Below are 54,162 nucleotides of genomic sequence, written 5' to 3' on the forward strand. Positions count from 1 at the left end.
GGGTTCTACTACTTGAACGTCGAGTGCTACGTTCCCAGTAAGGCGTGGATGCCCGGCTCCGCCGAGCATGGACGCCCTCGATGAGGTGAGGATAAACACCCTTGGATTATCCCGTAGGCCACGCAGCCTATTCTCAGAAACGATTTCGCGGTGCATGTCATCGATGTGTCGCTATCATGCAATGCGCGCTGCGCGCGTCGCCTGCGGCTCCCGACTAAGCACCGTCCATCTTGATACATATCAATAATTCTACGCACAGAATGAAGCCGGGCACTCCTCGAATACAGCTTGACGATCTACGCTTCAGGTGACTTAACAGAAACGAGATGTTGCACATGTCCTATTTCGTCCCACAAACGTTAGAACATATTGTCGAAATGCGAGACCGTGGCGATTCTGAGAATGCCACGCTGGAATTCAAATCATCTCGTCTATTAGACCAGAAGAATGATAGGATATTTGAAGCCCTCTCAAGAGAAATCACTGCTCTAGCAAACAGTATCGGCGGCGTTCTCATCATTGGCGTCGAGGAAGATAGCGATCGGCGGATCGCGATGATTGCACCTATCGGGGATGCTAAAAAGAACGAAGCGTGGATTGAGGACGGTCTTCTCTCCCGCATCACGCCAAGCCTCAATTTCGCAATTACTAGGATCGAAGCCAGCGGCGGCCATCTCCTAGTCATCGACGTTCCGCCGTCATTGAATGCACCACATCAATCTGCAGATAAACGGTACTATGCGCGCCGGCTGTTTCGCGTCGATCCGCTACTAGCCTTCGAGATCGATGACATTCGCAGACGCGTTGCAGCCATCGCAAGCGGAGCAAGTCTTTCCGTTTTGTTTCAGGGCGGTGAAATATCATTCGTTATTTCTAACGAAGGGATTGGCGCAGTCTTCAATGTCTGGATCCAGATTGATGGCATAGAAAACAGCACCATCGCAAAAATCTGGTCACCGGGGCTAGGTCGCCCCTATACGGAGCCTTTCCGCATTGTCCATCCTGGAGAGAGACGCACCTTTCTGGGCGCTAGCTTCGATTTTTTCCAAGAAAAACTCGGCGATCGAATGCATCTAACATTGCATTATGCAGATTTTGATGAAAATGTACATCGAAAATACTATACATATTATTTAAAAGATTTTGACAGCACGATCACTTTAAGATCTACAACGGAGAAATTGCTCGATTCTGGCGTAAAAAATATCGAAAAATTGGAGCGCAGGATTTCTGAATTGGCTCGTGATATTCATGAGATTCGGGAAAGAGCGTTTCATCCTTCGGGTTTAAACCTATCTAAGACTACACTCTCCGTCCTCGCTGGCAAAAAAGATATTAAATGGCCCGGCGAAAGCCTATCCTTTCAAGCTCTCGCCGAAGTCCTTGATGTGGATTCAGAGACGGCCATCAAGATTCAAGAGAAATTATTCGGAGCCCACCACTATGTTGGCGGAAGGAACGTATCTCTGAATGAGATCGACTTAGCGGATGAGGTGAAAAACAAGATCCGTCAGCTTCTGAAATTTCCGCCCGAAGAACAGGAGACTCAGAGGTAATCGCACCACCGCGAAGGCCTCTGCCTAGGTTCCTTTTGCAGAACGCAAGGCCGCTCAACGACCGTCGCAACCGTGAGTTTCCGGCATCGGTTCTCCATCATAGACGCCATCGCTGCCCCTGCAACAGGGCGCAAAACCGTCGCCCTGCAAGGGAAGGAATGACAGATGGAAATGGGTCGGCTGCAGAGTGGTGGCTATCGGTACAATGGTAATTGAATTGGCCAGTCTGCTGCCGGCCCGATACGGGGACGTTTAGGTACGCACATGGCAAGGTCTGCCCCTAGCGCACATTAGAAGCGCCTCCGGCTCGACGTCATACCGCGACATAGGATTTTTTTCTTTACACGAGCCTAAAATCCCTGCATGATCGCAGGACCTTCTCCCATCAGGAGGCGTGGCCGGAACCGGTCGTCCGCGTGGGGGATAGGGCGGCGCCTGCGCCGTGGGCCTTTCCGGCGGCCCGCGTCCCGGGACGTCGGTCGCAGCGCAGGTTTGCGGACGCTTCGCGGGTTTTTAGCCCGCGCGTCGTCCGAACCTCGCGAAAAGCCGCCCGCCCTGCATTATGACGGGGCCGCGCCTAGACAGAGGCGCCTTAAGGCGGACGGACGCTTCGGAGCTTTTCGGAGTTCCCCGCGTCCGCCGCCGGAGAGCAGGCATGCGACCGTCGCGAAAACGCCGTGCGGGGGCGCCGGGCGACCGGTTTTCCGAAGACTACGGAGTGAACGGTGGCCCGGCGCCCCTGTCTCCTGAGATGTCCGCATTCACGCGTTCAGAGAAAAACGCCTTGCGACGCCGCGGAAATCTCCGCCGGCGCGCTGGCCCCTGTCCGCGCGGCCCGCAGGAGGAATCCAAGACGATGGCTTACGAGGTCGGCCCCATACCCCGCTTCCGGCCGGCGCCGTTCGGCCTCGCACGGCGGCCCGCACGCGTCGTGCCGGCGCCGACGCCCCGAGGGCGCATGCGAGCCCAGTCCGACGATCGTCCCGCGCATGACGCGATCTCCCCGTTCCGGCGACGCCAGGCATCGTTCCGTTATGGCGTGGACGGCGCGCTGACAGACGCGTGACGAAGAGCAGGACGAGGCCCGGCGGGCCGGCGAACTGTCTCGAAGGCGAGCCGGTCAGCGGCCCGCCCCGGAGAGCAGGCGGCGCAGACGCTCGTTCTCCGCGCGCAGGCGCTCGATCTCTTCGCGCGCGGGAGCGATCGCCCGCTCCAGCTCCTCCACCGTGAAGCGCGGCGTGATGTGCTGCGGGCAATTCCAGTCGAAAGCCTCGACACGAACGATCGCCCGGCGTTCGGTCACCGGTCCCCGGCCTTCGGCCGCGGCGGTCGCCTCGCGTTCCGGATCCCGGACCTCGTCGACCATCTGCAGGCGGCCGAAAATCTTGAGCCGCCGTTGATGGGCGTAGTCCATCAGGAAGAGCGACACCCGATCGTTGACGGCGACGTTGCCTACCGTGACGTATTGCCGGTTGCCGCGAAAATCCGCGAAGCCCAGCGTGCGCTCGTCCTGCGCCTGCAGGAACCCCGCCGGCCCGCCCCGGTACTGGACATAGGGCCAGCCGGTCTCGGAGACCGAGGCGAGATAGAACCCGTCGCGTTCCGCGATGAAGGCTCGTTCCGCCTCTCCGAGCCGGTCGTTGCGGACCAGGCCGTCCGTGTCCCGCGTTCCGTCCAGGCGGGCGTATTGCGCCGCGCCGCCATAGCGCTCGCGCGCCGCCCTCACGGAGGGCGTGGACGCGAGCTGAAGCCATTTGTGGATCATCTCAGCTTCCTTCGGCCTAGTCCTGATAGGCCCAATCGGCGACGGACCAGCGCAGGCGGCCCCGATCGGAGACGATCCGGCCAAGGCCGGGGAACGGCATATGCGTCGCCGCGATGAGCGCTCCCTCCTCGGCCGCGCGCGGGAAGAAGCGGGCGCGCATGGCCTCGGCGGCCGGCCGGTCCTGCTCGAACAGGAAGTTCACGTCGGCGCCCATCCCCGGATGGACCACGGGAAAGATCATGTCCGAGACCATGATCAGGCTCCTGGACCCGTCCTCGATCCGCACGCCGATATGGCCGGGGGTGTGGCCCGTCAGGTCCACGAGCGAGAGGCCCCGCATGATCTCGTGATCGCCCTGCGTCGCCTGGAGCTTGGGATAGAGCCGCACGAGGTCCGACGCGAACCGGAAGCTGGTCTGGAGGTAGTCGGGCGCGCCGGCCCGCTTCGCCGGGTCGGTCCAGTGAACGACGTCGCGCCGGTCGACATAGACCTCGGCGTTCGGAAAGCGGCGCTGTCCGCCCGCCACGAGCCCGCCCATGTGGTCCTGATGCATGTGGGTCACGATCACGGCGTCGATCTGGTCCGGCCGCAGACCGCGCGCGGCGAGCGCCTCGGGGAGGCGCCCGGTCTCGCCGATCGAGCCCGCCGGCCCGGCGTCGATCAGAATGCGGCTCGCGCCGTCCTCGACCAGATACTGGTTGAACAGGAAGCGCACACCGCCCGGCCGGGCGGTGAACTGCGCCTTGGCTTCCGCCTCGACCTGAGCGGCCGTCCGTCCGGGGAAGTAGGAGAAGGGCATGTCCGCATAGCCGTCCGTCAGCGCCGTGACGGTGAACCGGCCGATCCTGATCTGCGCGAGCGGCGCCGGCGCGGTCGCGGGCGGCGGGTTCGCGGCGAGGGACGCATGGGGCCGCGCGACGGCGCCGAGGGCGGCGCCGGAAAGGCCGAGGGCCAAAGCCCGGCGAGAGAGCGAAAACGACATGGGACACCTCCAGTTGGGAGGCCGAACCCTTCGTCCTGATCGGCTCCTGCGGCTCGGCTGAGGACAGACCTAGACCCTCTTGCCGCGCGGCAATATCCTCCGGTTCAGGGATGCTTCCTCTCGATTTATGGAAGGCAGGAATGGATCGGCTCGAGGCCATGTCGGTGCTGCTCGCCGTCGTCGAGGAGGGCAGCCTTTCGGCGGCTTCCCGGCGCCTGCGGGCGCCCCTCGCCACCGTGAGCCGCAAGGTCGCCGAGCTCGAGAAGCATGTGCGGACGCAGCTTCTGGTGCGGACCAGCCGCCGCGTCCAGCTCACCGACGCCGGCCGGGCCTATGTCGAGGCCGCAAGGCGCATTCTGGAGCAGGTCGAGGAGGCCGAACGCGACGCCGCGGGCGAGCGCAGCGCCCCCCGGGGCGAACTCGACGTGACCGCGCCCAGCGTGTTCGGGCGGACGCACCTGCTGCCGATCGCGGTCGACTTCCTGAAGGAGCAGCGGGAGATCGGCGTCCGGCTGCACCTCTACGATCGCCAGGTGAACCTGATCGAGGAGCGGATCGACGTCGCCGTCCGCATCGGACATCTGGTCGACAGCGATCTCCGGGCGACGAAAGTGGGCGAGGTGCGCAGGGTGGCCTGCGCCAGCCCCGCCTATCTCGCGAGACGCGGGACGCCGGCGGCGCCGGACGACCTCCCGGCCCATGACGGCGTCACGTTCCGGGGCTTCAAGACCTCGCCGGAGTGGCGCTACCGCGGCGACAACCCGGTCTGGTCAGCGGAACCGCGCACGCGCCTCGCCGTGAACTCGACCGAGGCCGCGGTCGCGGCGGCCGTGGCGGGCCTCGGCGTCCTTCGCGTGATCTCCTACCAGATCGAAGCGGAACTTGAGTCAGGGGCTCTCGTTCCGATCCTCGAGGAGTTCGCGCCCGCCCCGCTGCCGGTCAGCCTCGTCTACCCGGAAGCGGTCGTCCGGCTGCGCAAGGTCCGCGCCTTCCTCGACTGGACCGTTCCGCGGCTCCGGACGCGCCTGCAACGCCCCGACGGGCGGACGGCCTGAAAAAGGCAGGTCCGGCTCCCGTCAGGCGCTCACCGCGGTCTTGAGCAGTCGTTCGAGCCAGTCCGCGAAGACCTGAAGCCGGCGCGAGAGGTGCTGCCGGTGATGGTACAGCAGCGCCATCGGCATCGGCGCCGCGCGGTGCTTCGGCAGCACCTCCACCAGCTCGCCCGCGGCGATGTGCGACCTCACGTCGTAGGCCGGGATCTGGATCAGGCCGAGCCCGGCGAGGCAGCAGGCGATGTAGGCTTCGGCGTTGTTGACGGAGACGCGGCTCCGCATGGCGGTCGCATGGACGGCGCCGTCCCGCGACCATTCCCAGTCCTCGACGCGCCCGCTCGAAGGCGAGGCGTAGTTGACGGCGAGGTGGTCCGACAGATCCTCGGGAGCCAGAGGCACGCCATGGCGCTTCAGATAGGCCGGGCTCGCGACGTTGATCAGCTCCAGCTCCCCGATCTGGCGCGCGATCAGGCCGGTGTCGCCGATCGCGCCCACGCGGAGGACGCAATCCACGCCGTCCTGGACGAGGTCGACCGCCCGGTCGGTCACGCCGAGATCGACGTCGATGTCGGGATACTGGTCGAGCAGGGTGGGCAGGGCCGGAGCGATGATCAGCCGGCCGATGCGGCCCGGAACGTTGATCCGCACCTTTCCCGACGGATGCGACGCGCTCTGGCGGAACAGCCCTTCCGTCTCCTCGACGTCGGCGATCAGCCGCACGCAGCGCTCGTAGAAGGCGGCGCCGTCCTGCGTGGCCGACACCCTTCGCGTGGTCCGGCGCAGCAGCTGGGTCCCTACGCGCGCCTCGAGCTCCTGCACCGCGGCCGAGGCCGAGGAGCGGGGAACGCCGAGCGAATCCGCCGCGCGCGTGAAGCTCGAACACTCGACGACGCGCGCGAAGATGCGGAAAAGCTCGATCCGGTCCATGATCGCGGGCGGTCCGATTGTTCGGCGTTTCGGTCAGGTGTTGTCAGAAGTAGCATCTTTATCCACGAAATTCACACGGTAGCTTTCCCCACGCGGCCGCAGCGGCGGACGCGTCTTGCAGGAGCGAAGCGATGGCCGACCACAGCATCAAAGGCAAAACCGTCATCATAGCGGGCGGCGCGAAGAACCTGGGCGGCCTGATCGCCCGGGACCTCGCCGAACACGGCGCCAAAGCGGTCGCCATCCACTACAACAGCGCCGGCTCGAAGGCCGAGGCGGACGCGACCGTCGCCGCCGTCAAGTCCGCGGGCGCCGAAGCGGTCGCGTTTCAGGCCGACCTCACCACGGCGGGCGCCGTGGAGAAGCTGTTCGCGGACGCCGTCGCGGCCGTGGGCCGCCCCGACATCGCGATCAACACGGTCGGCAAGGTGCTGAAGAAGCCGATCGTCGAGATCAGCGAGGCCGAATATGACGAGATGACCGCCGTCAACGCGAAGGCGGCGTTCTTCTTCCTCAAGGAGGCCGGAAAGCACGTCAACGACAACGGCAAGATCTGCACGCTGGTGACGTCGCTGCTCGGCGCCTACACGCCGTTCTACGCCGCCTACGCCGGCACCAAGGCGCCGGTGGAGCATTTTACGCGCGCCGCTTCGAAGGAGTTCGGCGAGCGCGGCGTCTCGGTGACCGCGATCGGCCCCGGCCCGATGGACACCCCGTTCTTCTACCCCGCCGAGGGCGAGGACGCCGTCGCCTACCACAAGACGGCGGCCGCGCTGTCGAGGTTCTCGAAGACCGGCCTCACCGACATCGAGGACATCGTCCCCTACATCCGCTTCCTGGTCTCGGACGGCTGGTGGATGACCGGGCAGACCATCCTGGTCAACGGCGGCTACACCACCAAATGAGGCGCGGCCGGCCGGCTCCCGTCAGCCGGCCGGGACCATCCGGAACGGGGCGGTCAGGCCCGCCGAAGCCGGGCGTCCACGACGGCCCTGGGCCCTAGCGCCCCTCGGTCCAGGTCGTGGACGCCCGCAGGAGCCGGCATGACGACCGGGCATGACGGCGGCGCGGCGGCGGCGCATAGTTTCCGGACGGATTTTTGAAGGGAGGCGCGCCATCCATGCACATGCTGCTCGTCATCGTCGGCGGCTGCCTGACGCTCTCGACCTTCGCGCTGTTCGGAAAGCTCTGGGGCGGCGACGTCGCCGGCGTGGGCGCCGCCCTGAAGGTCTTCATCCCCGTCTGGCTGGTGATTTCGCTCGTCAACATGTGGGTCGGCGTGACGAAAGCCGGCTACACGGTCACGCAGGAGCTCCCGATCCTGCTGGTCGTGTTCGCCGTCCCCGCCGCGATCGCCGCCGCCGCGGCCTGGCGGCTGACCAGCGCGTGATCCGGGCCGCCCGCGGCCGTACTATCCTGCGACAGCGGCGTGGATTGTTAGACGCGTAGGGCGGACTGCCACGCGGCGCACCCTCTTTGACGGTCGGGACGGCGCCAGCGCGCCTTACACGGCCACCATCGTCATGCCCGGCTCCTACCGGGCATGACGATGCAGGCTGCACGGGCGACAGCCAAAACTCTGGAAGACAGTACCGCATGCCTCCCTTAAGCTTTCTAGGATTCGCAATCTCGCCTGCGCTTGACGGAATGCGACGTCCCCCAACTGAGCCTCCTGCTCCCCGCGCTTCGTCCAGCATGTTCGGTTACAGCTTAAGGCGGGCGCATCTTTCGGATAAAGACGATTGATTACATAATGCCGCTTCTTGATTCATGCGCCTGGGCCGCATCCCGCATAAACCACCTTTTGGAACAAAGCGTTCTCCACCCTTAGCGACCACAAAACAACAACACAGAGACGCAAGAATATGAATAAACTTGAAGTTTTACAAGATATAAGCTTTGGAAACCAGATAGCTGAGGAGGAACGAGATGTCCTTCGATCCTATTTCGTCGAAACAAATACATGGAGAAAAATTCTAAGAAACGAAATTGACATCATATACGGCCCGAAGGGCTCGGGGAAGAGTGCATTATATCTACTTGTTCAAGACAACAAGGAATATCTCACTAAGAACAAGATCATACTTGTGCCCGCCGAAAATGTTCGAGGAGACCCAGCATTCAAGGCAATCGCTCTCGACCCACCAGCCTCAGAGCGTGAGTTTACGAATATTTGGAAGCTGTACTTTTTGACTTTGATTGCACGCGCGGTCAACCAAAATGATTTTAATTCAAAGATTGCAAAAAAATTCATAAGCATAATGCAAGAGAGTAATTTGCTCCTAAGCGAGACCTCGACACTTGGATCGATATTAAAATTTGTTCAGTCGTACATAAAAAAGATGGGGAACCCATCCGCATTCGAAGGATCGGTAAGCGTCGGCGAAGCAACAGGGACGATAACAGGGTTTTCTGGACGAATAATATTCGAGGAGCTCGGCGAAGAAGATGCCAAAAGCGGGAAAGTATCAGCCAGTGAGCTTTTTAACATGGCCGAGTCTGTACTACAGGAGGCTGATCATAAAATTTGGATATTATTAGATCGATTAGATGTTGCATTTGACGAGGCCTCCGACCTTGAGCGAAATGCGCTTCGGGCACTTTTTCGCGCCTATAGAGATCTTAGGAGCTGCAATAACCTGATACTTAAGATATTCCTGCGTACCGACATATGGGAGCGAATTTCTGACTCAGGCTTTCGCGAAGCAACTCATCTTTCTCGAGACCTCCGAATAAAATGGGATAAAAATAGTCTTAAGAATCTAATCATTCGTCGGGTGCTGGGGAACGATTCCGTTATCAAATTTTACGACATAGACAAGGATAAGATCCTTGGTTCTTCAGACCTACAGCAAGATTTGTTTTTAAAGATGTTCCCGGACCAAGTCGAGGTCGGGGAAAAACAGTCCAGCACATTTGACTGGCTTATTAAGCGTACGGCAGATGGCACTGGCCAGAACGCTCCTAGAGAGATCATATTTTTCTTGAACAACCTTGTTGAAAAACAAGCGCAAATCCTGGAGCGCGGAGAAAGCGAGCCAGATGGAACTTGGCTGTTTGACCGTGCCACCTTCAAGCAAGCGTTACCCGAATTATCGGAATACCGAATAGTGAAAGTCTTGTATTCTGAATACCCTGATCTTAAAAAATACATTGAAGCCCTTAAAACAGAAAAAACTGAACATACAGTGTTGTCGCTTTCAAAGCTCTGGAATGTTGATGTAACACAAGCAAGAACTATTGCCTCCCGTCTTAAAGATATAGGCTTCTTCGAAGAGAGAGGCTCCCGCAGTGCACCTTCTTATTGGGTCCCCTTTATTTATCGACCCTATCTGAATCTGGTCCAAGGAAAGGCTGACGATAACTAATGCGTCGTCAGCGGGGCTCCGAAATGACTCGGCCCATATCAAGCCCTGCGTACTGGTCTATAGGATTTTTTTCTTGACACGCGCCTAAAATCCCGTCACGCTTCCCTCACCTTCTCCCATCAGGAGGCGTGGCCGGAACCGGTCGTCCGCGTGGGGGGAGGGCGGCGCCTGCGCCGTGGGCCTTTCCGGCGGCCCGCGTCCCGGGACGTCGGTCGCAGCGCAGGTTGTCGGACGCCGGGGTTCGCCCCGGTCTTGTCCGAACCTCGCGAAAAGCCGCCCGCCCTGCATTATGACGGGGCCGCGCCTAGACAGAGGCGCCTTAAGGCGGACGGACGCTTCGGAGCTTTTCGGAGTTCCCCGCGTTCGCCGCCGGAGAGCAGGCATGCGACCGTCGCGAAAACGCCGTGCGGGGGCGCCGGGCGACCGGTTTTCCGAAGACTACGGATGAACGGTGGCCCGGCGCCCCTGTCTCCTGAGATGTCCGCGTTCACGCGTTCCGAGAAAAAACGCCTTGCGACGCCGCGGAGATGGTCCGCCGGCGCGCTGAGGCGCGACTGTTTGAACGGTGAAACACGCCGTCATGCCCCATCACGCGCTTACCCCTGTCCGCGCGGCCCGCAGGAGGGCTCAAGTCGATGGCTTACGAGGTTGGCCCCATACCCCACTTCCGGCCGGCGCCGTTCGGCCTCGCCCGGGGCCCTAAGCGCGTCGTGCCGGCGCCAGCGCCCGCGGACGAGGCCGTCGCGATCGCGGAGGCGAACGGCATGGGGCCGGAATTCGCGGCGGCGATCGCGGCGGAGTCCCCGCCCGCACCGGCGCCGCAGGTCCCGGCCGGGCCGCAGCCGCGGCGGCGGCTTCCGGGCGGGCGCGAGGCGCGGGGGTTGCGCCAAAACCTGTCGGACGCGCTGGGCCTGTGGCGGGGCTGCGGGCTGAAGCCGTGCCGGCGGGCCAGGACCTGCGTCGGCGTGCGCGGCGGGGCCTGCCTCGCGGACCGGACCCCGGAGCTGGAGGAGAGGTTGGCGGCGTTCCGGCAGGCGCTGGCGCGCGCGCCGCGCTCCGATGACGACGACGCGTGAACGCGCGGGTCGCCGGCGGCGGCCGGAACGACAGCCCTCGGATCGCGGGCTCTCGGATTGCGGCCTCGGATTGCTCTTGGCGGCGGTTTCTGCTAGTCGCCTGGGCGCGCGGCGTCCCACACCCCTGGAGGGGTTCGCCGCGGAAGGCCGTCCGTATCGGGCGGCCGTTTCATTTGGAGAATCCGAGATGTCCGCGACCAAGCCGCTGAAGGCCGAGTTGCGCGAGAAGGCCGGTAAGGGGGCCGCCCGCGCGCTTCGCCGTGAAGGCAAGATTCCCGCCGTGATCTACGGCGACAAGAAGGCGCCCGTGAGCATTTCGCTCAACGGGCACGAACTGTTCAAGCTGCTGCACGCCGGCGGCTTCAAGACCACGGTGTTCGAGATCGACACCGGCAAGGGCAGAGAGCGCGCGATCCCGCGCGACTACCAGCGCGACGTGGTGTCCGACACCCTGCTGCATGTGGACTTCTTCCGCGTCACCGCCTCCTCGGTGGTCGACGTCGAGGTTCCGGTGCACTTCCTCAACGAGGACGAGGCCCCCGGCCTGAAGCGCGGCGGCGTGCTCAACGTCGTGCTGCACACCGTGCACGTGAAGGCGGGCGTCGACGACATCCCGTCCGCGATCGAGATCGACCTCAAGGGCCTTGAGATCGGCGACATCGTGCACGCCAGCGCGGTGAAGCTGCCGAAGGGCGTCGAGTTCTCGGCCGAAAACCTCGACGAGCTGACGATCGCGACCATCGCCGCGCCGACCGTCGTCGCCGAGGAGCAGGCTGAGGAGCAGGCCGAGATCGAGGCCGAGAAGGCCGCCGAGGACGCCGGCGAGACGCCGGACGCCGAGGGCGAGGCCGCCGCGGACGAGACGAAGTCCGAGGACTGATCTCGGACGAGCGGGAGCGACCGGACCATGCTGCTCCTGGTCGGCCTCGGCAATCCGGGGCCGAAATACGAGAAGAACCGGCACAATATCGGCTTCATGGCCGTCGACCGGATCGCGTCCCGCCACGGCTTCGGCCCGTGGCGGGCGCGTTTCCAGGGCGACGCCGCGGAAGGCGCGATCGGCGGCGTCAAGGCGCTGCTGCTGAAGCCGCGCACCTATATGAACGAGAGCGGCCGCTCGGTCGCCGAAGCCGCGCGGTTCTTCAAGATCCCCGTCTCCGACATCGTGGCGCTGCACGACGAGCTCGACCTCGCGCCGGGCAAGCTGCGGGTGAAGACCGGCGGCGGGAACGCCGGCCACAACGGCCTTCGGTCCATCACCGCCCATATGGGCAACGACTACCGACGCGCGCGCCTCGGCATCGGCCATCCCGGCGACAAGGCGCTGGTGCATTCTTACGTGCTGAACGACTTCGCCAAGTCCGAGACGCCCTGGGTCGACGCGCTGACCGAAGCCGTCGCCGACGCGGCCGAGCTGCTGGCGAAGGGTGAGGACGCGAGCTTCCAGAACAAGGTGCACCTGCGCATGGAGGCCGCTGGCTTCGGCGAGGTCGCGAAGGTCGGCGGGGCTCGCGGCTAGCTCCTCCGGCGTGCTAGACAGCCGGCCACATCACGAACCGACGAGCGATCCGATCCCATGGGCTTCAAATGCGGCATCGTCGGCCTGCCGAACGTCGGCAAGTCGACCCTCTTCAACGCGCTGACGCAGACCGCCGCCGCCCAGGCCGCAAATTACCCGTTCTGCACCATCGAGCCCAACGTGGGCGAGGTCGCGGTGCCCGATCCGCGGCTCGACGCGCTGGCCGCGATCGCGGGCTCGAAGGAGATCATTCCGACGCGGCTGACCTTCGTGGACATCGCAGGGCTGGTGCGCGGCGCCTCCAAGGGCGAGGGCCTCGGCAACCAGTTCCTCGCCCATATCCGCGAGGTCGACGCCATCGCCTATGTGCTGCGCTGCTTCGAGGACGACGACATCACCCATGTGGAGGGCCGGATCGATCCGCTCTCGGACGCGGACACGGTCGAGACCGAGCTGATGATCGCCGACCTCGAAAGCCTCGAGAAGCGGGTGGTCGGGCTCGAGAAGCGCGCGCGCGGAAACGACAAGGAGGCGAAGGAGCAGCTCGAGCTCGTCAACCGCGTGCTGCCGCTGCTGCGCGACGGCAAGCCGGCGCGCCTCGCCAAGATCTCCGAGGACGAGCGGCCGGCCTTCGACGCGCTGAACCTGCTGACCTCGAAGCCCGTGCTCTACGTGGCGAACGTGGACGAGGGCTCGGCGGTCGACGGCAACGCCTACTCGGCTAAGGTCGAGGAGCGGGCGAAGGCGGAAGGCGCGGTCTCCGTCGTCATCTCCGCGCGGATCGAGAGCGAGATCGCCGTGCTCGCCGAAGAGGAGCGCGCCGAGTATCTCGACGCGCTCGGCCTGCATGAGGCCGGGCTCGACCGTCTGATCAACGCCGGCTACCAGTTGCTCGGACTCGTCACCTATTTCACGGTCGGCCCGAAGGAGACCCGCGCCTGGACGATCGAGCGCGGCACCAAGGCGCCCCAGGCCGCGGGCGTGATCCATTCGGATTTCGAGAAGGGCTTCATACGCTCCGAGACCATCGCCTATGACGACTACGTCGCGCTGAAGGGAGAGGCGGGCGCGAAGGACGCCGGCAAGATGCGGCTCGAAGGCAAGGACTACGTCGTGGCCGACGGCGACGTGCTGCACTTCCGCTTCGCGAACTGACGGGAGGTCGCGCGATGGGCATGACCGAGCTGTTCGACGACGCCGCGCCGAAGGACGTCCCCGCGGTCACCATCCGCAGGCCTGACGACTGGCACATCCACCTGCGCGACGGCGCCATGCTGAGGGCGGTCGCGCCCTTCACCGCGGCGCAATTCGCGCGCGGGATCATCATGCCGAACCTCGTGCCGCCGGTGACGACGGTCGCCGCGGCCGCGGCCTATCGCGAGCGCATCCTCGCCGCCATGCCGACCGGCGCCGGCTTCACGCCGCTGATGACCTGCTACCTCACCGACGCGACCGACCCCGACGAGATCGAGAAAGGCTTCGCCGAAAAGGTCTGGGTCGCGGCCAAGCTCTATCCCGCCGGCGCCACCACGAACTCCCATGGCGGCGTCCGCGACCTCGTCGCGCTGGCGCCGGTGCTGGAGCGGATGGAGCGCATCGGCATGCCGGTGCTGATCCACGGCGAAAGCACCGACCCGAGCGTCGACATCTTCGACCGCGAGGCCGTGTTCATGGAGCAGAGCCTGCTGCCGCTGCTGAAGCGGCATGAGGGGCTCAAGGTCACGATCGAGCACGTCACCACCGCCGAGACGGTCGAAATCGTCCGCGCCCACGCGCCGCGCGTCGCCGGCACCGTCACCCCGCATCACCTCGTGCTGAACCGCACCTCGCTGTTCCAGGGGGGCTTGCGGCCGCACTACTATTGTCTTCCGGTCGCCAAGCGCGAACGGCATCGGCTGGCGCTGCGCGCGGCGGTGACCTCCGGCGACGCCTGCTTCTTCATCGGCACCGACACCGCGCCGCACCTCCGAAACGCCAAGGAGGCCGCCTGCGGCTGCGCCGGCGTCTTCGTGGGCGCGACCGCGCTGCAGACCTACGCCCAGGTGTTCGACGAGGAGAACGCGCTCGACCGGTTCGAGGCCTTCGCCTCGCTCAACGGCGCCGCGTTCCATGGGCTCGCGCCGAACGCCGGGACGATCACGCTGGTGCGCCGGCCCGGTCGGGCGCTCGCGGCGGTGCCGGTGGAGGACGACGAGGTCGTCGTGTTCCGCGGCGAAGAGCCCCTGCCCTGGTCGATCGCCGGCTGAGGCTTTACGCGGGCCGCGCGGCCCGCGCTCGAGTCACCCCAGCGCCGTGAGATGGCGGATCGGCCGGCCGGGCGCGAGTCCCTCGGCGGCGCGCACGACGCCCTGGGCGTCGATGCCGAAATGCCGGTAGAGGTCGGCGATCGTGCCGGTCTGGCCGAAATGCTCGACGCCGAGCGCGCGGACGCGATGGCCGCAGACCGAGCCAAGCCAGCCGAGCGTCGCCGGATGGCCGTCGATCACGGTCACGATCGCGCAGTGCCGGGGCAGCCGCCCCAGCAGCCGCTCGACCAGCGACGAGGCGTGGGCGACGCCGCGTTCCCGGGCCCGGTGCGCCGCGGTCCAGCCCGCCATCAGCCGGTCGGCGGAGGTGACGGCGAGCAGGCCGACGTCGCGGCGGTCGCCGGCGATCAGCCCCACGGCCTCGATCGCCTCCTTCGCGACCGCGCCCTGATAGGCGATCACCACCTCGCAGTTCGGCCCCGGCTCGCGCCACCAGTAGGCGCCGTCGACGATCTCGCCCGCGAGCTCCGGCGTCATCGCGCGCTGCGGCTGCTCAAGCATGCGGGTGGAGAGCCGGAGGTACACCGAGCCGCCGGTCTCCTCGCGCTCCCAGTCCGCGACGCCGGACTTGCCGTCGCGCTGCACGTAGTCGAAGGCGAAGGCGAGGATCGCGGCGAGTTCGTCGGCGTAGGCCGGCTCGAAGCTCGCCAGCCCGTCCTGCGCGAGGCCGATCAGCGGCGTCGCGATCGATTGGTGGGCGCCGCCCTCCGGCGCCAGCGTCACGCCGGAAGGCGTCGCCGCCAGGATGAAGCGGGCGTCCTGGTAGCAGGCGTAGATCAGCGCATCGAGGCCGCGGGCGATGAAGGGGTCGTAGAGCGTGCCCACCGGGATCAGCCGCTCGCCGAACAGCGAATGCGACAGCCCCATCGCGCCGAGCGCGAGGAACAGGTTCATCTCGGCGATGCCGAGCTCGAGATGCTGCCCCTTCGGCCCGAACTCCCATTTCTGCGCCGAGGCGATCCGCTCCTCGCGGAACAGATCCTTTATGCTCTCGCGCGCGAAAAGGCCCCGCCGGTTCACCCACGGCCCGAGATTGGTGGATACGGTGACGTCGGGCGAGGTGGTGACGATGCGGTCGGCGAGCGCCGTCTGGCCCTTCGCCAGACCGTCGAGCAGACGGCCGAAGGCGGCCTGGGTCGAGGTCTCGGCCGGAATGTCGGCTTCGAGCCGTTCGGGCGCCGGCAGCTTCGCGCCAGCGTAGCGACGGCGGCCCCTCGCCACGAAGGGAACCGCCTTCAGGAAGGCCTCCAGCTCCTCCGGCGGAGTCGAAAGCCCTTCGAAGCGGTCCCACTCGTGGCCCTCGCGGACGTTCGACGCGCGACGGAAAGCCTCCATCTGCGCCGGCGTCATCAGCCCGGCATGGTTGTCCTTGTGGCCCGCGAGCGGCAGGCCGTGGCCCTTGATCGTGTATGCGAGGAAGCAGACCGGGCGGTCGTGGTCGATCCGCTCGAAGGCGTCCAGGAGCGTCGGCAGGTCGTGGCCGGCGAGGTTCGTCATCAGCGCGGCGAGTTCGTCGTCCGAGCGGCGCTCGATCAGCTTCGTGACCGCGCCCTGATCGCCGATCTCGTCGAGCAGGCGCTTGCGCCAGGCGGCACCGCCCTGAAACGACAGCGCCGAGAACAGCTGGTTCGGGCAGCGGTCGATCCAGTCCCGCAGCCTTTCGCCGCCCGGCTCCCGGAAAGCGTCCTCGAGCAGCCGGCCGTACTTCAGCACGACGACGTCCCAGCCGAGACCCGCGAACAGCGCCGAGATGCGCTCGTAGAGCCCCTCGCGCACGACGGCGTCGAGGCTCTGCCGGTTGTAGTCGATGATCCACCAGCAGTTCCGCAGGCCGTGCTTCCAGCCCTCCAGCAGGCACTCAAACACGTTGCCTTCGTCCAGCTCCGCGTCGCCGACGAGCGCGATCATCCGGCCTTCCGGCCGCTCCGTCCCGAGGCCTTTGGCGCGCAGGTAGTCCTGGGTGAGCGAGGCGAAGACGGTGGCCGCCGCGCCGAGGCCAACGGAGCCGGTGGAGAGGTCGACGTCGTCCACGTCCTTGGTCCGCGAGGGATAGGACTGCGCGCCGCCGAAGGCGCGGAACGCCTCCAGCTTCTCGCGGGTCTGGTTCCCGAACAGGTATTGGATCGCGTGGAACACCGGGCTCGCATGCGGTTTCACCGCCACCCGATCCTCGGGCCGCAACGCCGCGAAGTAGAGCGCCGTCATGATGGTCGCGAGCGACGCCGAGGATGCCTGGTGGCCGCCGACCTTCAGCCCGTCCGAGGGACGCAGATGGTTCGCGTTGTGGATCGTCCATGTGGCGAGCCAGAGCGCCTTGCGCTCGAGTTCGGCGAGGATCGACGTCCGGCGGTCGTTGGACATGGGGGGCGGGCTCCGGCGCGTGTGGCCAGCGCATACTAGCGCTTTCGGCGCCCGCGTCATCTCGCCTCACGCCGCGCGTCCTCCCAGGCCCCCGCCCCGCGCCGAAAAGGTTCTTGCAATGCCGCCGCGTCGTGCCACTATAGAACGTATGGAGAACATGCACTCCCTCCCCGACTCGGATGCGGGTTTTGACGACATCGCGCCAGCGATCCGGATCTCGCTTTCCGGCGTTGCGGCGACGATCGCCCGGGGCGTCTGCCGGCATCTCCGGGACGCCGGTTACGGCTGTCTGCTGGAGACGCCGCTGCGGTCGGGTCGGAGAGCGGACGTGATGGCGGTCGGCCGTGCGGGCGAGATCGTGATCGTGGAGATCAAGTCGGGCCCGCAGGACTTTCGCACCGACCGCAAATGGCCGGAGTACCGCGCCTTTTGCGACCGGCTTTATTTTGCGGTCGACCGCGGTTTTCCGCAGGAGATGATCCCGGCGGACGTCGGGCTGATCGCGGCGGACGGCTACGGCGCCGCGGTGTTGCGCGAGGCGCCGGTCCACAGTCTGAGCGGGGCGCGGCGCAAGGCCGTGACGATCCGGTTCGCCCGGCTTGCTGCGGCGCGACTGCAGGCGGCGGCGGATCCGCCGAGCATCGCGACGCTGTGATCTGTTCGAATTCTTTGGCTCAACTTCGCCGCAATCGCGTCTCATTTCGGCGCGGTCTGGCCGGCAAGCTTGCTTCAAGGTCCTGATTCGCAGGCTTTTTCAAAGCCTCCGATGATTTTCGAAAGCGACCGAAGGGCTCGGTCGACCGCCGACCAGCCACTGTTCATGAGTCTTTGCGATGTCGAACGATGATGTGAATGCAGTCGTGCTTCGCCTCGCCCGCACGCTCCAGCGCTGCGGCGAAGATCCGCGTGTGGTTTTTGCGGCGCTGATCGGCGCCGCGGCGACGATCGCCGCCGATCTGGGCGAGGAGGTCAGCACGCCGGCCGACCTGCGCCGGGCGATCGACGCCGTCGTGGAATCCGGTCACCTCGAAGGCTTTCGGGACGACGACGCTCCCGGCGCCGCGGCCCTGAACGCCGTCGTGGTGCCGTTCCGGCCGGCGAAGGTGGCCTGATCGGCCGAACGAACGGCCCTTTCCGCCAACACGTTTTTATGACGGGCCAGGGACAAGCGCCGGCCCGTCAGATCGGACCTTCCGAAGGCGCGGACCGCGCCTCGACCCGAGCGACGAGATCGCGGTCGAACAGCGGCACTTCCGGCCGCTTCAGCGCGACGACGAGCACGGCGCCGGTCAGAAAGCCGCCCACATGCGCCCACCAGGCGACCTGTTCGCTTCCGGACAGCAGGGCGTTGCCGGCCTGGAACACCGCCCAGGCGCCGATGATCCAGAACGCGCGCAGCCGCAGCGGCAGCCGGTAGAACACCAGCACCCAGACCTTCACCTGCGGATGCAGCATGACATAGGCCGCGACCACGCCGGCCACGACGCCTGAGGCCCCCACCAGCGGAGCGTCGACATTGGCCGCGGTCACGGCGTGCGCGATCCCACCCCCGACGCCGCACAGCAGCATGAACAGCGCGTAGCGGACATGGCCGAGATCGTCCTCGACGTTGTCGCCGAACACCCAGAGGAACAACAGGTTTCCGATCAGATGCAGCCAGCCGCCATGCAGGAACAACGACGACCCGAGGGTCGTCCAGGCCGGCGCGATCTCGAAGCCGGCCGGCAGCACCGCGTCGCCGAACAGCACGCTCGGAATAAGCCCGAAGGACAGCACCGCCTGCTGGTTGGCGTCGATCACCAGGCCGGACTGGAACACGACGTAAATCAGCGTCGAGACGATGATGAAGCCGTCATTGACATAGGCGTGCCGAATGCTTCGGACCGGGGCGTCGTCCATGATGGGGACGAACATGAGCGTCTCGACCGTGGCTGGAGCGCGGACGCCGCCGCGCCGTCCGCAGCGTGGAAGTATGGACGAGGGGTCGCTCCCCGCAAGCGCGGGCGGTCCCACGGTCGGCCGATTGCGCCGTCAGCGTGTCTTTCCGGGCGCCCAGAGCACGTCGCCCTGTGCGAGATTCGCCACACGCGCCGCGACGAACAGATAGTCCGACAGCCGGTTGACGTAGGCGAGCGCCGGCCTGGACACAACCTCGCGTTCCGCCAGCGCCGTCATCAGGCGCTCCGCACGCCGGGCGACGGTGCGCGCGAGATGAAGGTGGGCGGAGAGCGGCGCGCCGGCCGGCAGCACGAAGGATTTCAGCGGCGCGAGCGCGGCGTTGGCTGCGTCTATGTCGGTCTCCAGCCGCTCGACCTGGCTCTGGACGATCCGCAGCGGCTCGTAGCCGAGGTCTTCGCCCGTGTCCGGCGTGGCGAGGTCGGCCCCGAGATCGAACAGCTCGTTCTGGATGCGCGACAGAACCGCGTCGAGCTCCGGCGCGGCGTGAAGGCGGGCGAGGCCGATCACGGCGTTGGTTTCGTCGACGGCTCCGTAGGCTTCGACGCGCAGGTCGTGCTTGGGGCGGCGCCCGCCGGACGCGAGCCCCGTGGTGCCGTCGTCGCCGGTGCGGGTGTAGATCTTGTTCAGCTTCACCACGGCTTCACGACCCCATAACCCAGACGGTGATCATGATGACGACGATCGCCACGAACTGCAGGCCCACGCGCCAGCGCATCAGCTGCTGGGAGCGGTTGGCGCTGCCGCCGCGCGCCATGTTGACGAGGCCGAGGATCAACGCGACCGCCACCGCGCCGATGGCGAGCGGCACCGCGTAAACGGACAGAAAGTCGGACATCGGGTTTCCCGTCACGAGTTGAGGGCGAGAATCGCGGCGTTCAACGCAGCCGCGAAGCCGACCCAGGCGAGATAGGGCCACAGCAGCGCCGCCGCGAGCCGGTCGACGCGGCGGAAGCGCGCGATCGTCCAGGCGATCGCCAGCAGCAGCGCGCCGATGACCGCGAGGCCGAGCGCCGGGCTTTGCGCCGCGAAGAAAGCGAAGGACCACGCCACGTTGAGAACGTATTGCGCGCCGTAGGCGACCAGCGCGCGGCGCCGATCCGGTCCGGCGGCGGCGGTCGCGACGCGCCAGAGCGCGACCGCCATCAGCGCGTAGAGGATCGTCCAGGCGATCGGAAAGGCCGCGTTCGGCGGGTTGAACGGCGGCTTCGCCAGCCCGGCGTACCACGGCAGGTTCGGTGTCGTGGCGGCGGAGCCCAGCAGGGAGGCGGCAAGGCTCAGCGCGAGCGCCGCCGCGAGGATCAGGAGCGAAGGGAGCGAGGTCCTGCCCGGCCCCGTCCCAGCGGGGCGAGCGCTGTCGATCATGTCGAGGACATAGCGCGCATCCGGCCGCCGCGCGAGGCCGACGGAGGTCGCGGGGGAGCATCGCCGTTGAAACGCGGCGCGAAATTCTCTAAGAGGCCACGTCCTGACATCCACGCCGCATAGGGAGGCGAGCAGATGCGTTTTGATCATCGCCTGCCCCTGAGGCTCAAGGGCCTCTGAGGCCCAGACCGTCGGCGACCCCGCCGGCAGCCTTTCGTCCCATCGTCGGTCGACCGCAGCCGAAGCCACGCTCCGGCGCGTCAGGATGTTCCGCAATGTTCGCCCTGCTTTCGCGCGCCATCGCCCGGCGCGCGCCCCGTCCTGCCGCGCCGTCGCCGACGGATCGCGCGTTGGCGCGCTTCCCCGGCGCGCGTGGCGCCTCCGTACGCAGGCTCGCCCGGCGTTCGCCGCGGCTGGCGGATCTCGCCTTGAGCTACCCCGGCCTGCTCGCGCTGCTCGCCGCGCCCGGCCGCCGGTTCGACGCCGAATCGGCGATCGCGCTCGTCGAGCGGGGCGCGTCGCTGCGGTTCGTCGCCGCCTCAGTCGGAGCGCCGATGTGGGCGCGCCGCCTGCCGCCGGAAGCTTTCGCTGCGGCCGACGTCAGCGGTCTGCCCGACAGCCCCGCGTTTCGCCGGCGGATCGCCAACGCCCTGCCGGCGTCGCCCTGGCGGGCAGACCGCTGGCTCCGGCTCATCGCAGAGGCGGCACGCTGCGGCGACGACACGTTCACGGTCTGGGTGGCCCGCAAGTCGCAGGCGTTGACGGCGAAACACGACGCCGCGCCCGTTCGCCTGCTCGCTCTTCATGCCTTCTTCTCCAGCCGCGCCGACACGGAGGCGGGCGGGCTTGTCGAGTCCCGCTGGACGCCGCGCGCGCAGGCGAAGGCCGCGCTCGAACAGGCCATCGCATGGCGCAGCTCGATCGATCTCCACCTCCATCTCGCGGACGGCGTCTTGGCGCCTCGGCTTGACGGCGGCCGCATCCTCGACCTGGAGCTGACGCCGCTCGTGACCGCGCAGGATATCTCCGAGGAAGCGGCGGCGATGCGAAACTGCCTGCGCGGCTACGGCCCCGACGTACGGCGCGGAAGCGAGGAGCTTTGGAGCCTCCGTCGCGGCGGTGTCCGGGTGGCGACGCTGAGCGTGGGTCGTCCCTATCGCCGCCCGACCGTCAGCCTGGTCGAGATCAAGGGCCCGGGCAACACCGAGGTCGCGCCCGAGATATGGATCGCCGCGGAGCGATGGCTCGCCTCGCAGGCGGACCACGCGCTCGTCCCGCCTCCGGTCAACTGGAACTGCCCCGTCATCGCGCCGGCGCGATGGCGCGCGCTGTGGCGGCCTTACTGGCTCGCGCTTGGCCGCATCCCGCACTGGCTGCCGTTGCAGCCGCCGATCCACGGCCTGGATGATCTGCGCCGGTGAAACCCGCCGTCCGTGATATGGCGGCGGGCTCGAAACTCATGCCCTCACGCCTATGGCGTCGACCTCCGCCTCGGGCGCCTCGAGGTCCTGCGCGGGCGGCGGCGCGCCATAGATCACGGCTTCGAAACCGCGAAGCCGCTTGTAGATCGACAGCAGCTCGACGATCTGCGGCCACGAGTTCACGAGATACTGGAACGACGAGCTGACCTCGCCGAAGGCGCCGGAAATCTGCTCGAACAGGCCGAGCGTCAGCCGGCCCGCGACAAGGCTTGGCGCCAGCGCAAGGTAGAGGATGACGTTGTCCACCTGCAGGTAAAGGCTGCGCGCGATGTTGAAGTACATGTAGTGGAAGTAGAGGTTGAAGTAGTTTTTCCGCACGTTGCCGAACAGGCTAGAGACCGTCGGCGGCTGCGCCCGGTCGGCGTGGTCCTCGCCATAGACCAGCTCCTTGCGCAGCGCCGCCTCCACGCGCTGGTTGCGGAACTCGAGGCCGGGCAGCTTGACGCCGACGAGCGCGAGCAGCCCGGTGCCGAAGGCCGCCCAGCAGATCGCGAAGGCGACCAGCGGATGCGGGATCGCCCCGACGATCGGCAGCTCCGACACATGGGACGACAGCGCGAGTAGCACCGGCAGGAACGCGATCAGCGTCATCACCGCCTCGATGAGGCTGACCCCGAGCGTCTCCATCTGGCTGGAGAACCGCATGGTGTCCTCCTGCACGCGCTGGGCCGCGCCTTCGACCCCGCGCAGCGTCGACCAGTGCGCCATGTAGAAGTCGTTCATCGCCGTCCGCCACCGGAAGACGTAGTGGCTGGCGAAGAACCGGAACAGCACGTAGACGACGACAGCCACCATCGCGATGCCGAGGAACTCCAGCACGCCGCCATAGATCTCGCCGATGTCGACCGGGCGGGATTTTGCGAGCGCGGCCTGGATCACGTCGAAGAACGGCCCGCGCCAGACGTTGATCGCCACGCTGACCTGAACCTGGAAGTAGGTGACGAAGATCACCAGCGCGGTGCCGAGGATCGACCAGTGCTGCCAGGGATGCGGCCTCAGCGTCATCCAGGCGCCGGCGAAGATCGCGACGGTCGCAGCGTAGTAGAGATAGAACCATAGGAACGGTCCGGAGACGAACGTCTCGGGCCCGGTCACAGGCAGGGCGTCCGGCGCCGGGTAGGCGAGACCGAGCGCCCTGCCCCAGTCCGAACCGCCGAGATACCAGACTGCGATCGCGAAGGCGCCCCAGAGCCAGGCCGAGAGAAAGAACAGTCGGACGGGGTTGGGGAAGAAGGAACGAAACATCGGCCATGCGCTCCGTGCGCGGGCGGCGCCGGACCGGGGGGCCGGGTCGTGACGCCCGCCTCGACGCCCGGATGCGATCCAGGCGTCCCATCGTCCCTGCGGGGCCTTGCGGTCGGCTGGGGCGGTCCGGCGACGAGGCGTCGCCGTGGCGACTTCGAGCCGTAGACCCGGCCGCCGGACCTCGCAAGTTACGTCCGGTTAACGCTTGGGCGGCAGGCGGTCAGGCGGCGCGCCGGCCGACCTCGCGGATGTCGTAGGGCGCGGTCTGGTAGATCGCGTTGACCCAGTTGCCGAACAGCAGGTGCGCGTGGCTGCGCCACGTGTTCGGCGGCGTGCGCGCGGGATCGTCGTCGGGAAAGTAGTTCGCGGGCAAAGGCGTGGGGCCGAGCGCCGCGTCGCGGAAATACTCCCTCGCCAGCGTCGCGGCGTCGTATTCGGCGTGGTTGAACGCGTGCAGCATCCCGCGGTCCGCGTCCTCGACGAGGCAGAGCCCGGTCTCGTCGCTCTCGGCCAGCACCGTCAGCCCTTTGGCCAGATCGGCGCGCCGCACCTCGGTCCAGCGCGAAACCGGGATGGCGAAGTCGTCCGACACGCCGTTGAGGTACGGCGAGTTCGGCGCGACGACGCGCTGCCGGTAGACGCCCGAGGCCTTGACCGGCAGCTCGTGCTTCGGCGTGCCGTGGAAATGGTGCAGCGCGGCCTGCGCGCCCCAGCAGATCGTGAGCGTCCGATGCGCGTGGCCCTGCGTCCAGTCGAAGATCCGGCGCAACTCGTCCCAGTAGCGGACCTCCGCGAACGGCATGCGCTCCACGGGCGCCCCGGTGACGATGAAGCCGTCGAAGCGCTCGTCCTCGACCTCGTCGAAGGCGCGGTAGAACGCCGACATGTGGTCCGCGGCGGCGTTGCGCGGCGCGTGGCTCGACAGACGGACGAGCGTCAGCTCCACCTGCAGGGGCGTCGCGCCGATAAGCCGGGCGATCTGGGTCTCGGCGCTGATCTTGTCGGGCATCAGGTTGAGCAGCCCGATGCGCAGCGGCCGAATGTCCTGACGGATCGCGTCGGTCTCGCGCATCACCACGACGCCTTCGGCCTCAAGCGTGCGGAAGGCGGGAAGATCGTCGGGAATCTTGATCGGCATCGCCAAACGTCCTTCTGAAGGAGAGGGACGCTGGTCCTGCGGCGTGATCCCGTTTCGTTGCCGGTCTCGGCCGCATCCTTCCCCTCGCAGGGAAGCGCCACCTTGCCCGGAACGGCAGGTTGGCGTTGGGCGTCGCCCCAACTCCTGATGCTGGACGCTATCTAGCCGGCTCGCCCCCCTTGCGCAACGGGCGCGCCGTCATGGAGAGAAGGCGCGGACGCCGTCCACGCCTTCAGAGCATGTGAAAACAGAGCATGTGAAAAGGCTCTGGATCGCTCCTGAACCGAAGGCTCAGGCGGCCTGCTCCAGCAGGCGGCGGGCGATGACCTGCGCCTGAATTTCCGCGGCGCCCTCGAAGATGTTGAGGATGCGGGCGTCGCAGAGCACGCGGGAGATCTGGTACTCGAGCGCGAAGCCGTTGCCGCCGTGGATCTGCAGCGCGTTGTCGGCCGCGGCCCAGGCGACGCGGGCGCCGAGCAGCTTGGCCATGCCGGCCTCGAGATCGCAGCGGTGATCCTTGTCCTTCTCGCGCGCGGCGAAATAGGTGATCTGCCGCGCGATCTGCACCTCGGCCGCCATCATGGCGAGCTTGTCGGCGACGCGCGGAAAGTCCGCGATCGGCCGCTTGAACTGCACGCGCTCCTCGGCGTAGCGCAGGCCGATGTCCAGCGCCGACTGCGCCACGCCGACCGCGCGGGCCGCGGTCTGGATGCGCGCGCTCTCGAAGGTCTTCATGAGCTGCTTGAAGCCTTCGCCCTCGACCGCGCCGAGCAGGTTCGCCGCCGGCACCTCGAAGCCGTCGAAGGCGATCTCGTATTCCTTCATGCCGCGATAGCCGAGCACCTCGATCTCGCCGCCGGACATGCCCTGTGCCGGGAACGGGTCGCCGTCGGTGCCGCGCGGCTTCTCCGCCAGCAGCATCGAGAGGCCGCGATGGCCCGGCTCGTTCGGATCGGTGCGCACGAGCAGGGTCATGAGGTCGGCCCGGACCGGATGGGTGATCCAGGTCTTCGCGCCGTTGACCTTGTAGACGTCGCCGTCGCGGCTCGCGCGCGTCTTGAGGCTCGCGAGGTCGGAGCCGGTGTTCGGCTCGGTGAACACCGCGGTCGGCAAAATGGAGCCGTCGGCGAGCTTCGGCAGGAAATGCGCCTTCTGCTCCTCGGTGCCGCCGCCCATGATCAGCTCGGCCGCGATCTCCGACCGGGTGCCGAGCGAGCCGACGCCGATATAGGCGCGGGAAAGCTCCTCGGAGACGACGCACATCGCCTCCTTGCCGAGGCCGAGCCCGCCATACTCCTCCGGAATGGTGAGGCCGAACACGCCGAGCTCGGACATCTTCTGGATGGTCTCGAGCGGGATATAGCTGTTCGCGAGATGCCAGGCGTGAGCGTAAGGCGCGACCTCGGCCTCCGCGAAACGATGCATCTCGTCGCGGAACTGCACCAGCGTCTCGTCGAGGGCCGGGTCGCCGAAGCCGTAGCGGCCGTCCGCCTTGCGCACGAGATCGGCGAGTTCGGCGCGCGCCTCGGCCGAACCGCCGTCGGCGATCAGGTCGGAGGCGGCGTCGCCCAGCAGCTCGGCCGGGCGGCCGGGCGCGAGGTAGAGGTCGGCCGCCCGGACGATCTCGCCCTGGTTCATCGGAATGCCGCCGATGATCTGCGCGACGTACTCGGCCGCGCCGACGCGCAGGATCGCCTCTTCGATCGCGCCGTACTTGCCCTCCTGGGCGAGCCGCTCGCTCCAGCTGTGAAGCTCGCGCAACGCCATGCGGTAGGTGGCGAGCCAGGCGAGGCCGTGGGTCGCGCGCTGCTCGCGGTCGAAGGTCGCGGAGTCGATCTTGCCGTTCTTCAGGACGCGCGCGCGGACCGCCTCCGACGCTTCCCTTACAAGCGCGTCGATGCCCGGGAGCACGGCGGCGAGGCGGCCCGCCGGCGTCTCGGACTCGGCGGCGACGGACTTGGCGACGGCGGTCATGCAGTGGCTCCGAAAAGGGGCGGCCAGCAGGCAGCCGCGTCAGGCTGGCCGGCGTTCGTTGTGGCCGCCATCCTCGCCTTCGGAGCCGATTGCCGCAATGCACCCTTCGGCGGACGCAGGCGTGGCGCGCGGCGCGCCGGCGGCGAGAACCACCCCGACGGCCGCCAGCGCCATGCCGCCAAGCTGAACAGGCGACAGCGTTTCTCCAAACATGAGAAACGCCTGCGCCGTCGCGGTCGGCGGCACCAGGTAGATCAGCGCGGCCATCCGCGAAACTTCGCCGCGCTTGATCATGAACAGCATCAGCATGATGGCGGCGATCGACAGCACCACCACCGACCACGCCAGCGCCGCGACCGTCTCGATCGTCCAGTCGATCCGCAGGTCCTCGAACAGCAGCGCCGCGGGCGCGGTGACCAGCAGCGCGCCGAGATACTGGACCGGGGCCAGCGTCCTCAGGTCGGCGCCGGCGAGGGCGCGCTTCTGGTGCAGCGTCGCGGCGGTGACGGCGACCATGGCGGCCACGTTGATCGCGAGCGGCCAGCCGAGCCCCGCGGCGTCTCCGGGGGCCGCGAGCTTCGGCGCGACCACCGCGGCGACGCCGGCGAAGCCGATCGCGACGCCCGCCCAGCGCTTTGCGTCCAGGCGCTCGCCAAGCAGCGGACCGGCGGCGATGGCCGTGAACAGCGGCTGCAGCGCCGCGATCAGCGCGGACACGCCGGCCGGCACGCCATGCGCCACCGCCCACCACACGCCGCCGAGATAGACGCCATGGAGCAGAACGCCGTTCAGCATCGCCGCGCCCCATGCCGCGCGGCCGCGTGGCCAGGCCGCGCCGAGCGCGAAGGCGAGCGGCGCCAGCAGCGCGATCGCGCCGACATAACGCAGCACGAGGAAGGTCAGCGGGTCGGCGTGCGGGGCCGCGAGCTTCGCGACGATCCAGCCTGTCGACCAGATCAGCACGAACAGCGGCGGCGACAGGCGAACGAGCATGCGCGTCTCCGAAGATCAGAGGCGACGTGGTCGGCCGTCACGCAGTTCGGGGCAAGCGATAATCCGTGATGACTCCATCACGGGCCGCGATCGAATGTTGCGCTGCGGCGAATGGGGGACTCCCACCGCCCCATGATTGCGCTACGTTTCCGCCACATGCGGGCACGACCAAGGGATGTCTTCAAAAGCTTCGCGCCGCTCGTCTGGGACGCGCTGCGACGGTTCGAGCGCGACGACGGCTGGGCGATCGCGAGCCACGTGGCGCTGTCGGGCCTGCTCGCGATCTTTCCGTTCCTGATTTTCGTGACGGCGCTTGCGGCCTTCCTCGGGGCGGGCGAAGCGTCAGGGAACGTCGTCCGCCTGATCTTCGACACCTGGCCGTCGGGCGTCGCCATGCCGCTCGCCACCGAGGTGCAGAAGGTGCTGACGACCCCGCGCGGCGGCGTGCTGACGATCGGCGTTCTGCTGACGCTGTGGGTGTCGTCCTCGGCGGTCGAGTCGCTGCGGATCGCGCTCGGCCGCGCCTACCAGTCGCCGACCTCCAAGCCGTTCTGGCTGTCGCGGCTGCAGAGCATCTGGTTCGTCATGCTCGGCGCGTTCGGGCTGATCACGGTGGCGGTGCTGATCGTGCTGTGGCCGATCCTGTGGAAGCTCGCCTTCGACTACACCCTCGCCTACTTCCCGGAATACACGGCTCCCTTCGTCTCGCTGGAGTTCGCGAGCAACGTCGCGCGCTACGCCATCACCATCCTGGTGGTGGCGGCCGGGCTGACCGCGACGCATCTGTGGCTGCCTGGCGGGCGGCGGAGGGTGCGGGACGTTCTGCCGGGCGTCGCCGTCACGGTCGCGCTCTGGATCGCCGGCGCGACGGCGTTCTCGATCTACCTCGCGCGTTTCGCCAATTACGCGTCGACCTACGCCGGCCTCGCCGGAATCATGACGGCGATCGTGTTCCTGAACGTCTGCGCCGCGCTGTTCATCCTGGGGGCTGAGTTCAACGCCGCGCTCGCCGCGCGGCGGAAGGCGCGGATCGACGGCGCCCGCGCGACGACCGACGCCGCGCCCGTGGCGCCGATCGGCCCCGCCGCGCGGCCTGCGGGCCTCTGAGCCGGAGACGCCGGCCGGCGGGGTTTCCGCCTCCCCGATGCAAAGCGGCGAACCCGCCCTAGGTCCTTGGCCAAGCGCCGCTCGTCAGGCGGCGACCCTGGACACAGAGGAGGAGTTCGCCATGAAACGCGTGGGCAGCGCCGTCTGGAACGGATCGGTCAAAGAGGGAGCCGGCAAGGTCTCCACCGAAAGCGGCGCGCTTTCGGGGCTGAACTACTCCTTCAAGAAGCGCTTCGGCGACGAGAAGGGCACCAATCCCGAGGAGCTGATCGGCGCTGCGCACGCCTCGTGCTTCTCCATGGCCCTGTCGCTGATGCTGGGCGAGGCCGGCTTCCCGCCGGACGAGATCAGGGCGACCTCCGCCGTCTCGATCGAGCAGCAGGGTGGCGGCTTCCAGATCACCACCATCGATCTCGCGGTGACGGCCGAGGTTCCCGGCATCGACGAGGCGACGTTCAAGGAGATCGCGACCAAGGCCAAGGACGGCTGCCCGGTGTCCAAGGTGCTGAAGGCCACGATCAACTTCGAGGCCACGCTCGCCTGAGCCCGCGGCGGCCTCACCCGCCGCGGGCGACCCTCAGTCTGCGGCGGGCGTCGATGCGGGCCGACAGCGCCTTGATCCGCGCCTCATGCGCGGCCCAGAACCGCGCGTTGTCGGCCGGCGTGTGGCGGCCCGGCCGCCAGCCGAGATAGGGGCCCTTGCGCCCGCCGGCGGCTTTCGACGGCCGCACGTCGCCCAGCAGCGACCGAATCGCGACCTCCGGAGCCGCGCCGTCCGCGAGCGGAGAGCCGAGCGTGGCGAGATAGGATTTCGCCCGCCGGCAGTATTGCACCGACAGGTCCGACATCCGTTCGGCGCGATGGCCGGCGCGGTACTTCATCAGGGCGCGGCAGAGGTCGCCGTTCGCAAGACGCCACGCCTCCGCGAGGTAGCGCACGGCGTAGCGCGCGTTGGTGGCCGGGTCGAACAAGGCGAGCGCGCCGCCGTCATGGCCGAGCATGGCCGCCGTCTCGGGGCGGATCTGCATCAGCCCGATCTCGCCAACGGCGCCGACCGCGCTCGGCTCGTAGCCGCTCTCCACATGGGCGACCGCCTCCGCCACCTCCGGCGGCAGCCCGCGCGCCGCGGCCTCCCGGCGGACCAGCGCCACATAGGCGGCGCGGCCCTCCGGCGCCGGGGCCACGACGGCGGACGTAGGAACCGCCGCGCTTTCCGTAGCGAACGAAGGACAGGCTGCAAGCGCCGGGAGCAGGCCGGCGACCACGCCGAACGCGGCGTTGCGCAGTCGCTGCACCGCCATTCCTCCCCGAAGGCCGGACGAACCGTCCGGCGAGCCCGCCCGTCATGTTCCCGCAGGCGCAAGCCTAGCAGATTGCCCGCCATGTCCTAACGCGGCGTGTCATCGGGCGATGACCGGCTCGTGAAGCCCAGCCCCGTTGCTCGGGCCGCGCCTGCGCACGATCTCTCCGACATGACCATGACGCCGCCGCTCACCCGCCGCGCAGCCGTGGCCGGCGCCGCCGCGGTCGCGCTTGCCCCCGTCGCGGCGCGCGCCGACACGGCTATAGGCGGCGGCGGGCCATCGCCGCGCATCGCCGCGATCGCCGAGCGCGCAAGCGGCCTCCCCCAGCTCCACGCCCTAATCGTGGCGCGCCACGGCCGCCCGCTGTTCGAGCGCGCCTTCCGCGGCCCGGCCCTCGACCGCCCGGCCAACGTGAAGTCGGTGTCGAAGACCGTGCTCGCTCTGATCGCCGGCGCCGCGATCGACCGCGGCGCGCTTCAGGGCGTCGACCAGCCGGTGGCCCCGCTGCTGCGCCGCTCGATCCCCGACGACGCCGATCCACGCGTGGAGCGCATCACCATCGGCCACCTGCTGTCGCTGCGCGCCGGGCTGGAGCGCACCTCAGGGCCGAACTACGGCGCCTGGATCTCCAGTCGGAACTGGGTGCGCGACGCCCTCAGCCGCCCCTTCGTCGACGAGCCGGGCGGCAGGATGCTCTACTCGACCGGCAGCTCGCACCTGTTGTCCGCCGCGCTCACCGCCGCAATGGGGCGCTCGACGCTGGAGCTCGCCCGCGACTGGCTGGGCGAGCCGCTCGGCGTCACGATCCCACCCTGGCCGCGCGACCCACAGGGTATCTACTTCGGCGGCAACGACATGGAGCTGTCGCCGCAGGCGCTTCTGCGGATCGGCGAGATGGCGCGCAACCGCGGAACGTTCGACGGCCGCCGCGTGCTTTCCGAAGGCTGGATCGACGCCATGTGGCGTCCGCAGGGATTCTCGCCGTTCACCGGCGATTCCTACGGCTACGGCTGGTTCCTGCGCGACGTCCACGGCGCGCAGCTGCGCTATGGCTGGGGCTATGGCGGGCAGATGCTGTTCATCGCGCCGGACCTCGGGCTGACCGCCGTGGTCACCTCGGACGCGACCCGCCCGTCCGGACGCGCCTCAGGCTATGTCGACGAGTTGCATGCGCTGTTCGCCGACATCGTCGGCGCCGCCCGCGCGGACGACGCCTCCAAGGCCTGACGTCCGGTCAGAAGCTGACCTTGGGCGGCGCGGCGTTCTCAGGCGCGCTCTCGAACGCCGCCATCGGCTTCGCCTCGGGATAGAGCCAGCCGGCGATCCAGCGGCCGGGAATGGTGCGCAGCTCGGTGTTGTAGGCCTGCACCGCGGCGATGTAGTCGCGCCGCGCCACCGCGATGCGGTTCTCGGTGCCTTCGAGCTGGGACTGCAGCGCGAGGAAGTTCTGGTTCGACTTCAGGTCCGGGTAGTTCTCCGAGACCGCGAGCAGCCGGCCGAGCGCGCCCGAAAGCTGCCCTTGCGCCTCCTGGAAGCGCTTGACCGCCTCCGGGTCCGACAGTTGGCCGGCGTCGATCGTGACCTGCGTCGCCTTGGCGCGCGCCTCGATCACGCTGGTCAGCACCTCCTGCTCCTGCCGAGCGAAGCCCTTCACGGTCTCGACCAGGTTCGGGATCAGGTCGGCGCGGCGCTGATACTGGTTCTGGACTTCGCCCCAGCGCGCCTTGGCCTGCTCCTCGAGCGTCGGCACGTTGTTGACGCCGCAGCCCGCGAGGCTGAGCGCGAGGACAGCGGCCGCGAAAAGCGCGCCAGCGCGCCGGACGGCGTCGATCAATCGATGGTTCATAGGCTCATCCCCCGAACGCGCGGCCCGGAAGCCGCTCCGTCCCTAGGTCGAAACCCTGGACGCGAAGTCAAGACGCGGACGGCCCGGACGCAGCCGTCGGAGCGTTTTCGCGGTCTCAAGGGCGTTGGTGCGGGCGGTCGGGCTCGAACCGACACTCCTTTCGGAACCGGATTTTGAGTCCGGCGCGTCTACCAGTTCCACCACGCCCGCACAGGCGCGCCCCACGCGCGGCGGCACGATGTCGGGGCCGCGCGCGGCTGTCAATTCCGCGCCTACGAGAACGCGCTTGCCTCAGGCGCCGGAGGCGCGCATATCCGGTCGCCCGTCGTAACGGTTCGTCAGCGTTGGGCGCGGCACTCTCGCCGTCGAATTCCCCGATGCGGCGCTGACGCCGTGGCGTAGACCTCCATGCTGAGACGCCTTTACGACTGGACGCTGTCGCTCGCCGCCGGGCCGCGCGCGGAGCTGGCGCTGTTCCTCGTCGCCTTCGCCGAAAGCTCGTTCTTCCCGCTGCCGCCGGACGTGCTGTCCGTGCCGATGACGGTGGCGCGGCCGGAGCGGGCCTATCGCTACGCGCTGCTGTGCGGCGTCGCCTCGACGCTCGGCGGGATCGCCGGCTACGCCATCGGCGCGCTGCTCTACGAGAGCCTGGGGCTGTGGATCATCCAGCTCTACGGCTACGGCGACAAGATGGACGCGTTCCGCGACGCCTACGCCCATTACGGCGCCTGGATCATCCTGCTGAAGGGCCTGACCCCCATCCCCTACAAGCTTGTCACCATCACCTCGGGCTTCGCGGGCTACGACTTCCTGACCTTCGTCGGCCTGTCGCTGATCTCGCGCACGCTGCGGTTCCTCGCGGTGGCGTGGCTTCTGAAGCGCTACGGCGAGCCGGTGCGCGAGTTCGTGGAGAAGCGGCTCGAACTCGCCGCGGTGATCCTCCTGGTCGTGGTCGTCGGCGGTTTCGTGGTCGTGAAATACGTCGTCTGACGCCCGCGACGAACGCGCCGGGATCGGCCATAACTCGCGCCATGACCATGCTCCGCAGCCTGTCCCCGGCAATGGCCGGCCTTCTGATCGCCGCCGTCGCCACGCTCGCCGTCGGCGGCGCGCTCGTGTTCGAGCACGGCTTCGGCTACGTGCCCTGCATGCTGTGCCTGTGGCAGCGCTGGCCCTATTACCTCGGCGCGCCGCTCGCGCTCATCGCCGTCCTGCTCGCCGCGCGCGGCGCGGCCGGCCCTGCGCGCCTGCTGCTCGTCGCGGTCGCCGTCCTGTTCGCCGGCGGCGCGGCGCTCGGCGTCTACCACGCCGGGGTGGAGTGGAGCTTCTGGCCGGGCCCCACAAGCTGCGCCGGCGCGAACGCAGCCCCGACCTCGGCGGGCGGCTTGCTCGCGCAGATGCAGACCACCCGCATCGTGCCCTGCGACCGCGCGGCTTGGCGGCTCTTCGGCCTGTCGCTCGCGGGCTACAACGCGCTGGTCGCCGCCGGCCTCGCGGGCCTCGCCATCGCGGGCGCCCGCAGCCGCCGGCCCGCCTGAGCGTCCGTCGGGACGCCGGTCCGACCCGATAAGAAAGCATGTCGCACTAACAGATAGCACGCTATCTATTAGCCATGAACGCTTCGTCTTCCCCCGCCACCGCGGTTGAGCTCGGTTATGACCTCGCCGTCGCAGCGCGGCGCTGGCGGCGTATGCTCGACGAGACGCTCTCGCGCTACGACCTCAGCGACGCCAGCTGGCGGCCGCTGCTGCACCTCGATCGCATCGGCGACGGAGCGCGCCAGAGCGATCTCGCGCAATCCCTCGGCATCGAGGGGCCGTCCCTCGTCCGCCTGCTCGACCGGCTTGCGGCGGCCGGGCTGCTGGAGCGTCGCGAGGATCCCTCGGACCGGCGCGCCAAGACGCTGCACCTCACCGACGCCGGCCTCGCGGCCGTGGCGCGGCTGCGGACGGTGGTGGCGGCCGCCTGCGCCGACATGCTGGAGGGCGTCACCGAGGATGAGATCGCCGTGTGCCGCCGGGTGCTCGCGCGCGTCGCGGAACGGGCGGGCCGATGAGCGCCGTCACCCGTGATCGCCTGATCTTCGCCCTGCGCGCCACGCTCGCCGCGCTGCTCGCCGGCTATCTGGCGCTGCTCGCCGACCTGCCGCAGGCCTCGAGCTCGATGATGACGGTGCTGATCGTCTCTCAGCCGCTGACCGGCATGGTTCTGTCCAAGGCGTTCTTCCGGGTGGTCGGCACGATTGTCGGAGCGGTCGCCGCGGTCGCGCTCACCGCCGCGCTCCATGGCGCGCCGGAGCTGTTCGTGCTCGGCGTCTCGGGCTGGATCGCCGCCTGCGTCTACGGCTCGATCTTCCTGCGCGACGCGCCCGTCTCCTACGGCGCGCTGCTGTCCGGCTACACCGCCGCCATCATCGCCTTTCCCGCGGTCAACGCGCCCGACGGCGTGTTCCTTTCGGCGCTCGACCGCGTGGCCGAGATCATGATCGGCATCGCGTGCGCCGGCGTGTTCAGCCAGCTCTTCTTTCCGCGCAGCGCCGGGCGAGCTCTAGAGGGCGCGGCGGAGCAGGCGCTCGCGGCCGCCTCCGCCTGGGCCGCCGACACGCTGCGCGGCCGCCCCGACGCCGCCCGCGTCGGCCGCGACCGCCGCACGCTGATCGCGACCGTGACCTCCCTCGACAGCCTCCGCGTCCACGCCACCTTCGACAGCGCCGCCGCGCGCCTATCGAACCAGCGCATCCGCTTTCTGCACGGACGGCTGGTCTCGCTGATCGCCATGCTGGTCTCGGTGCACGACCGGCTCGAAATTCTCCGCGCCGAGACGCCCGGCCGGGCGGCGGCGCTGGCGCCGGTGTTCGAGCAGGCCGCCGACGCCATGGCCCTCGACGCGCCCGAGAAGGACCGCGACGCCGCGCGACGCGCGGCGCTCGCGGCGGCGCCCGCCGCCGACGCGCTGCGGGCGAACCCGGCGGCCGTGCCCGAGCGCACTCTGCTGCTCCGGATCGCCGACCTGATCTCGCTGCGGAGCGACCTTGACCGGCTGAGCCGCATCGACGCCCCGGACGAAGACGGCGACGAGCCGCGCGCGACGCTGACACGCTATCGTGACCACCAACTCGCCGGCGTGGCGGCTGCCTCCGCCTTCGCGGCGCTCGTCGCGGTCTGCGCGTTCTGGATCGCCTCCGGCTGGGACGCCGGCGCGGGCGCGGCGATCTTCGTCGCCGTGCTCGTCAGCCTGTTCGGCCAGCAGGACGACCCGGCCGCCGCGGCCGGGACCTTCGCGCTCATGACCGCCGTCGGCGCGGCCGCCGCCGCGGCATATCTGTTCGCGATCCTGCCGCGGCTCGAGGGCTTCGAGACCCTCGCCGCCGCGCTCGCGCCGCTGCTGTTCACCACGGCCTGGCAGATGACCAACCCGATCCGCGCGCTGCCCGCGCTCGCCTTCGGCCTCGGCGTGCTCAACCTGATGTCGCTGTCGAACACGATGACCTACGACTTCACGACCTTCGCCAACACCACCTTCGCCAGCCTGACGGGGCTCGGCCTTGCCGCCGTCCTGCTCGGCGTGCTGCGCCCGATCGGCTCGGCCTGGCCGATCCGGCGGTTGGTGGCCGGCGTGCGGCGTGATCTCGCCTCGGCGGCGGCGCGCGGGCAGATCACCCGGCTCGGCTTCGAAAGCCGCATGTTCGACTTGGTGAACGGCCTGATGCTGCGACTCGACCCGAACGATCTGCGCCAGCTCGAGATCGAGCGCGGCGCGCTCGCGGGCGTCCGCGTCGGCCTCAACGCACTGGCGCTCCGCCGCGAACTCGACGCCCTGCCTCAGGCGGCGCGGAGCGCGACCGCCCGCGCCCTCGCCGAGCTTGCCCGCCATTTCCGGCGGCTTGCGCGCGGCGAGCCTTCCGCGCCGCCGCTCGACCGGCTGGACGAGGCGCTCGCCGCCGCCCTCGACGCGCCCGGCGACGGCCCGGACGCCGCCGACGTCGCGGTCTTCATTTCGTCGATCCGCGTCAGCCTCGCCCAGCACCCGGCGATGTTCGGCGCGGCGCTCCCGGAGGCCCGGCCATGATCAAGGAAATCGATCTCTTCGGCGTCTTCCTTCCGCCGCTGCTGCTCTATCTCGCCGTCGCGGCCGTCGCTTGGCGCCTGCTGCGCGCCGCTCTCGAGCGGCTCGGGGTCCATCGCTTCGTCTGGCATCCAGCCTTGTTCAACGCCTCGGTCTTCGTCGCGCTGCTCGCGGCGACGGTCGCGGCGCTCATGTGAGGTCCGCGCCCATGTCCCGCCTCGCGCGCGCCGCCCGCGTCGCCGTCACACTTTTCGCCGCAGCCGGCGCGCTCGCCGGCGGCGTCTATGCCTGGCGCGCCTACACCGAGACGCCCTGGACCCGCGACGGGCGGGTGCGCTCGCAGATCGTCCAGGTGACGCCGGACGTCTCCGGGGCCGTGACGGACCTGCGCGTGCACGACAACCAGAAGGTCGCCAAGGGCGACGTGCTGTTCGTGATCGACCAGGCGCGCTACCGGCTGGCGCTGGCCCAGGCCGAGGCGACGGTCGACGGCCGCTTCAGCGAAGTGGAGCAGCGCCGCAAGGAGGCGGAGCGCCGCGACAGGCTGACGTCCGCCGCGGTGGCGGAGGAGACGCGCGAGCAGGCCCGCACCGCGGTGCTGAGCGCGGAGGCCGCGTGGCGGCAGGCGCAGGTCGAGCGCGACGTCGCGAAGCTCAATCTCGAGCGCACTGTGATCGTCTCGCCGGTCAACGGCTACGTCACCAACCTGCTGCTCGACCTTGGCGACTACGCCACCGCCGGAAGGGCCGCCATCGCGGTGGTCGACAGCGACAGCTTCTATGTCGCCGCCTATCTCGAGGAGACCAAGCTCCACGCCGTCCGCGAGGGCGACGCGGCGACCGTCCGGCTGATGGCCGGCGGCCCGGACCTCACCGGACATGTCGAGGGAATCGCCCGCGCCATCGTCGACCGTGACAACGTCACGAGCTCAGACCTGATCGCGAACATCAATCCGAGCTTCACCTGGGTGCGGCTCGCGCAGCGCATCCCGGTCCGCGTGCGGCTCGTCGCGCCGCCCGACAACGTCGCGCTCGCCGCGGGCATGACCGCGACGGTCGTGATCCATCCGCGCGAGCGCGGCGACCCGGCGGCCACGCCGCAGCGCTGACGAAGGGCCTCACGCGGCCCTCGCCTCCGCGGCCGGCGCGCTGCGATAGGCGAGCGCCTCCGCGAGATGGATGCGGCCCACGGTCTCGGCGCCGTCGAGATCGGCGATGGTGCGGGCGACCCGCAGCACCCGGTGGTAGCCGCGCGCCGACAGCTTCAGCGCGTCCGCCGCGTCCCGCAACAGCCGCCGCCCGGCGGCGTCGGCCTGCGCCATCTCCTCCAGCGCGCCGACGCCCACATGGGCGTTGAGCGGCGATCCGGCGATCCCGAGCGTCTCCGCCCGCGTCGTCTGCAGGCGTCGCGCGGCGGCGACCCGCGCCGCGACGGTCGCGCTGTCCTCGCTCGCCGCCGGCGCCATCAGATCGGCGGCGGTGACCGCCGGCACGTCGAGCCGGATGTCGATGCGGTCGAGCAGCGGCCCGGAGATCCGCGACTGGTACTCCTGCGCGCAGCGGGGTCCGCGCCGGCAGGCGTGGCCGCCCTCGCCGCCGCCGCAGCGGCAGGGGTTCATCGCCGCGACGAGCTGGAAGCGGGCGGGATAGGCGATGCGGTGGTTCGCACGCGCGATCACCGCCTCGCCGCTTTCGAGCGGCTGGCGCAGCGCGTCGAGCGCCTGGGGACTGAACTCCGGCAACTCGTCGAGGAACAGCACGCCGTTGTGCGCGAGCGCGATCTCCCCCGGCCGAGGACGCGCCCCGCCGCCCACCAGCGCCGCCATCGAGGCGGAGTGGTGCGGGCTGCGGAAGGGGCGCCGGTCGCTCAGACGCCCGCCGGCGAGTTCGCCCGCGACCGAGCGGATCATGGCGACCTCGAGCAGTTCGCGCGGCGCGAGCGGCGGCAGAAGGCCGGGCAGCCGGCTCGCCAGCATCGACTTGCCCGAGCCCGGAGAGCCTGAAAACAGCAGATTGTGCCCCCCGGCCGCCGCGATCTCGAGCGCCCGCTTCGCCGTCTCCTGGCCGCGCACGTCTCGAAGGTCCGGAGCCGCGGCGCCCGCCTCCGGCAGGCCGGGCCGCGGCCGCGCCAGCACCTGCACGCCCTTCAGATGGTTCGCGATCTGGATCAGCGAGCGCGGCGCGACGATGGGAAGGTCGGCGCTCGCCCAGGCGGCCTCCGCCCCGCAAGCCTCGGGGCAGATCAGCGCGTGGCCGCGGGCGTGAGCCGCGACCGCGGCCGGCAGGCAGCCGGCGACCGCCGCGATCGTGCCGTCGAGCGCGAGCTCGCCGAGCACGGTGACGTCGGCGAGCGCGTCCTGCGGCACCGCGCCCAGCGCCGCCATCAGGCCGAGCGCGATCGGCAGGTCGAAATGACTGCCCTCTTTGGGCAGGTCGGCCGGAGCGAGATTGACGGTGATGCGCCGCGGCGGCAGCGCGAGCCCCGACGCCACGAGGGCTGCGCGCACCCGCTCGCGCGCCTCGGTCACCGCCTTGTCGGGCAGCCCCACCACGTTGAAGGCCGGCATGCCGGGCGCGACCTGCACCTGGACGTCCACCGCCCGGGCCTCGACCCCCTCGAACGCGACCGTAGACACCCACGTGACCATGCCGCCCTCGTCCCCGCGCCATCCGCCGCATGCGATGGTAGCGAAAGCCCGCCGGGCGTCAAGAACATTAAGAGAACATGCTTACGGAGCCCGCAGCACGTCCGTGCATTCGGCCGGCATGTCCTTCAGCGTCATCGGCGGCCGCGGCTTCGGCGGGATCTTGGGCGGCAGGGGGAACAGGCGGCCGGGCGTGAACCACCAGTCCAGCGCCTTGCCGCAGCCGTCGCCGGGCGCGACGTCCGCCTGCGGCTTGCAGGAGCTCTCGCCCGCGGGGCATCCCAGCCGCACATGGAAATGGTAGTCGTGGCCCCACTGCGGGCGCACCTTCTGCACCCAGCCGCGGTCGCCGCGCGCGTCGCGGCAGATCGCCTTCTTGATCGCGGGATTGACCAGGATGCGCTCCACCTGCGGGTCGAGCGCCGCCGCGCGGATGACCTTGAGGTGGTCCGGCGTCCAGCCGGCGCCCACGTCGGCGCGGTCGGCCGCCACCACGTTGGTCGACATCATGGTCTCGCGCTGGGTCATGGTCATCTCGACCCGCGGCATCGGCCTGAGCCAGACGTCGACGTCGAGGCCGATCTGGTGGGAGGCGTGCCCCTTCAGCATCGGGCCGCCGCGCGGCTGGGACATGTCGCCGACGAGGATGCCGGGCCAGGCGGTCGTATCCGCCACCCGCTTCGACAGCCGCTGAATATACGTGACGAGCTGGGCGCGGCCGTAGAAGCGGTTGCGCGAGGGCCGCATCACCTGCCAGGTCGGGCCGGAGAGCGGCAGCGCGTCGGCGCCGGCGAGGCAGCCCTTGGAGTAGAAGCCGAGCGAGCGGCCGCGGCCCTCGCTCGGGCGCGTCACCCGGCCGAACAGCTCCTTCGCGGGCGTCGTCGCGGTGATCGGCGGCATCGGCGGCAGCCGGAAGCCCTGGGGCGTGATGTCCTGCGCCCGCGCGGCCCCTCCGGCCGCGACCAGTACGAGCGCCGCGGCCAGCGCCGCCCGCGGCGTCACAGCGCGGGCCCCGACAGGCGGGACTCGATCGCGTCCCAGGTCATGGTGGCGGCGTCCGGCCCGCCGAGCCGCTTCACCGCGCGGATGCCGGTGGGCGAGGTCACGTTGATCTCGGTCAGATTGCCGTCGATGACGTCGATGCCGACGAAGATCAGCCCACGCCGCTTCAGCTCCGGCCCCAGCGTCTCGCAGATCTCGCGCTCCCGCGGCGACAACTCCGTCGCCGTCGCGGCTCCGCCGCGCACCATGTTGGAGCGCAGGTCGCCCTTCGCCGGCACCCGGTTCACGGCGCCTGCGAACGCGCCGTCCACCAGCAGGATGCGCTTGTCGCCCTCCGAGACCTTCGGCAGGAACTTCTGCACCATCCAGGGCTCGCGGAAGCTCGTGGAGAAGAAATCCACCAGCGAGCCGTAGTTCAGGTCGTCGGCGGTCAGACGGAACACGGCGGCGCCGCCGTTGCCGTAGAGCGGCTTGACCACGATGTCGCCGTGCTCGGCGCGGAAGGCGTCGATCTCGGCCTTGTCGCGCGTCACCAGCGTCGGCGGCATCAGCTGCGGAAAATCGAGGACGAAGATCTTTTCCGGCGCGTTCCGCACATGGGCCGGGTCGTTCACCACCAGCGTCTTCGGGTGGATGCGCTCCAGCATGTGGGTGGTGGTGACATAGGCCATGTCGAAGGGCGGGTCCTGCCGCAGCAGGACGACGTCAGCCTCCGCGCCCAGCGAAATCCGCCGCTCCTCGCCGAGCGTGACATGGTCGCCGGCCACGTCGCGCACCTCCGCCGGGCGGACGCGCGCCGTCACCTCGCCGGCGGTCTGTGACAGCCGCTCGGGCGTGTAGACCACGAGCGAATGCCCCCGTCTCTGCGCCTCCAGCATCAGCGCGAAGGTCGAATCGCCGGCGATGTTGATTCGCTCGATCGGGTCCATCTGCACGGCGACGCGAAGCGACATGGGGCCAAGATCCGCTTGAGGGAGAACTACCAGCCGAAGGCGTTCGGCAGCCGTCTGGGCAGGCGCCCCGGCGCGACGAGGACGAGGTCGAACGTCACGACATATCCGGCATAAGCGGGCCGGCGCGCAAGAAAGGCTTCGGCCCCGCGGCGGATGCGCGCCTGCTGGCGGGGCGTCAGGGCCTCGAGGCCCCGATCGAAGTCGCCGCGGGCCTTCACCTCGACGAAGGCGATGGTGCGGCCGCGCCGGGCGATCAGGTCGACCTCCCCCGGCCCCTCGGCGTAGCGGCGGGCGAGGATGCGCCAGCCCTGCAGCCGCAGCAGCCACGCGGCCTTGGTCTCGGCCGACAGGCCCCGGCGGAAGGCGGCGAGGCGCTTCGGCGCGGCGGCCAAGCCCGTCACCCCGCCGTCTGCGCGAGTTCGAGCGCGCGGGCGTAGACCTCCCGGCGCTTGAGGCCGGTGGCGGCGGCGACCTCCGCCACCGCGTCCTTGAGTGAGACGCGCGCGAGCGCCGCGGCGAGCAGGGCGTCGAGCTCGCCGCCTTCGAGCGGCGCCTCCTCCTCCGGCGGGCCGATCACCAGCACGATCTCGCCCTTCGGGTCGGGCCCGCTCGCGAGCGCGCCCGCGAGCTCGGGCAGGCTCGCGCGGCGGACCTGCTCGAACCGCTTGGTCAGTTCGCGGGCGAGCGCCGCCGGCCGGGGACCGAGCCCTTCGGCGAGGTCGGCAAGCGCTTCCGCGACGCGCGGCCCGGTCTCGAACAGCACCAGCGTGCCCGGCACGCGCGCGATCTCGGCGATGCGGGCGCGCCGGGCGGCCTGCTTCGGCGGCAGGAAGCCTTCGAAGAAGAAACGGTCGGTCGGCAGCCCCGCCAGCACTAGCGCGGTCAGCACCGCGGACGGCCCCGGCAGGTGGGTGACGTGGAGCCCCTCCGCCGCGCAGTCGCGCACCAGCTTGAAGCCGGGGTCGGAGATCAGCGGGGTGCCGGCGTCGCTGACAAGCGCGAGCCGTTCGCCGGCGGCGAGCCGCGCCAGAACCTTCGGGCGCATCTCGGAGGCGTTGTGCTCGTGATAGGCGATCAGCCGCGCGCCGATGCCATAATGGCTCATGAGCTTGGCTGTGACGCGCGTGTCCTCGCACAGCACCGCGTCGGCGGCGGCCAGCGTCTCGAGCGCGCGCAGGGTGATGTCGGCGAGCGTGCCGATGGGCGTCGCGACGATGTGAAGGCCGGGCGCGAGCGGCGGCGCGACCAGCCGCGCGCCGGCCACGAGGTAGCCTCGGGCGCGATCCGGTTCGGCGGCGTCAGATGCGTCCGGCGCGGAGCCCGGCCGCGCGACCCTTGGCATAGCGGGACTCGTCGGTTACCAACGGACGAAGTCTATCGGCGGAGCGCGTCGGCGGAAAGTCGCCGCTTGGTTGCAATCCACCGGAGGCGACTCGGGGCAATCGGCGAGTCGGGCGGCGTGTTGGGGACGCCCGGCCGAACGACGGTGGCGAACATGACATTCGACCTTAGGCCTGTCGGCCGCGCCCTCCTGCTGTGGGGCGCGACGCTCGCGCTCGCCGGCTGCGCCGGCGGCATGGGGGACGGAGACGGCGGCGTCGATCCGCTGCAGGGCGTGCCGACGCCGCAGGTGACGTCGGAGCCGCTCGCGCAGCCGGAGGTGGTGGGACAGGGCGCGGTCAAGGTGGCGCTGGTGCTGCCGACCTCGGCGTCCGGCAACGCCGGCGCCGCCGCGCAGTCCATGAAGAACGCCGCCGAACTCGCGCTTTCGGAGTTCAACCAGCCCGACATCCAACTCGTGGTGAAGGACGACCGCGGCTCGGCGCAGGGCGCGCAGGCCGCGGTGAACGAGGCGACCGACGAGGGCGCGAAGCTCGTGATCGGCCCGCTGTTCGCCCATTCGGTGCAGGGCGCGGGTCAGGCGGCGCGCGGACGCGGCGTGCCGCTGATCGGGTTCTCGACCGACGCCAACGTCGCCTCGCGCGGCGTCTATCTCTTAAGCTTCCTGCCGGAATCCGACGTGCAGCGCGTCGTCAGCTACGCCGTCGCGCAGGGCAAGCGCTCCTTCGCCGCGCTGCTGCCGGAGAACGGCTACGGCGCCGTCGCCGAGGCCGCTTTCCAGCAGGCGGTGTCGCGCGCCGGCGGCCGCGTGGTCGCGATCGAGCGCTACCCAGCCGACCGCGCCAAGATGGCGGAGCCGGTGGCCCGCGTGTCGAGCGCGCTGAACCAGGCCGACGCGCTGTTCATCCCAGACGGCGCCGACAACATCCCGACGCTCGTCGGCCTGCTGGCCTCGAACGGCGTCAACACCAAGCGGGTGCAACTGCTCGGCACCGGCCTGTGGGACGATCCCGCGCTCGCCCGCGACGCGAGCCTCACCGGCGCATGGTTCGCCGCGCCGGACAGCGCGGGTTTCCGCTCCTTTGCGCAGCGCTATCGGGCCAAGTACGGCTCTGACCCAGTCCGCACCGCGTCGCTCGCCTACGACGCCACCTCGCTCGTCGCGGCGATCGTGAAGATGCAGGGCGCGGCCGGGCTCACCGATCAGACCTTCACCAACCCGTCCGGCTTCTCGGGCGTCGACGGCGTGTTCCGCTTCCGCAACGACGGCGTCAACGAGCGCGGGCTCGCGGTCTACCGGATCCAGCCGGGCGGCGCGACGGTGATCAGCCCCGCGTCCCGGAGCTTCGACGGCCAGACCGCCCAGGCGAATTGACCGGGACACGGCGGGCTCCTGACGCCGTCGCTCTTCAACCCGCGAGGTCGGCGACCACGGCGTCCAGCACGGGGAAGCCCGCGCGGGTGACACGCAGGCGGTCGCGGCCGACGCGCTCCACCATGCCGTCCATCATCAGGTCGTCGATGCGGCGGGCGTCGAGCCTGCGGCCGGACAGCCTGTGGAATCGGGCGAGGTCGATGCCCTCGGCGAGCCGGAGCCCCATCACCAGGAACTCGTCGGCCTGCGCCTCGGCGCTCAGCGCGTCGTCGACCACAACGCCATGGCCGTCGGCCTCGACGGCGGCGGCCCAGAGCTCGGGGTTGCGCTCGGTCGCGAGCTCCCGGCGCGTCCCGTCCACCACCAGCCGGCCATGGGCGCCGGGGCCGACGCCGGCGTATTCGCCATAGCGCCAGTAGACGAGGTTGTGCCGGCTTTCGGCGCCGGCGCGGGCGTGGTTCGAGATTTCGTAGGCTGGCATGCCGGCGCGCTCCGTCACCTCCTGCGTCACGTCCCAGAGCGCGCGCGAGACGTCCTCGTCCGGCGTCTGCAGCTTGCCGGCGGCGTAGAGCGCATGGAAGGCCGTGCCCTCCTCGATCGTGAGCTGGTAGAGCGACAGATGCTCCGGCGCATGCGCCAGCGCCTCGGCCAGCTCCGCGCGCCAGGCCTCCGGCGTCTGCTTCGGCCGCGCGTAGATGAGATCGAACGAGGCGCGCGGGAAGATCGAGACGGCGAGCCGCACCGCCTCCAGCGCCTCCTCCACCGTGTGCAGCCGGCCAAGGGCCGCGAGATCGGCCGCGTTCAGCGCCTGCACGCCGAGCGAGACGCGGTTGACGCCCGCGGCGCGGTAGCCGCGGAAGCGCTCGGCCTCGACGCTGGTCGGGTTGGCCTCGAGCGTGACCTCGACGCCGGGATCGACCGGCCAGGCCTCGTTGATGGCGTCCAACACCCCGCCCACCGTCTCCGGCTTCATCAGCGAGGGCGTTCCGCCGCCGAAGAAGATCGAGCCCACCGTCCGCCCCGGCGCGAGCGCCGCCATGTGCGCGATCTCGCGCCGGAAGGCCGCGAGGTAGCGGTCCTGGTCGATCTCGGCCCGCCGGACATGGCTGTTGAAGTCGCAATACGGGCATTTGGCCGCGCAGAACGGCCAATGCACGTAGACGCCGAAGCCCGGCTCGGTCATCGCGGCGGGCCTTCGGGATAGAGCGCCGCCATCAGCTCGCCGAAGGCGCGGGCGCGGTGGGAAAGCCCGGTCGCGCGGCCCGCGCCGTCCCAGACCACGCCGTGCTTCTCGTCCGAGGCCATCTCGCCGAAGGTGCGGTCGAACCCGTCCGGTTGGAACATAGGATCGTAGCCGAAGCCGAGGGTCCCGCGCGGCGGCCACACGATCACGCCGTGCACGGCGCCCTCGACGTCGAGCCCGTCGCCGTCGGGCGTGGCCAGGCAGAGCGCCGCCACGAAGGCCGCCCGTCGCTGCTCTGGCGCGGTCGCGCCGCGGTCCTGCAGGTCCTCCTCAACGCGGGCCATGGCGCCGGTGAAGTCCTTGTCCGGCCCGGCCCAGCGCGCGGAGAAGATGCCCGGCGCGCCCCATAGCGCCTGCACCGCGAGCCCGCTGTCGTCGGCGAGCGCGGGCAGCCCCGAGAGCGCCGCGGCGGTCTCGGCCTTGATCCGCGCGTTCTCCGCGTAGGTCGTGCCGGTCTCCTCGGGCTCCGGCAGGCCGAGCTCGCCCGCGGACACCACGTCGAGCCCGAACGGCGCGAGCAGTTCGCGGAACTCCGCGAGCTTGCCCGCATTGTGGGTCGCGATCACGAGCCGCGCGCCGAGCGCGGGAGCCTGGCCGGTCATGCGTTCCTCCGGCGCGGTCGCGCCCTGTGTTCAGGCCGTGGCGAGCTTCTGCAGTTCAACGAGCTGGGCGCAGCCGGACTTCGCGAGCCCGAGCAGTTCGATCAGTTCGGCTTCCGAGAACGGCGCGCCCTCGGCCGTGCCCTGGATCTCGACGATGCCGCCGGACCCCGTCATCACGAAATTGGCGTCTGTCTCGGCCTCCGAATCCTCGGCGTAGTCGAGGTCGAGCACCGGCTGGCCGCGGAATATCCCGCACGACACCGCCGCGACGTGGTCCTTCAGCGCCGGACCTTTCAGCATGTCGCGCGCCTTCATCCAGGCGAGGCAGTCGTGCAGCGCGACCCAGGCGCCGGTGATGGAGGCGGTGCGGGTGCCGCCGTCGGCCTGCAGCACGTCGCAGTCGACCGTGATCTGGCGCTCGCCGAGCATCTTCAGATCGACGACGGCGCGGAGCGAGCGGCCAATGAGGCGCTGGATCTCCTGCGTGCGGCCCGAAGGTTTGCCGCTCGTCACCTCGCGGCGGGTGCGCTCATGGGTGGCGCGCGGCAGCATGGCGTATTCGGCCGTGACCCAGCCGCGGCCCTGCCCGCGCAGCCAGCCCGGGGCCTTGTCCTCGAGCGAGGCGCAGCACAGCACGTGGGTCTCGCCGAACTTCACGAGGCACGAGCCCTCCGCGTAGCGCGCGACCGCCCGCTCGATCGAGACGGGACGCATCGCGTCGGGTGCGCGCTTGGACGGGCGGATGGACATGGAGGGCCTTAACAAAAGTGTAAGATGCGCGCCTTTCTGCCCGCGCCGCGCCCGGGCCGCAAGCGCCTCGGCGCTTGATCGCGCGGCCGCTTACCGGAAAAGTGACGTCCTGCGAGGTGATGTCCCGATGTCGATCGAACGACCAATCCTGCCGGAGGCGCCTTCGGGCCTCGCCCAGCTCGACGAGCGCTCCCGCGACATCTTCCGCCGCATCGTCGACAGCTACCTGACGACGGGCGAGCCGCTCGGCTCGCGCAACGTCTCCCGGCTGCTGTCGGTGTCGCTGTCGCCGGCCTCCGTCCGCAACGTCATGGCCGACCTCGAGGCGCTGGGGCTGATCTACGCGCCGCACACCAGCGCAGGGCGGCTGCCGACCCAGTTCGGGCTGCGCTTCTTCGTCGACGCCATGCTGGAGATCGGCGACCTGCGGGCCGAGGACCGCGCCGCGATCGAGCGGCAGGTGCGGGCGACGAGCGCCTCCCGCACGGTCGAGGACGTGCTGACCGACGCCTCCGCGCTGCTGTCCGGCCTGTCGCGCGGCGCCGGCGTGGTGGTCGCGACCAAGCAGGACCCCGCGATCAAGCACATGGAGTTCGTGCCGCTGGAGCCGCAGCGCGCGCTCGCCGTGCTCGTCGGCGAGGACGGCTCGGTGGAGAACCGCATCGTCGCCCTGCCGCAGGGCCTGCCGGCCTCCGCGCTGACGGAGGCGGCGAACTTCCTCAACGCCCGCATGCGCGGCCGCACGCTGGGCGAGGCCCGCTCCGCGGTCGAGGAAGCGGTCGCCTCCGCCAAGCAGGAGCTCGACGAGCTTTCGGCGGACGTGGTCGCCGCGGGCCTCGCGAGCTGGGCCGGCGCCTCGGCCGACCATCCGCGGCAGCTCATCGTGCGCGGGCAGGCCAACCTGCTCGAAGACCTGAAGGCGCTCGAGGACCTCGAACGCATCCGCCTGCTGCTCGAGGACCTCGAGGCCAAGCAGGACGTCATCGAGCTGCTCGGCCGGGCGGAGACCGCGGACGGCGTGCGCATCTTCATCGGCTCGGAGAACAAGCTGTTCTCGCTCTCCGGCTCGTCCATGATCGCGGCGCCGTTCCGGGACGGCGACCAGAAGATCGTGGGCGTGCTCGGCGTCATCGGCCCGACGCGGTTGAACTACGCCCGCATCGTGCCGATGGTCGACTACACCGCCAAGGTGGTCGGGCGGCTGCTCAAGCAGGGGTGACGGCGCGCGCCGTCACTGCATCTTCGGCTCGGGCATCTCGCGCACGTTCAGGGTGCGGCCCATGCCGAGGTCGATGTCGCCGGGCTTGTACTTCGCGTCGCACGCGCCGGTGCGCCGCGCCTCGATCGTGGTCTGCTGGCTCTGCGGACCGCCCGGCGCGACGTTCTTGAGCCCGCCCGGCGCGTTCGAGCCGCTCATGGTGACGCTGGTCTTCATGGTGTAGGCGCTGTCGAAGTCGCCGGTCACGACGCTGCGCGACTCGGTCCGCATGTCGCCGAGCTGGCAGACGCTCTCCAGCACGATCGCGTCGCCGTCCTTCGACTGCTCCTGCCGCGAGCACATCGAGGAGGCCATGCCGCCGAAGCGCTGGTTGAGCAGCTTGTCGGTCTCCTCGTCGAGACACATCAGGATGATCTGCGGCGGCATCGCCGCCGTGTCGACCGCGATCTTCATCTCCCACTGGCCGGGCTTGCGGGGCGGGAGGTCGAAGCCGGCGGCGGCCGACGGAAACGCCGCGACGGCGGCGAGCAGGGCGAGAGCGATGCGCATTGGGGGCCTTTGCCAAAAGTTCCCGTTTCGTCGCGCGCACCATACGCCCGGGAGACCCGGCGGCAACGCCCAATAAGGCGCATGGGGCTCAGAGCAGCGTCGGTCCCTCCGCGCTCGACGGCAGGCGTGAGCGTCGTGTCCCGCCGGCGTCCGTCTCCAGCCGCCGCAGGCTCCAGGCGATCTTCGGCGCGCCCCGCAGCGGCGCCCGGATCACGATCTGCTCGGTCCGGCGCGGACCGTGCGCGCCCGAGAGGTGCACGCTCTCTTCGAGCTCGGCGGTCGCGCCCGCCGCGGCGAACAGCCAGCCGGCGCCGCTCGCGAGCGCCAGCACGACGCCCTGTCCGTCCTGGGTGACGCTCGCCCGCACCGCCGGGTGCAGGTGGAACCGCAGCGCGACTTTCGCCTCCGGCGGTTTCGCGCCCTCGGCCGTCCGGAACGCGTCCTCGCCGTCGAGCCGGTCGCCGCCGGCCGACAGCCGCAGCGAGCGGTCGTGCCAGACGCCGAAACGCGCGCGGTAGCCGTCATGGCTCGCGACCAGCCGCACGCCGCCGTCGTCGCGCTCGCGCCGCGAGGTCGGGGCCCGCGGGCCGGCCAGGATCAGCGGCCCGATCAGCCGCTTCAGCAGCGGCGAACGCGTGAACCGGCAGGACGAGGTGTCGTCGATCACCGCGGTCGAATGGGCGGCCGTCGCGCGCGAGGCCTCCCAGCGCTCGCGGCCGTGGCGGGGGACGCCGCAGTTGACGATGATCTGCTCGGTCCCCGACGAGAATTCGAACGCGAGCGCGCCGGCGTGCGCGGTCGCCGACAGCGGCGGCGGCGGCGGCGCGCCGACGTCGGCGACGAGCAGGGCCTCGCCCGCGGCCACGCGCTGGTAGCCGGAATGCGGAGCGTCCTCCAGCGGCGCGCCGCGCGCGTCGTCATAGGCGAGCACGGTCGCGATCAGGTCGCCCTGCGCCGGACCCGCGCCGTTGAACTGGACGAAATCGCCGTCGCCGTGCCGGAAGAACCGCAGCATCGGCATGGCGCGGTCGATCGCGTTCAGCAGCGCCTGCGGCGGCGCGACGCCGCGCACCGCGAAGGCCTGACGGAGCGGCAGAAGGTCGAGCAGGATCTCGACCAGCGCCGCCGGATTGCGGCCGATATGCCCGCCATCCGCGAGAATCTGGCGGTCAAGCTCGTCGGCGAGCTGGCGCGCGGCGGTCTTGAGCAGGCGGTTTTCGCCGGCAAGGCAAAGGCCGGCGTAGGTCAGGGCGCAATCGGCCGCGAGGCGGGGCAGACCGTCGTCGGCGACCGCGCGCAGCCGCCCGAGCTGCCGCGTCTGCCGCGCGAGGCTGCGCAGGAAGCGGCGGTAGAACGCGCGGTCGGCTCCGTCGAGGATGAGCGGGGAGTGGCAGAGCCACGCGATCAGCCGGCGCGCCGCCACATGGGGCGCGCGCGCCACGGCGGCGTGGCGCCCGCCGCGCAGCCCGATCCATTCGTCCACCAGCGCGCGGGCGTTGGCGCGGGCGAGCGTGGTGTCGGCGGCGCGCAGATGCCTCAGCCAGCCGAAGCCGTGCAGAGCCTCGGCCCAGCCGTCCGACGGAGCGTCGGACTGGAACGGCGATCCGCCACGCACGTCCACCGTCTTGCCCGCGAATACGTAGAGCCCGGCGTAGATCTCGCCTGCCCGCGTCGGGTCGGAGGTGCGCAGATCCTGCGGCGCGATGACGAGCTTGTCCGGCGTGCGGCCGGCGGCGCGGAACGGGGCGGCGGCCAGCGCGGCGAGACGGCGCCACGCCACGCGCGCGCCCTGCGCGGCGACGAAGCGCGCGAGGCGCGCTTTCTCCCCGAGCGCCCCCCCGCTCATGCCTCACGCGCCTCCTTTACGCACCACGCCCGACGCCGCGCCAATGACATCACGAAAATGTCGCACACCGGGCGAGCGCTGTCGCCACTCGCAGCCGCGCTATCCCACGCGCAGACGGGCGGCGAAGAACCCGTCCATGCCCGACAGGCGCGGATCGTCGGCCGGAAGATGACTCGGCAGGGTGCGGACGCAGCCGTCGTCGTCGATGGCGGCCTCCAGCCCCGGCAGTTCCGCCGGAAGCACAGGCTCGATCCGCACGCCGCCGTTCGCGCGGGCGATAAGGGCCTGGATCTGCCGCTCGCCCTCTTCCGGCTCCAGCGAACAGGTGCAGTAGACCAGCAGTCCGCCGGGCCTGACCAGCCGCGCCGCGGCGTCGAGCAGGCCGGCCTGCACGCGGGCGAGCGCGGCGATGTCGCTCTCGCGCTTCATCCAGGCGACGTCCGGATGGCGGCGGATGGTGCCGGTCGCGGTGCAGGGCGCGTCGAGCAGCACCACGTCGGCCGGCTCCAGCGCGATGGTCGCGGCGTCGCCGACGCGCGGCGTCGCCGTCAGGCCGAGCCGGGACAGGTTCTCGTTCAGCCGCTGCAGCCGCTCGGCCGAGCGGTCGACGGCGATCACCTCGGCGCCGGCGGCCGCGAGCTGCGCGGTCTTGCCGCCTGGCGCGGCGCAGAGGTCGATCGCGCTGCGCCCGGCGAGGTCGCCGAACAGCCGGACCGGCAGCGCGGCCGCGGCGTCCTGCACCCACCAGGCGCCCTCGCTGTAGCCCTCGAGCGCGGTGACACGGCCGCCGCCGGGAATGCGCACGCCGCCGGTCGGCAGCACGGAGCCGCCGAGCGTCTCCGCCCAGCGGGCGGCGTCCGCCTTGACGCTGAGGTCGAGGCCGGGCTCGACCGCCACCGCGGCGGCGATCGCGGCCGTCGTCTCCGGGCCGTAGGCCCTGATCCAGCGCGCCTGCAGCCAGGGCGGCAGATCGGCGCCGGGCTCGGACTCGGGCGCGCCCTCCGTGACGACCGCCCGCAGCACGGCGTTGACGAGGCCGGCGAAATGACGGGCGTCCGGGTCGGCGCGCGCGGCCGCCACCGCGAGGTCGACCGCCGTGTGCGCCGGGATCTGCATGAACAGCGCCTGCGCCGCGCCGGTGGCGAGGATGGCCTCCAGCGGCCCGCCCTTCTTCGGCAACCCCTTGTCGAGGCGCGCCGCGATCAGCGTCCGCAGCGTGCCAAAGCGCCGGAGCGTCGCGCCGGCGATGGCGCGGGCGAGCGCGCGGTCGCGCTCGTCCAGCGCGCGGAAGCCGGACGGGTCGTGATCGACCTCGAGGGCGGCGTCGAGCGGACGGGTGCGCGACAGCACCCCGTCGACGAGCCGGACCGCGACGCGCCGCGCCGCGAGGCCCGGAACCTCAGGGGCGCGCTGGCCGGGACCGGGGCCGCGACGCTGCGGCTGGGGCCGGCGGACGTCCGGACGACGGTTCAACCCCAGGGCCCGCCGCGGCGGCCGGCGTCGCCGCCGCCCCACGGCCCCGCCGGCTGGCCGGCCCCGAACGAGCCGCGTCCGCCCATGGAGCGCGCGAGCTCCATCAGCGCCGCGACGCGGTTCTCGGTCGCCGGATGGGTCGAGAACAGGTTGTCCATGCGCTGCCCCGAGAGCGGATTGATGATGAACATATGCGCCGTCGCCGGGTTGCGCTCGGCCGCGTAGTTCTCGATCTGGTGCGCGCCGCGCTCGATGTTGATCAGCGCGTTGGCCAGCCATTCCGGCCGCCCGCAGATCTCGGCGCCCAGCTTGTCGGCCTGGTACTCGCGCGTGCGGCTGATCGCCATCTGCACGATCATCGCGGCGATGGGGGCGAGAATCATCATTGCGATCGACCCTATCACGCCCATCGGCTGGTTGTTCTCCCGGTTGCCGGAGAACAGGAAGCCGAAGTTCGCGATCATCGAGATCGCGCCGGCGATGGTGGCCGTGATCGTCATGATCAGCGTGTCGTGGTTCTTCACATGCGCGAGCTCGTGCGCCATGACGCCCGCGACCTCCTCGCGGGAGAGCCGGTTGAGCAGGCCGGTGGTCGCCGCCACCGCCGCGTTCTCGGGATTGCGGCCGGTCGCGAAGGCGTTCGGCTGGTCCTCGTGGATGATGTAGACGCGCGGCATCGGCAACTGCGCGCGGGCCGCGAGGTCGCGCACCATGGCGTAGAACTCGGGCGCCGAATGCGCGTCGACCTCCTGCGCGTTGGTCATGCGCAGGACCATCTTGTCGGAATTCCAGTAGCTGAACACGTTCATGGCGAGCGCCACCACGAACGCGATCATCAGGCCGCCGCGGCCGCCGATCACGAATCCGACCGCCATGAACAGCGCGGTGAGGCCGGCCAGCAGCAGCGCCGTGCGGAAGTAGTTCATGTGAGGTGGTCTCCGTTCGCGTGAGAGCTCGCGCCGGGGCGGGCGCGGCCTATATGTGGGGTGAGGACCGCCGGAACGCCAAGACGCTGTAGGTCACGATCGGATCACCACGCGAGGACGGCCATGGAGAACGCACCGGAACGCCCACTGTCCGACGCCGCCCGGCGCGCGCTCGCCGAGGCCGCGGAGCGGCGCGCCGAATACGAGCGCCAGGCCGCGGAGCTGGCGAAGACGCGCGAGATCGCAGGCCGCGACGGCCCGGAGCCCGTGCGCTACGGCGACTGGGAGCGCAAGGGGATCGCCACCGATTTTTGAGTCGGGCTCGCCCGCTCCGGCCTCGCCGCCGGGCCGAAGCCCGCGAAGGCCAGTGCTCGGCCGGATGGTCGGGCGCGGGCTGCTGGGGCTCGCCATCGTGCTCGGCGTCGCGGGGGCGATCGCGCTGTCCGATCTCGACCGCTATTTCCCGCTCGACCTGCGCGAGCCGCCGGGCGCCTTCACCCAGTGGCGCATCCGCGCGCTCGCGGCCTCGCCCGAGACCTGCGCCCGCGTGCTCGCGCGCTCCGGCCTGCCGGCGCGGGCCGCGCCCGACCGGCCGATCGCGAACGGCTGCGGCTATGTGGACGGCGTCGCGCCGTCGGCCGCCGCGCTCGCGCTCGACGCGCCGCCGGTGATGCGCTGCCCGCTCGCCGCGGCCTATCTCGCGTGGGAGCGGCACACGCTGCGGCCGGCGGCGCGACGCCTGTTCGGCGCGGAGCTCGCGGGCGTCGCCCATGTGGGCGCCTACTCCTGCCGCAACGTCTACGGCCGCGCCTCGGGCCGGCGCTCGCAACACGCGACCGCCAACGCCATCGACATCGCCGGCTTCCGGCTCGCGGACGGCCGCACGGTCTCGGTGCTGCGCGACTGGAGCGATCCGGGGCCCGCGGGCCGGTTCCTGCGGGAGGCGCGCGACGGCGCCTGCGGCGTCTTCGCGGGCGTCCTGTCGCCGGACTACAACGCCGCCCATGCCGACCACCTGCACCTCGATCTCGGCGGCTTCGACGTTTGCCGATGACGCGCGCGACGGCGCGGCGGAACGACGATCGAAAAAATTCGCCCACCCGAGCGGGCTCGGATATGGCCCGCGCCTCCGGAAGCGCTAGCTCATTGAGCCCTTCGCAACGACAGGAGCGCATTCCCTTGGGCATCTTCGACACCATCAAGGACGCCATCTTCGGCAAGGCCAAGGCCGACGAGGCGTCCGCGGCGCCTTCCGCGCCCGCGCCGACCGAAGCCGCGCCCGCCCCGCAGGCCGGCCAGCCCGCCGCCGCGGGCTCCGTCGACGTCGCCGCCGTGCTCGACGACGCTGTCGCGAAGAGCGGCCAGAAACTGAACTGGCGCACCTCGATCGTCGACCTGCTGAAGGCCCTCGGCCTCGACAGCAGCCTGAACCACCGGCAGGAGCTCGCCAAGGAGCTCGGCTACACGGGCGACGCCTCCGACAGCGCCACCCTGAACATCTGGCTGCACAAGCAGGTCATCGCGAAGCTGAAGGCCAACGGCGGCAAGGTGCCGGCCGATCTCGCCTGACGCAGGCCGACGCGATATCCGGGCGGCGAGGCGGACGCCCCGCCGCCCGATTGCTTTCGATCACTGCCGAGGCGCGGGATTCTGCTGAGCTGGCGGCTCGGCGGCCGGATTCTGCGCATCCGGCGAGGGAACCGGCGTGGCCGGCGACTCCCGCAGCGGCGCGAGGTCGGGCTCCCGCGGAACGGCGGGCGCCGCCGGCGGCTCGGCCGGCGCGGGGGACGGCTCGGCTGGAGCCGCAGGCGAAGGTTCCGCAGGAGACGGAGCCGGCGACGGCTGGGCAGGCCTGTCCTCCGACAGTATCTCATCGGTCTTGGTCTTGATCCTGTCCGACGTATCCTGACTGACGAGCCCGAAATACGCAGCGATCGCCAGCACGACGGCGATCAGCGCGCCCACAATCACCTTTTTCTGTTTGTCCAACATCCGGCGTCTTCTCCTTTGATCGTGGCGTTCGGGGCGGGCAGATATGACCGCCTCCTGCCCGATCAATGCAGGCAGCGCCAGGTTCGGCGTCTTGTGATCGCCAACCCCGCGATCGTGAGGCGCGGGCCGGGTGCGCGGGATCGCCGATCCGGCCGCCCCACGCCACGGCGCGTCGCACAGCCTGACGGCGACATCGCCATATGGCTTTTTTTGGCTATTGACCAAGGCCCTCGTCCGCGGCTTGATCATGCCGACTGGGCGTCGGCGCCTCCGCCAGGCCCTGTCGGGGGGACCACACCGGTATGTTAAGGACCACCCTCCGCGCTCTCGTGCGTTTGGCCTTTGTGCTCGCCGCCGCCGCGGCGGCCGGAAGCGTGGCGCAGGCCGAGCCCCGAAGCCTCAACGAGCCGCCGCCCGGCGGCCGCGCCGCGTCCACGCCGTCGGCGGGAGACCGCGGCATGGCGCTGATGTCGGCCACGATCGGCTCCAACGGCGCGTTGCAGCGCGGCGAAGGCGCGGTCAGCGCCGCCCGCCTCGACGTCGGGCAGTACGAGATCGAGTTCGGGCGCGACGTGACCGCCTGCAACCACACTGCGACCAACACCTACCAGCCGGCGACCCTTCTTGCCCAGCCGCGCCTGGGCAAGCCGAACTGGGTCTACGTCGCCTCCTACCATCCCGACGGATTCCGGATCGATTCAGGCTTCAACCTTCTGGTCTTCTGCGGCCGCTGAGCCGCCCGCCACGCCACGACTTCAACGCCAACCGGGGCCAGCCGCCCCTCGACGTCGGGACGCCCCCATGCACAGAAGAGCCATCCGCGCGCTTGGGCGCTTCGCGATCCTTCTCGCCGCGTCAGCC

At 69.7% G+C, this 54,162-nt stretch carries 55 protein-coding genes, 1 tRNA gene and 1 riboswitch; of the genes, 28 read left to right on the forward strand and 28 right to left on the reverse strand.

Annotated elements, in window-relative coordinates; genetic code table 11:
- The first annotated feature begins 335 nt into the window (after window positions 1-335).
- A complete protein-coding gene (locus tag ACFSCV_RS11375; protein WP_378799699.1) occupies window positions 336-1,556 on the forward strand; it encodes an AlbA family DNA-binding domain-containing protein in 1,221 nt (406 codons plus the stop codon).
- 1,120 nt (window positions 1,557-2,676) lie between these two features.
- On the opposite strand, the gene ACFSCV_RS11380 is transcribed toward ACFSCV_RS11375, so the two are convergent.
- Window positions 2,677-3,321 carry a pyridoxamine 5'-phosphate oxidase family protein gene (locus ACFSCV_RS11380; RefSeq protein WP_378799700.1) on the reverse strand — a complete coding sequence of 215 codons (645 nt, stop codon included), beginning with the start codon at window positions 3,319-3,321 and terminating at the stop codon, window positions 2,677-2,679.
- 16 nt (window positions 3,322-3,337) lie between these two features.
- A complete protein-coding gene (locus ACFSCV_RS11385; protein ID WP_378799701.1) occupies window positions 3,338-4,303 on the reverse strand; it encodes an MBL fold metallo-hydrolase in 966 nt (321 codons plus the stop codon).
- Between the two features lie 140 nt (window positions 4,304-4,443).
- Here ACFSCV_RS11385 and ACFSCV_RS11390 point away from each other — a divergent pair, with 140 nt between their 5' ends.
- Window positions 4,444-5,358, forward strand: coding sequence for a LysR family transcriptional regulator (locus ACFSCV_RS11390; RefSeq protein WP_378799702.1), 915 nt, complete (start codon window positions 4,444-4,446; stop codon window positions 5,356-5,358).
- 21 nt (window positions 5,359-5,379) lie between these two features.
- Here ACFSCV_RS11390 and ACFSCV_RS11395 read toward each other — a convergent pair whose 3' ends face one another.
- Window positions 5,380-6,282: a LysR family transcriptional regulator gene (locus ACFSCV_RS11395; RefSeq protein WP_378799703.1), complete on the reverse strand. Its 903-nt coding sequence runs from the start codon at window positions 6,280-6,282 to the stop codon at window positions 5,380-5,382.
- Between the two features lie 131 nt (window positions 6,283-6,413).
- On the opposite strand from ACFSCV_RS11395, the gene ACFSCV_RS11400 reads away from it, so the two are divergent.
- The 8 genes from ACFSCV_RS11400 to pyrC all read left to right on the forward strand — a co-directional run bounded on the left by ACFSCV_RS11400 (window position 6,414) and on the right by pyrC (window position 14,491).
- Entirely contained in the window at window positions 6,414-7,187 is a 774-nt protein-coding gene (locus tag ACFSCV_RS11400) for an SDR family oxidoreductase (protein ID WP_378799704.1), read from the forward strand.
- Between the two features lie 215 nt (window positions 7,188-7,402).
- On the forward strand, window positions 7,403-7,672 hold the full coding sequence (locus tag ACFSCV_RS11405; protein WP_378799705.1) for a hypothetical protein: 270 nt from the start codon (window positions 7,403-7,405) through the stop codon (window positions 7,670-7,672).
- Between the two features lie 475 nt (window positions 7,673-8,147).
- Window positions 8,148-9,650 (forward strand): P-loop ATPase, Sll1717 family, encoded by a 1,503-nt coding sequence (locus tag ACFSCV_RS11410; protein ID WP_378799706.1) that lies wholly within the window; start codon window positions 8,148-8,150, stop codon window positions 9,648-9,650.
- Window positions 9,651-10,285: 635 nt separating this feature from the next.
- Window positions 10,286-10,726 (forward strand): hypothetical protein, encoded by a 441-nt coding sequence (locus ACFSCV_RS11415; protein WP_378799707.1) that lies wholly within the window; start codon window positions 10,286-10,288, stop codon window positions 10,724-10,726.
- A gap of 187 nt (window positions 10,727-10,913) precedes the next feature.
- Window positions 10,914-11,606 (forward strand): 50S ribosomal protein L25/general stress protein Ctc, encoded by a 693-nt coding sequence (locus tag ACFSCV_RS11420; protein WP_378799708.1) that lies wholly within the window; start codon window positions 10,914-10,916, stop codon window positions 11,604-11,606.
- A 27-nt stretch (window positions 11,607-11,633) separates the two neighbouring features.
- Window positions 11,634-12,245: an aminoacyl-tRNA hydrolase gene (gene pth, locus ACFSCV_RS11425; protein WP_378799709.1), complete on the forward strand. Its 612-nt coding sequence runs from the start codon at window positions 11,634-11,636 to the stop codon at window positions 12,243-12,245.
- Between the two features lie 57 nt (window positions 12,246-12,302).
- Window positions 12,303-13,400, forward strand: coding sequence for a redox-regulated ATPase YchF (ychF, locus tag ACFSCV_RS11430; protein WP_378799710.1), 1,098 nt, complete (start codon window positions 12,303-12,305; stop codon window positions 13,398-13,400).
- 14 nt (window positions 13,401-13,414) lie between these two features.
- Window positions 13,415-14,491: a dihydroorotase gene (gene pyrC, locus ACFSCV_RS11435; protein ID WP_378799711.1), complete on the forward strand. Its 1,077-nt coding sequence runs from the start codon at window positions 13,415-13,417 to the stop codon at window positions 14,489-14,491.
- A gap of 33 nt (window positions 14,492-14,524) precedes the next feature.
- Here the strand turns inward: pyrC and ACFSCV_RS11440 are convergent, their stop codons facing one another.
- On the reverse strand, window positions 14,525-16,912 hold the full coding sequence (locus tag ACFSCV_RS11440) for a transketolase (protein ID WP_378799712.1): 2,388 nt from the start codon (window positions 16,910-16,912) through the stop codon (window positions 14,525-14,527).
- Window positions 16,913-17,069: 157 nt separating this feature from the next.
- Between ACFSCV_RS11440 and ACFSCV_RS11445 the strand changes: the two genes are divergently transcribed.
- Together ACFSCV_RS11445 and ACFSCV_RS11450 are read left to right on the forward strand one after the other, a co-directional pair.
- Window positions 17,070-17,567, forward strand: coding sequence for an MmcB family DNA repair protein (locus tag ACFSCV_RS11445; protein WP_378799713.1), 498 nt, complete (start codon window positions 17,070-17,072; stop codon window positions 17,565-17,567).
- Window positions 17,568-17,745: 178 nt separating this feature from the next.
- Entirely contained in the window at window positions 17,746-18,024 is a 279-nt protein-coding gene (locus ACFSCV_RS11450; RefSeq protein WP_378799714.1) for a hypothetical protein, read from the forward strand.
- A 67-nt stretch (window positions 18,025-18,091) separates the two neighbouring features.
- Here the strand turns inward: ACFSCV_RS11450 and ACFSCV_RS11455 are convergent, their stop codons facing one another.
- From ACFSCV_RS11455 to ACFSCV_RS11470, 4 genes are all read right to left on the reverse strand, one after another.
- The gene (locus tag ACFSCV_RS11455; RefSeq protein ID WP_378799715.1) at window positions 18,092-18,826 is read right to left on the reverse strand and encodes a rhomboid family intramembrane serine protease; all 735 of its coding nucleotides are present in this window, start codon (window positions 18,824-18,826) and stop codon (window positions 18,092-18,094) included.
- 117 nt (window positions 18,827-18,943) lie between these two features.
- Entirely contained in the window at window positions 18,944-19,507 is a 564-nt protein-coding gene (locus tag ACFSCV_RS11460) for a cob(I)yrinic acid a,c-diamide adenosyltransferase (protein ID WP_378799716.1), read from the reverse strand.
- A gap of 4 nt (window positions 19,508-19,511) precedes the next feature.
- The gene (locus tag ACFSCV_RS11465) at window positions 19,512-19,706 is read right to left on the reverse strand and encodes a twin transmembrane helix small protein (RefSeq protein ID WP_378799717.1); all 195 of its coding nucleotides are present in this window, start codon (window positions 19,704-19,706) and stop codon (window positions 19,512-19,514) included.
- Window positions 19,707-19,717: 11 nt separating this feature from the next.
- A complete protein-coding gene (locus ACFSCV_RS11470) occupies window positions 19,718-20,233 on the reverse strand; it encodes a TspO/MBR family protein (RefSeq protein ID WP_378799718.1) in 516 nt (171 codons plus the stop codon).
- Window positions 20,234-20,508: 275 nt separating this feature from the next.
- Here ACFSCV_RS11470 and ACFSCV_RS11475 point away from each other — a divergent pair, with 275 nt between their 5' ends.
- Window positions 20,509-21,654: a serine/threonine-protein kinase gene (locus ACFSCV_RS11475; RefSeq protein ID WP_378799719.1), complete on the forward strand. Its 1,146-nt coding sequence runs from the start codon at window positions 20,509-20,511 to the stop codon at window positions 21,652-21,654.
- Between the two features lie 36 nt (window positions 21,655-21,690).
- On the opposite strand, the gene sbmA is transcribed toward ACFSCV_RS11475, so the two are convergent.
- From sbmA to ACFSCV_RS11495, 4 genes are all read right to left on the reverse strand, one after another.
- On the reverse strand, window positions 21,691-22,959 hold the full coding sequence (sbmA, locus tag ACFSCV_RS11480; protein ID WP_378799720.1) for a peptide antibiotic transporter SbmA: 1,269 nt from the start codon (window positions 22,957-22,959) through the stop codon (window positions 21,691-21,693).
- Between the two features lie 220 nt (window positions 22,960-23,179).
- Window positions 23,180-24,097 carry a homoserine O-succinyltransferase gene (locus ACFSCV_RS11485; protein ID WP_378799721.1) on the reverse strand — a complete coding sequence of 306 codons (918 nt, stop codon included), beginning with the start codon at window positions 24,095-24,097 and terminating at the stop codon, window positions 23,180-23,182.
- Between the two features lie 43 nt (window positions 24,098-24,140).
- Window positions 24,141-24,253: riboswitch (SAM-I-IV-variant riboswitch) on the reverse strand.
- 135 nt (window positions 24,254-24,388) lie between these two features.
- The gene (locus ACFSCV_RS11490) at window positions 24,389-26,071 is read right to left on the reverse strand and encodes an acyl-CoA dehydrogenase family protein (RefSeq protein WP_378799722.1); all 1,683 of its coding nucleotides are present in this window, start codon (window positions 26,069-26,071) and stop codon (window positions 24,389-24,391) included.
- Window positions 26,072-26,110: 39 nt separating this feature from the next.
- Window positions 26,111-27,064, reverse strand: coding sequence for a DMT family transporter (locus ACFSCV_RS11495; RefSeq protein WP_378799723.1), 954 nt, complete (start codon window positions 27,062-27,064; stop codon window positions 26,111-26,113).
- Window positions 27,065-27,196: 132 nt separating this feature from the next.
- Here ACFSCV_RS11495 and ACFSCV_RS11500 point away from each other — a divergent pair, with 132 nt between their 5' ends.
- Together ACFSCV_RS11500 and ACFSCV_RS11505 are read left to right on the forward strand one after the other, a co-directional pair.
- Window positions 27,197-28,171: a YihY/virulence factor BrkB family protein gene (locus ACFSCV_RS11500; RefSeq protein WP_378799724.1), complete on the forward strand. Its 975-nt coding sequence runs from the start codon at window positions 27,197-27,199 to the stop codon at window positions 28,169-28,171.
- Between the two features lie 121 nt (window positions 28,172-28,292).
- Window positions 28,293-28,715 (forward strand): OsmC family protein, encoded by a 423-nt coding sequence (locus tag ACFSCV_RS11505; protein WP_378799725.1) that lies wholly within the window; start codon window positions 28,293-28,295, stop codon window positions 28,713-28,715.
- A gap of 13 nt (window positions 28,716-28,728) precedes the next feature.
- On the opposite strand, the gene ACFSCV_RS11510 is transcribed toward ACFSCV_RS11505, so the two are convergent.
- Entirely contained in the window at window positions 28,729-29,472 is a 744-nt protein-coding gene (locus tag ACFSCV_RS11510; RefSeq protein ID WP_378799726.1) for a lytic transglycosylase domain-containing protein, read from the reverse strand.
- 171 nt (window positions 29,473-29,643) lie between these two features.
- On the opposite strand from ACFSCV_RS11510, the gene ACFSCV_RS11515 reads away from it, so the two are divergent.
- Entirely contained in the window at window positions 29,644-30,702 is a 1,059-nt protein-coding gene (locus tag ACFSCV_RS11515) for a serine hydrolase domain-containing protein (protein WP_378799727.1), read from the forward strand.
- Window positions 30,703-30,709: 7 nt separating this feature from the next.
- Here ACFSCV_RS11515 and ACFSCV_RS11520 read toward each other — a convergent pair whose 3' ends face one another.
- Both ACFSCV_RS11520 and ACFSCV_RS11525 read right to left on the reverse strand, forming a co-directional pair.
- The gene (locus ACFSCV_RS11520; protein ID WP_378799728.1) at window positions 30,710-31,321 is read right to left on the reverse strand and encodes a LemA family protein; all 612 of its coding nucleotides are present in this window, start codon (window positions 31,319-31,321) and stop codon (window positions 30,710-30,712) included.
- Between the two features lie 125 nt (window positions 31,322-31,446).
- Window positions 31,447-31,531: transfer RNA gene (locus ACFSCV_RS11525), tRNA-Leu, on the reverse strand.
- 198 nt (window positions 31,532-31,729) lie between these two features.
- Between ACFSCV_RS11525 and ACFSCV_RS11530 the strand changes: the two genes are divergently transcribed.
- The 6 genes from ACFSCV_RS11530 to ACFSCV_RS11555 all read left to right on the forward strand — a co-directional run bounded on the left by ACFSCV_RS11530 (window position 31,730) and on the right by ACFSCV_RS11555 (window position 36,494).
- Entirely contained in the window at window positions 31,730-32,311 is a 582-nt protein-coding gene (locus ACFSCV_RS11530) for a YqaA family protein (RefSeq protein WP_378799729.1), read from the forward strand.
- 47 nt (window positions 32,312-32,358) lie between these two features.
- Window positions 32,359-32,859: a disulfide bond formation protein B gene (locus ACFSCV_RS11535; RefSeq protein WP_378799932.1), complete on the forward strand. Its 501-nt coding sequence runs from the start codon at window positions 32,359-32,361 to the stop codon at window positions 32,857-32,859.
- Window positions 32,860-32,933: 74 nt separating this feature from the next.
- On the forward strand, window positions 32,934-33,377 hold the full coding sequence (locus ACFSCV_RS11540; RefSeq protein WP_378799730.1) for a MarR family winged helix-turn-helix transcriptional regulator: 444 nt from the start codon (window positions 32,934-32,936) through the stop codon (window positions 33,375-33,377).
- Complete coding sequence (locus tag ACFSCV_RS11545; RefSeq protein ID WP_378799731.1) at window positions 33,374-35,389, forward strand: FUSC family protein; 2,016 nt, start codon at window positions 33,374-33,376, stop codon at window positions 35,387-35,389. Before ACFSCV_RS11540 ends, ACFSCV_RS11545 begins: the two co-directional genes overlap by 4 nt.
- Window positions 35,386-35,583: a DUF1656 domain-containing protein gene (locus ACFSCV_RS11550; RefSeq protein WP_378799732.1), complete on the forward strand. Its 198-nt coding sequence runs from the start codon at window positions 35,386-35,388 to the stop codon at window positions 35,581-35,583. The genes ACFSCV_RS11545 and ACFSCV_RS11550 overlap by 4 nt, the downstream gene beginning before the upstream one ends.
- Before the next feature lie 11 nt (window positions 35,584-35,594).
- On the forward strand, window positions 35,595-36,494 hold the full coding sequence (locus ACFSCV_RS11555) for an efflux RND transporter periplasmic adaptor subunit (protein ID WP_378799733.1): 900 nt from the start codon (window positions 35,595-35,597) through the stop codon (window positions 36,492-36,494).
- A 9-nt stretch (window positions 36,495-36,503) separates the two neighbouring features.
- Here the strand turns inward: ACFSCV_RS11555 and ACFSCV_RS11560 are convergent, their stop codons facing one another.
- From ACFSCV_RS11560 to rsmI, 5 genes are all read right to left on the reverse strand, one after another.
- Entirely contained in the window at window positions 36,504-38,033 is a 1,530-nt protein-coding gene (locus ACFSCV_RS11560) for a YifB family Mg chelatase-like AAA ATPase (protein WP_378799734.1), read from the reverse strand.
- A gap of 81 nt (window positions 38,034-38,114) precedes the next feature.
- Window positions 38,115-39,032, reverse strand: a complete 918-nt coding sequence (gene mepA, locus ACFSCV_RS11565; protein WP_378799735.1) for a penicillin-insensitive murein endopeptidase — start codon at window positions 39,030-39,032, stop codon at window positions 38,115-38,117.
- Window positions 39,029-39,985 carry a glutathione synthase gene (gene gshB, locus ACFSCV_RS11570; protein ID WP_378799736.1) on the reverse strand — a complete coding sequence of 319 codons (957 nt, stop codon included), beginning with the start codon at window positions 39,983-39,985 and terminating at the stop codon, window positions 39,029-39,031. Before gshB ends, mepA begins: the two co-directional genes overlap by 4 nt.
- A 26-nt stretch (window positions 39,986-40,011) precedes the next feature.
- Window positions 40,012-40,377, reverse strand: a complete 366-nt coding sequence (locus ACFSCV_RS11575) for a YraN family protein (RefSeq protein ID WP_378799737.1) — start codon at window positions 40,375-40,377, stop codon at window positions 40,012-40,014.
- 5 nt (window positions 40,378-40,382) lie between these two features.
- Complete coding sequence (gene rsmI, locus ACFSCV_RS11580) at window positions 40,383-41,327, reverse strand: 16S rRNA (cytidine(1402)-2'-O)-methyltransferase (RefSeq protein ID WP_378799738.1); 945 nt, start codon at window positions 41,325-41,327, stop codon at window positions 40,383-40,385.
- Between the two features lie 153 nt (window positions 41,328-41,480).
- Between rsmI and ACFSCV_RS11585 the strand changes: the two genes are divergently transcribed.
- A complete protein-coding gene (locus ACFSCV_RS11585) occupies window positions 41,481-42,701 on the forward strand; it encodes a penicillin-binding protein activator (RefSeq protein WP_378799739.1) in 1,221 nt (406 codons plus the stop codon).
- Window positions 42,702-42,735: 34 nt separating this feature from the next.
- Here ACFSCV_RS11585 and hemW read toward each other — a convergent pair whose 3' ends face one another.
- The 3 genes from hemW to rph are packed head-to-tail and all read right to left on the reverse strand — an operon-like array spanning window position 42,736 to window position 45,290.
- Window positions 42,736-43,884, reverse strand: coding sequence for a radical SAM family heme chaperone HemW (gene hemW, locus ACFSCV_RS11590; RefSeq protein WP_378799740.1), 1,149 nt, complete (start codon window positions 43,882-43,884; stop codon window positions 42,736-42,738).
- Entirely contained in the window at window positions 43,881-44,546 is a 666-nt protein-coding gene (gene rdgB / locus ACFSCV_RS11595) for an RdgB/HAM1 family non-canonical purine NTP pyrophosphatase (RefSeq protein ID WP_378799741.1), read from the reverse strand. Before rdgB ends, hemW begins: the two co-directional genes overlap by 4 nt.
- A 30-nt stretch (window positions 44,547-44,576) precedes the next feature.
- Entirely contained in the window at window positions 44,577-45,290 is a 714-nt protein-coding gene (gene rph, locus ACFSCV_RS11600; protein ID WP_378799933.1) for a ribonuclease PH, read from the reverse strand.
- 133 nt (window positions 45,291-45,423) lie between these two features.
- Here rph and hrcA point away from each other — a divergent pair, with 133 nt between their 5' ends.
- On the forward strand, window positions 45,424-46,515 hold the full coding sequence (gene hrcA, locus ACFSCV_RS11605) for a heat-inducible transcriptional repressor HrcA (RefSeq protein ID WP_378799742.1): 1,092 nt from the start codon (window positions 45,424-45,426) through the stop codon (window positions 46,513-46,515).
- A gap of 12 nt (window positions 46,516-46,527) precedes the next feature.
- Here hrcA and ACFSCV_RS11610 read toward each other — a convergent pair whose 3' ends face one another.
- From ACFSCV_RS11610 to htpX, 4 genes are all read right to left on the reverse strand, one after another.
- Window positions 46,528-47,064 (reverse strand): DUF3617 domain-containing protein, encoded by a 537-nt coding sequence (locus ACFSCV_RS11610; protein WP_378799743.1) that lies wholly within the window; start codon window positions 47,062-47,064, stop codon window positions 46,528-46,530.
- Window positions 47,065-47,152: 88 nt separating this feature from the next.
- Window positions 47,153-48,910, reverse strand: coding sequence for a heparinase II/III family protein (locus ACFSCV_RS11615; RefSeq protein WP_378799744.1), 1,758 nt, complete (start codon window positions 48,908-48,910; stop codon window positions 47,153-47,155).
- A gap of 99 nt (window positions 48,911-49,009) precedes the next feature.
- On the reverse strand, window positions 49,010-50,383 hold the full coding sequence (locus ACFSCV_RS11620; RefSeq protein WP_378799745.1) for an RsmB/NOP family class I SAM-dependent RNA methyltransferase: 1,374 nt from the start codon (window positions 50,381-50,383) through the stop codon (window positions 49,010-49,012).
- Window positions 50,380-51,309: a zinc metalloprotease HtpX gene (gene htpX, locus ACFSCV_RS11625; protein WP_378799746.1), complete on the reverse strand. Its 930-nt coding sequence runs from the start codon at window positions 51,307-51,309 to the stop codon at window positions 50,380-50,382. Before htpX ends, ACFSCV_RS11620 begins: the two co-directional genes overlap by 4 nt.
- Before the next feature lie 123 nt (window positions 51,310-51,432).
- On the opposite strand from htpX, the gene ACFSCV_RS11630 reads away from it, so the two are divergent.
- The 3 genes from ACFSCV_RS11630 (at window position 51,433) to ACFSCV_RS11640 (ending at window position 52,878) form a co-directional block, all read left to right on the forward strand.
- Complete coding sequence (locus ACFSCV_RS11630) at window positions 51,433-51,624, forward strand: DUF1674 domain-containing protein (protein ID WP_378799747.1); 192 nt, start codon at window positions 51,433-51,435, stop codon at window positions 51,622-51,624.
- 52 nt (window positions 51,625-51,676) lie between these two features.
- A complete protein-coding gene (locus ACFSCV_RS11635) occupies window positions 51,677-52,363 on the forward strand; it encodes an extensin-like domain-containing protein (protein ID WP_378799748.1) in 687 nt (228 codons plus the stop codon).
- A gap of 125 nt (window positions 52,364-52,488) precedes the next feature.
- Complete coding sequence (locus tag ACFSCV_RS11640; RefSeq protein ID WP_378799749.1) at window positions 52,489-52,878, forward strand: DUF3597 domain-containing protein; 390 nt, start codon at window positions 52,489-52,491, stop codon at window positions 52,876-52,878.
- A gap of 60 nt (window positions 52,879-52,938) precedes the next feature.
- Here the strand turns inward: ACFSCV_RS11640 and ACFSCV_RS11645 are convergent, their stop codons facing one another.
- The gene (locus ACFSCV_RS11645; RefSeq protein ID WP_378799750.1) at window positions 52,939-53,550 is read right to left on the reverse strand and encodes a hypothetical protein; all 612 of its coding nucleotides are present in this window, start codon (window positions 53,548-53,550) and stop codon (window positions 52,939-52,941) included.
- 80 nt (window positions 53,551-53,630) lie between these two features.
- On the opposite strand from ACFSCV_RS11645, the gene ACFSCV_RS11650 reads away from it, so the two are divergent.
- Complete coding sequence (locus ACFSCV_RS11650) at window positions 53,631-54,035, forward strand: hypothetical protein (RefSeq protein WP_378799751.1); 405 nt, start codon at window positions 53,631-53,633, stop codon at window positions 54,033-54,035.
- Window positions 54,036-54,162 lie beyond the last annotated feature (127 nt).

The sequence above is a fragment of the Methylopila henanensis genome (assembly GCF_042681025.1).
Taxonomy (GTDB): domain Bacteria; phylum Pseudomonadota; class Alphaproteobacteria; order Rhizobiales; family Methylopilaceae; genus Methylopila; species Methylopila henanensis.

Coding starts and splice junctions, on each gene's coding strand:
- ACFSCV_RS11375 (WP_378799699.1), top strand. CDS start 336: ATGTCCTATTTCGTCCCACAAACGTTAGAACATATTGTCGAAATGCGA.
- ACFSCV_RS11380 (WP_378799700.1), bottom strand. CDS start 3,321: ATGATCCACAAATGGCTTCAGCTCGCGTCCACGCCCTCCGTGAGGGCG.
- ACFSCV_RS11385 (WP_378799701.1), bottom strand. CDS start 4,303: ATGTCGTTTTCGCTCTCTCGCCGGGCTTTGGCCCTCGGCCTTTCCGGC.
- ACFSCV_RS11390 (WP_378799702.1), top strand. CDS start 4,444: ATGGATCGGCTCGAGGCCATGTCGGTGCTGCTCGCCGTCGTCGAGGAG.
- ACFSCV_RS11395 (WP_378799703.1), bottom strand. CDS start 6,282: ATGGACCGGATCGAGCTTTTCCGCATCTTCGCGCGCGTCGTCGAGTGT.
- ACFSCV_RS11400 (WP_378799704.1), top strand. CDS start 6,414: ATGGCCGACCACAGCATCAAAGGCAAAACCGTCATCATAGCGGGCGGC.
- ACFSCV_RS11405 (WP_378799705.1), top strand. CDS start 7,403: ATGCACATGCTGCTCGTCATCGTCGGCGGCTGCCTGACGCTCTCGACC.
- ACFSCV_RS11410 (WP_378799706.1), top strand. CDS start 8,148: ATGAATAAACTTGAAGTTTTACAAGATATAAGCTTTGGAAACCAGATA.
- ACFSCV_RS11415 (WP_378799707.1), top strand. CDS start 10,286: ATGGCTTACGAGGTTGGCCCCATACCCCACTTCCGGCCGGCGCCGTTC.
- ACFSCV_RS11420 (WP_378799708.1), top strand. CDS start 10,914: ATGTCCGCGACCAAGCCGCTGAAGGCCGAGTTGCGCGAGAAGGCCGGT.
- pth (WP_378799709.1), top strand. CDS start 11,634: ATGCTGCTCCTGGTCGGCCTCGGCAATCCGGGGCCGAAATACGAGAAG.
- ychF (WP_378799710.1), top strand. CDS start 12,303: ATGGGCTTCAAATGCGGCATCGTCGGCCTGCCGAACGTCGGCAAGTCG.
- pyrC (WP_378799711.1), top strand. CDS start 13,415: ATGGGCATGACCGAGCTGTTCGACGACGCCGCGCCGAAGGACGTCCCC.
- ACFSCV_RS11440 (WP_378799712.1), bottom strand. CDS start 16,912: ATGTCCAACGACCGCCGGACGTCGATCCTCGCCGAACTCGAGCGCAAG.
- ACFSCV_RS11445 (WP_378799713.1), top strand. CDS start 17,070: ATGCACTCCCTCCCCGACTCGGATGCGGGTTTTGACGACATCGCGCCA.
- ACFSCV_RS11450 (WP_378799714.1), top strand. CDS start 17,746: ATGTCGAACGATGATGTGAATGCAGTCGTGCTTCGCCTCGCCCGCACG.
- ACFSCV_RS11455 (WP_378799715.1), bottom strand. CDS start 18,826: ATGTTCGTCCCCATCATGGACGACGCCCCGGTCCGAAGCATTCGGCAC.
- ACFSCV_RS11465 (WP_378799717.1), bottom strand. CDS start 19,706: ATGTCCGACTTTCTGTCCGTTTACGCGGTGCCGCTCGCCATCGGCGCG.
- ACFSCV_RS11470 (WP_378799718.1), bottom strand. CDS start 20,233: ATGATCGACAGCGCTCGCCCCGCTGGGACGGGGCCGGGCAGGACCTCG.
- ACFSCV_RS11475 (WP_378799719.1), top strand. CDS start 20,509: ATGTTCGCCCTGCTTTCGCGCGCCATCGCCCGGCGCGCGCCCCGTCCT.
- sbmA (WP_378799720.1), bottom strand. CDS start 22,959: ATGTTTCGTTCCTTCTTCCCCAACCCCGTCCGACTGTTCTTTCTCTCG.
- ACFSCV_RS11485 (WP_378799721.1), bottom strand. CDS start 24,097: ATGCCGATCAAGATTCCCGACGATCTTCCCGCCTTCCGCACGCTTGAG.
- ACFSCV_RS11490 (WP_378799722.1), bottom strand. CDS start 26,071: ATGACCGCCGTCGCCAAGTCCGTCGCCGCCGAGTCCGAGACGCCGGCG.
- ACFSCV_RS11495 (WP_378799723.1), bottom strand. CDS start 27,064: ATGCTCGTTCGCCTGTCGCCGCCGCTGTTCGTGCTGATCTGGTCGACA.
- ACFSCV_RS11500 (WP_378799724.1), top strand. CDS start 27,197: ATGATTGCGCTACGTTTCCGCCACATGCGGGCACGACCAAGGGATGTC.
- ACFSCV_RS11505 (WP_378799725.1), top strand. CDS start 28,293: ATGAAACGCGTGGGCAGCGCCGTCTGGAACGGATCGGTCAAAGAGGGA.
- ACFSCV_RS11510 (WP_378799726.1), bottom strand. CDS start 29,472: ATGGCGGTGCAGCGACTGCGCAACGCCGCGTTCGGCGTGGTCGCCGGC.
- ACFSCV_RS11515 (WP_378799727.1), top strand. CDS start 29,644: ATGACCATGACGCCGCCGCTCACCCGCCGCGCAGCCGTGGCCGGCGCC.
- ACFSCV_RS11520 (WP_378799728.1), bottom strand. CDS start 31,321: ATGAACCATCGATTGATCGACGCCGTCCGGCGCGCTGGCGCGCTTTTC.
- ACFSCV_RS11530 (WP_378799729.1), top strand. CDS start 31,730: ATGCTGAGACGCCTTTACGACTGGACGCTGTCGCTCGCCGCCGGGCCG.
- ACFSCV_RS11535 (WP_378799932.1), top strand. CDS start 32,359: ATGCTCCGCAGCCTGTCCCCGGCAATGGCCGGCCTTCTGATCGCCGCC.
- ACFSCV_RS11540 (WP_378799730.1), top strand. CDS start 32,934: ATGAACGCTTCGTCTTCCCCCGCCACCGCGGTTGAGCTCGGTTATGAC.
- ACFSCV_RS11545 (WP_378799731.1), top strand. CDS start 33,374: ATGAGCGCCGTCACCCGTGATCGCCTGATCTTCGCCCTGCGCGCCACG.
- ACFSCV_RS11550 (WP_378799732.1), top strand. CDS start 35,386: ATGATCAAGGAAATCGATCTCTTCGGCGTCTTCCTTCCGCCGCTGCTG.
- ACFSCV_RS11555 (WP_378799733.1), top strand. CDS start 35,595: ATGTCCCGCCTCGCGCGCGCCGCCCGCGTCGCCGTCACACTTTTCGCC.
- ACFSCV_RS11560 (WP_378799734.1), bottom strand. CDS start 38,033: ATGGTCACGTGGGTGTCTACGGTCGCGTTCGAGGGGGTCGAGGCCCGG.
- gshB (WP_378799736.1), bottom strand. CDS start 39,985: ATGTCGCTTCGCGTCGCCGTGCAGATGGACCCGATCGAGCGAATCAAC.
- rsmI (WP_378799738.1), bottom strand. CDS start 41,327: ATGCCAAGGGTCGCGCGGCCGGGCTCCGCGCCGGACGCATCTGACGCC.
- ACFSCV_RS11585 (WP_378799739.1), top strand. CDS start 41,481: ATGACATTCGACCTTAGGCCTGTCGGCCGCGCCCTCCTGCTGTGGGGC.
- hemW (WP_378799740.1), bottom strand. CDS start 43,884: ATGACCGAGCCGGGCTTCGGCGTCTACGTGCATTGGCCGTTCTGCGCG.
- rdgB (WP_378799741.1), bottom strand. CDS start 44,546: ATGACCGGCCAGGCTCCCGCGCTCGGCGCGCGGCTCGTGATCGCGACC.
- hrcA (WP_378799742.1), top strand. CDS start 45,424: ATGTCGATCGAACGACCAATCCTGCCGGAGGCGCCTTCGGGCCTCGCC.
- ACFSCV_RS11610 (WP_378799743.1), bottom strand. CDS start 47,064: ATGCGCATCGCTCTCGCCCTGCTCGCCGCCGTCGCGGCGTTTCCGTCG.
- ACFSCV_RS11615 (WP_378799744.1), bottom strand. CDS start 48,910: ATGAGCGGGGGGGCGCTCGGGGAGAAAGCGCGCCTCGCGCGCTTCGTC.
- htpX (WP_378799746.1), bottom strand. CDS start 51,309: ATGAACTACTTCCGCACGGCGCTGCTGCTGGCCGGCCTCACCGCGCTG.
- ACFSCV_RS11630 (WP_378799747.1), top strand. CDS start 51,433: ATGGAGAACGCACCGGAACGCCCACTGTCCGACGCCGCCCGGCGCGCG.
- ACFSCV_RS11645 (WP_378799750.1), bottom strand. CDS start 53,550: ATGATCAAGCCGCGGACGAGGGCCTTGGTCAATAGCCAAAAAAAGCCA.